Origin of the sequence: Klebsiella sp. JN_Kp127 (assembly GCF_040062505.1) — a bacterium.
Taxonomy (GTDB): Bacteria; Pseudomonadota; Gammaproteobacteria; order Enterobacterales; family Enterobacteriaceae; genus Klebsiella; species Klebsiella quasipneumoniae.
The window spans coordinates 170,306-226,222 of the sequence record NZ_JBEAHS010000032.1 but is presented as its reverse complement, the minus strand read 5'-3'; the positions used below and the strand labels follow the sequence as shown (position 1 = coordinate 226,222).

General features: G+C 59.5%; 54 protein-coding genes and 4 pseudogenes (1 of these 58 running past the window's edge). 39 read left to right on the top strand and 19 right to left on the bottom strand.

The genetic code is table 11. The features are described 5' to 3' along the window. The first annotated feature begins 65 nt into the window (after positions 1-65). From ABLV04_RS10755 to ABLV04_RS10715, 9 genes are all read left to right on the top strand, one after another. Positions 66-449 (top strand): VOC family protein, encoded by a 384-nt coding sequence (locus tag ABLV04_RS10755; RefSeq protein WP_032453134.1) that lies wholly within the window; start codon positions 66-68, stop codon positions 447-449. A 31-nt stretch (positions 450-480) separates the two neighbouring features. Then, positions 481-1,164, top strand: coding sequence for a CatA-like O-acetyltransferase, family 1 (locus tag ABLV04_RS10750; protein WP_048297658.1), 684 nt, complete (start codon positions 481-483; stop codon positions 1,162-1,164). Between the two features lie 344 nt (positions 1,165-1,508). Next, the gene (locus ABLV04_RS10745; protein ID WP_065881484.1) at positions 1,509-3,212 is read left to right on the top strand and encodes an ABC transporter substrate-binding protein; all 1,704 of its coding nucleotides are present in this window, start codon (positions 1,509-1,511) and stop codon (positions 3,210-3,212) included. A 44-nt stretch (positions 3,213-3,256) separates the two neighbouring features. Continuing rightward, positions 3,257-4,216: an ABC transporter permease gene (locus ABLV04_RS10740; protein ID WP_180265624.1), complete on the top strand. Its 960-nt coding sequence runs from the start codon at positions 3,257-3,259 to the stop codon at positions 4,214-4,216. After that, a complete protein-coding gene (opp4C, locus tag ABLV04_RS10735; RefSeq protein WP_087824062.1) occupies positions 4,213-5,163 on the top strand; it encodes an oligopeptide ABC transporter permease in 951 nt (316 codons plus the stop codon). The genes ABLV04_RS10740 and opp4C overlap by 4 nt, the downstream gene beginning before the upstream one ends. Then, entirely contained in the window at positions 5,160-6,140 is a 981-nt protein-coding gene (locus ABLV04_RS10730) for an ABC transporter ATP-binding protein (protein WP_180265623.1), read from the top strand. Before opp4C ends, ABLV04_RS10730 begins: the two co-directional genes overlap by 4 nt. Beyond that, entirely contained in the window at positions 6,137-7,108 is a 972-nt protein-coding gene (locus ABLV04_RS10725; protein ID WP_180265622.1) for an oligopeptide/dipeptide ABC transporter ATP-binding protein, read from the top strand. Before ABLV04_RS10730 ends, ABLV04_RS10725 begins: the two co-directional genes overlap by 4 nt. Positions 7,109-7,475: 367 nt before the next feature. Beyond that, entirely contained in the window at positions 7,476-8,009 is a 534-nt protein-coding gene (locus ABLV04_RS10720; protein WP_023289974.1) for an anti-virulence regulator CigR family protein, read from the top strand. A 117-nt stretch (positions 8,010-8,126) separates the two neighbouring features. Further along, positions 8,127-8,615: a DinB family protein gene (locus ABLV04_RS10715; RefSeq protein WP_180265621.1), complete on the top strand. Its 489-nt coding sequence runs from the start codon at positions 8,127-8,129 to the stop codon at positions 8,613-8,615. Between the two features lie 8 nt (positions 8,616-8,623). On the opposite strand, the gene ABLV04_RS10710 is transcribed toward ABLV04_RS10715, so the two are convergent. The 3 genes and pseudogenes from ABLV04_RS10710 to ABLV04_RS10700 form a co-directional block, all read right to left on the bottom strand. Beyond that, complete coding sequence (locus ABLV04_RS10710) at positions 8,624-8,761, bottom strand: hypothetical protein (RefSeq protein ID WP_229583961.1); 138 nt, start codon at positions 8,759-8,761, stop codon at positions 8,624-8,626. A gap of 822 nt (positions 8,762-9,583) precedes the next feature. Next, positions 9,584-9,697, bottom strand: a pseudogene (locus tag ABLV04_RS10705) (LuxR family transcriptional regulator); the annotation flags it as partial. Between the two features lie 159 nt (positions 9,698-9,856). After that, complete coding sequence (locus ABLV04_RS10700) at positions 9,857-11,389, bottom strand: MFS transporter (RefSeq protein WP_110238323.1); 1,533 nt, start codon at positions 11,387-11,389, stop codon at positions 9,857-9,859. 120 nt (positions 11,390-11,509) lie between these two features. Between ABLV04_RS10700 and ABLV04_RS10695 the strand changes: the two are divergent. Continuing rightward, positions 11,510-12,446, top strand: a pseudogene (locus tag ABLV04_RS10695) (LysR family transcriptional regulator). A gap of 394 nt (positions 12,447-12,840) precedes the next feature. On the opposite strand, the gene ABLV04_RS10690 reads toward ABLV04_RS10695, so the two are convergent. Continuing rightward, positions 12,841-13,500 carry a TetR/AcrR family transcriptional regulator gene (locus tag ABLV04_RS10690; protein ID WP_348815705.1) on the bottom strand — a complete coding sequence of 220 codons (660 nt, stop codon included), beginning with the start codon at positions 13,498-13,500 and terminating at the stop codon, positions 12,841-12,843. Positions 13,501-13,622: 122 nt separating this feature from the next. Here ABLV04_RS10690 and ABLV04_RS10685 point away from each other — a divergent pair, with 122 nt between their 5' ends. The 5 genes and pseudogenes from ABLV04_RS10685 to ABLV04_RS10665 form a co-directional block, all read left to right on the top strand. Next, complete coding sequence (locus ABLV04_RS10685) at positions 13,623-14,516, top strand: NAD(P)/FAD-dependent oxidoreductase (protein WP_168380137.1); 894 nt, start codon at positions 13,623-13,625, stop codon at positions 14,514-14,516. 55 nt (positions 14,517-14,571) lie between these two features. Next, the gene (locus tag ABLV04_RS10680; RefSeq protein ID WP_086075933.1) at positions 14,572-14,952 is read left to right on the top strand and encodes an antibiotic biosynthesis monooxygenase family protein; all 381 of its coding nucleotides are present in this window, start codon (positions 14,572-14,574) and stop codon (positions 14,950-14,952) included. A 560-nt stretch (positions 14,953-15,512) separates the two neighbouring features. Further along, positions 15,513-15,632 (top strand): annotated as a pseudogene (locus ABLV04_RS10675) (SDR family oxidoreductase); the annotation flags it as partial. Positions 15,633-15,761: 129 nt separating this feature from the next. Then, complete coding sequence (locus ABLV04_RS10670; RefSeq protein ID WP_117136074.1) at positions 15,762-16,457, top strand: alpha/beta hydrolase; 696 nt, start codon at positions 15,762-15,764, stop codon at positions 16,455-16,457. A gap of 560 nt (positions 16,458-17,017) precedes the next feature. After that, positions 17,018-17,158: pseudogene (locus ABLV04_RS10665) on the top strand (transposase); the annotation flags it as partial. Positions 17,159-17,268: 110 nt separating this feature from the next. On the opposite strand, the gene ABLV04_RS10660 reads toward ABLV04_RS10665, so the two are convergent. From ABLV04_RS10660 to ABLV04_RS10645, 4 genes are all read right to left on the bottom strand, one after another. Next, positions 17,269-18,264, bottom strand: a complete 996-nt coding sequence (locus tag ABLV04_RS10660) for an AraC family transcriptional regulator (RefSeq protein WP_117136072.1) — start codon at positions 18,262-18,264, stop codon at positions 17,269-17,271. A gap of 358 nt (positions 18,265-18,622) precedes the next feature. Next, complete coding sequence (locus ABLV04_RS10655) at positions 18,623-19,444, bottom strand: SDR family oxidoreductase (RefSeq protein ID WP_147733243.1); 822 nt, start codon at positions 19,442-19,444, stop codon at positions 18,623-18,625. Between the two features lie 832 nt (positions 19,445-20,276). After that, positions 20,277-21,803, bottom strand: a complete 1,527-nt coding sequence (locus ABLV04_RS10650) for an APC family permease (RefSeq protein WP_147733244.1) — start codon at positions 21,801-21,803, stop codon at positions 20,277-20,279. 14 nt (positions 21,804-21,817) lie between these two features. Then, a complete protein-coding gene (locus ABLV04_RS10645; protein ID WP_117128953.1) occupies positions 21,818-22,588 on the bottom strand; it encodes an SDR family oxidoreductase in 771 nt (256 codons plus the stop codon). 428 nt (positions 22,589-23,016) lie between these two features. Between ABLV04_RS10645 and ABLV04_RS10640 the strand changes: the two genes are divergently transcribed. The 3 genes from ABLV04_RS10640 (at position 23,017) to ABLV04_RS10630 (ending at position 26,274) form a co-directional block, all read left to right on the top strand. Next, positions 23,017-24,072: a phosphotransferase gene (locus tag ABLV04_RS10640; RefSeq protein WP_348815701.1), complete on the top strand. Its 1,056-nt coding sequence runs from the start codon at positions 23,017-23,019 to the stop codon at positions 24,070-24,072. Continuing rightward, complete coding sequence (locus tag ABLV04_RS10635) at positions 24,062-25,399, top strand: aspartate aminotransferase family protein (RefSeq protein ID WP_032453151.1); 1,338 nt, start codon at positions 24,062-24,064, stop codon at positions 25,397-25,399. Before ABLV04_RS10640 ends, ABLV04_RS10635 begins: the two co-directional genes overlap by 11 nt. Positions 25,400-25,491: 92 nt before the next feature. After that, on the top strand, positions 25,492-26,274 hold the full coding sequence (locus ABLV04_RS10630; RefSeq protein WP_147733245.1) for a DeoR/GlpR family DNA-binding transcription regulator: 783 nt from the start codon (positions 25,492-25,494) through the stop codon (positions 26,272-26,274). A 15-nt stretch (positions 26,275-26,289) separates the two neighbouring features. On the opposite strand, the gene ABLV04_RS10625 is transcribed toward ABLV04_RS10630, so the two are convergent. The 4 genes from ABLV04_RS10625 to ABLV04_RS10610 form a co-directional block, all read right to left on the bottom strand. Then, complete coding sequence (locus tag ABLV04_RS10625) at positions 26,290-27,279, bottom strand: 2OG-Fe(II) oxygenase family protein (protein ID WP_147733246.1); 990 nt, start codon at positions 27,277-27,279, stop codon at positions 26,290-26,292. 20 nt (positions 27,280-27,299) lie between these two features. Next, positions 27,300-28,718 (bottom strand): amidohydrolase family protein, encoded by a 1,419-nt coding sequence (locus tag ABLV04_RS10620; protein WP_023289989.1) that lies wholly within the window; start codon positions 28,716-28,718, stop codon positions 27,300-27,302. Positions 28,719-28,729: 11 nt separating this feature from the next. Then, the gene (locus ABLV04_RS10615) at positions 28,730-29,719 is read right to left on the bottom strand and encodes an ABC transporter substrate-binding protein (protein WP_048335915.1); all 990 of its coding nucleotides are present in this window, start codon (positions 29,717-29,719) and stop codon (positions 28,730-28,732) included. A 295-nt stretch (positions 29,720-30,014) separates the two neighbouring features. Then, positions 30,015-30,914, bottom strand: a complete 900-nt coding sequence (locus ABLV04_RS10610) for a LysR family transcriptional regulator (RefSeq protein ID WP_004202952.1) — start codon at positions 30,912-30,914, stop codon at positions 30,015-30,017. 205 nt (positions 30,915-31,119) lie between these two features. On the opposite strand from ABLV04_RS10610, the gene ABLV04_RS10605 reads away from it, so the two are divergent. From ABLV04_RS10605 to ABLV04_RS10555, 11 genes are all read left to right on the top strand, one after another. Beyond that, complete coding sequence (locus tag ABLV04_RS10605) at positions 31,120-32,088, top strand: PDR/VanB family oxidoreductase (protein WP_147733247.1); 969 nt, start codon at positions 31,120-31,122, stop codon at positions 32,086-32,088. Positions 32,089-32,099: 11 nt separating this feature from the next. After that, entirely contained in the window at positions 32,100-33,383 is a 1,284-nt protein-coding gene (locus ABLV04_RS10600) for an amidohydrolase family protein (RefSeq protein ID WP_348815697.1), read from the top strand. Continuing rightward, positions 33,373-33,852 (top strand): RidA family protein, encoded by a 480-nt coding sequence (locus ABLV04_RS10595; protein WP_016161230.1) that lies wholly within the window; start codon positions 33,373-33,375, stop codon positions 33,850-33,852. The genes ABLV04_RS10600 and ABLV04_RS10595 overlap by 11 nt, the downstream gene beginning before the upstream one ends. Beyond that, positions 33,849-34,730 (top strand): creatininase family protein, encoded by an 882-nt coding sequence (locus ABLV04_RS10590; protein WP_032453162.1) that lies wholly within the window; start codon positions 33,849-33,851, stop codon positions 34,728-34,730. The genes ABLV04_RS10595 and ABLV04_RS10590 overlap by 4 nt, the downstream gene beginning before the upstream one ends. Next, the gene (locus tag ABLV04_RS10585) at positions 34,730-35,713 is read left to right on the top strand and encodes an ABC transporter substrate-binding protein (protein WP_180265617.1); all 984 of its coding nucleotides are present in this window, start codon (positions 34,730-34,732) and stop codon (positions 35,711-35,713) included. Before ABLV04_RS10590 ends, ABLV04_RS10585 begins: the two co-directional genes overlap by 1 nt. After that, positions 35,710-36,540, top strand: a complete 831-nt coding sequence (locus ABLV04_RS10580) for an ABC transporter ATP-binding protein (protein WP_023289995.1) — start codon at positions 35,710-35,712, stop codon at positions 36,538-36,540. Before ABLV04_RS10585 ends, ABLV04_RS10580 begins: the two co-directional genes overlap by 4 nt. 1 nt (position 36,541) lies before the next feature. Beyond that, on the top strand, positions 36,542-37,357 hold the full coding sequence (locus ABLV04_RS10575; RefSeq protein WP_023289996.1) for an ABC transporter permease: 816 nt from the start codon (positions 36,542-36,544) through the stop codon (positions 37,355-37,357). Between the two features lie 26 nt (positions 37,358-37,383). Continuing rightward, the gene (locus ABLV04_RS10570; RefSeq protein ID WP_180265616.1) at positions 37,384-38,805 is read left to right on the top strand and encodes an FAD-binding oxidoreductase; all 1,422 of its coding nucleotides are present in this window, start codon (positions 37,384-37,386) and stop codon (positions 38,803-38,805) included. Between the two features lie 386 nt (positions 38,806-39,191). Continuing rightward, positions 39,192-39,668 (top strand): hypothetical protein, encoded by a 477-nt coding sequence (locus ABLV04_RS10565; protein ID WP_048298683.1) that lies wholly within the window; start codon positions 39,192-39,194, stop codon positions 39,666-39,668. Positions 39,669-39,751: 83 nt separating this feature from the next. Beyond that, the gene (locus tag ABLV04_RS10560) at positions 39,752-40,090 is read left to right on the top strand and encodes a hypothetical protein (protein WP_227666015.1); all 339 of its coding nucleotides are present in this window, start codon (positions 39,752-39,754) and stop codon (positions 40,088-40,090) included. 41 nt (positions 40,091-40,131) lie between these two features. Beyond that, positions 40,132-40,431, top strand: coding sequence for a hypothetical protein (locus ABLV04_RS10555; protein WP_180265615.1), 300 nt, complete (start codon positions 40,132-40,134; stop codon positions 40,429-40,431). Between the two features lie 90 nt (positions 40,432-40,521). On the opposite strand, the gene chrA is transcribed toward ABLV04_RS10555, so the two are convergent. The 4 genes from chrA to ABLV04_RS10535 form a co-directional block, all read right to left on the bottom strand. Continuing rightward, positions 40,522-41,889: a chromate efflux transporter gene (gene chrA / locus ABLV04_RS10550; RefSeq protein WP_180265614.1), complete on the bottom strand. Its 1,368-nt coding sequence runs from the start codon at positions 41,887-41,889 to the stop codon at positions 40,522-40,524. Next, entirely contained in the window at positions 41,858-42,817 is a 960-nt protein-coding gene (locus ABLV04_RS10545; protein WP_180265613.1) for a chromate resistance protein ChrB domain-containing protein, read from the bottom strand. The genes chrA and ABLV04_RS10545 overlap by 32 nt, the downstream gene beginning before the upstream one ends. A 129-nt stretch (positions 42,818-42,946) precedes the next feature. Then, positions 42,947-44,140 carry an MFS transporter gene (locus ABLV04_RS10540; protein WP_257394939.1) on the bottom strand — a complete coding sequence of 398 codons (1,194 nt, stop codon included), beginning with the start codon at positions 44,138-44,140 and terminating at the stop codon, positions 42,947-42,949. A 198-nt stretch (positions 44,141-44,338) separates the two neighbouring features. After that, on the bottom strand, positions 44,339-44,575 hold the full coding sequence (locus ABLV04_RS10535) for a tautomerase family protein (RefSeq protein WP_004202976.1): 237 nt from the start codon (positions 44,573-44,575) through the stop codon (positions 44,339-44,341). Between the two features lie 60 nt (positions 44,576-44,635). On the opposite strand from ABLV04_RS10535, the gene ABLV04_RS10530 reads away from it, so the two are divergent. Both ABLV04_RS10530 and ABLV04_RS10525 read left to right on the top strand, forming a co-directional pair. After that, positions 44,636-45,097, top strand: a complete 462-nt coding sequence (locus tag ABLV04_RS10530; protein WP_023290003.1) for a helix-turn-helix domain-containing protein — start codon at positions 44,636-44,638, stop codon at positions 45,095-45,097. A 253-nt stretch (positions 45,098-45,350) separates the two neighbouring features. Then, positions 45,351-46,568, top strand: a complete 1,218-nt coding sequence (locus ABLV04_RS10525) for an MFS transporter (RefSeq protein WP_348815692.1) — start codon at positions 45,351-45,353, stop codon at positions 46,566-46,568. Between the two features lie 60 nt (positions 46,569-46,628). Here ABLV04_RS10525 and ABLV04_RS10520 read toward each other — a convergent pair whose 3' ends face one another. After that, positions 46,629-47,537 carry a DUF535 family protein gene (locus ABLV04_RS10520; RefSeq protein WP_348815690.1) on the bottom strand — a complete coding sequence of 303 codons (909 nt, stop codon included), beginning with the start codon at positions 47,535-47,537 and terminating at the stop codon, positions 46,629-46,631. Between the two features lie 289 nt (positions 47,538-47,826). Here ABLV04_RS10520 and ABLV04_RS10515 point away from each other — a divergent pair, with 289 nt between their 5' ends. Beyond that, positions 47,827-47,967, top strand: coding sequence for a hypothetical protein (locus tag ABLV04_RS10515; RefSeq protein ID WP_002908189.1), 141 nt, complete (start codon positions 47,827-47,829; stop codon positions 47,965-47,967). Positions 47,968-48,012: 45 nt separating this feature from the next. On the opposite strand, the gene ABLV04_RS10510 is transcribed toward ABLV04_RS10515, so the two are convergent. After that, the gene (locus ABLV04_RS10510; protein ID WP_348815688.1) at positions 48,013-48,903 is read right to left on the bottom strand and encodes a LysR family transcriptional regulator; all 891 of its coding nucleotides are present in this window, start codon (positions 48,901-48,903) and stop codon (positions 48,013-48,015) included. Between the two features lie 140 nt (positions 48,904-49,043). Between ABLV04_RS10510 and ABLV04_RS10505 the strand changes: the two genes are divergently transcribed. Genes ABLV04_RS10505 through ABLV04_RS10480 form a run of 6 tightly spaced genes read left to right on the top strand, consistent with a single transcriptional unit; the run spans position 49,044 to position 54,768 of the window. Beyond that, on the top strand, positions 49,044-49,751 hold the full coding sequence (locus tag ABLV04_RS10505; RefSeq protein WP_048297675.1) for a CoA transferase subunit A: 708 nt from the start codon (positions 49,044-49,046) through the stop codon (positions 49,749-49,751). A 1-nt stretch (position 49,752) separates the two neighbouring features. Beyond that, a complete protein-coding gene (locus tag ABLV04_RS10500) occupies positions 49,753-50,409 on the top strand; it encodes a CoA transferase subunit B (RefSeq protein WP_048297676.1) in 657 nt (218 codons plus the stop codon). Positions 50,410-50,418: 9 nt separating this feature from the next. After that, positions 50,419-51,600 carry an acetyl-CoA C-acetyltransferase gene (locus ABLV04_RS10495; protein WP_180249942.1) on the top strand — a complete coding sequence of 394 codons (1,182 nt, stop codon included), beginning with the start codon at positions 50,419-50,421 and terminating at the stop codon, positions 51,598-51,600. 11 nt (positions 51,601-51,611) lie between these two features. Further along, positions 51,612-52,535, top strand: coding sequence for a 3-hydroxyacyl-CoA dehydrogenase family protein (locus ABLV04_RS10490; RefSeq protein WP_348815685.1), 924 nt, complete (start codon positions 51,612-51,614; stop codon positions 52,533-52,535). Positions 52,536-52,579: 44 nt separating this feature from the next. Further along, a complete protein-coding gene (locus ABLV04_RS10485) occupies positions 52,580-53,974 on the top strand; it encodes a GntP family permease (RefSeq protein WP_348815683.1) in 1,395 nt (464 codons plus the stop codon). Positions 53,975-53,997: 23 nt separating this feature from the next. Beyond that, positions 53,998-54,768 carry a 3-hydroxybutyrate dehydrogenase gene (locus ABLV04_RS10480; protein WP_023290011.1) on the top strand — a complete coding sequence of 257 codons (771 nt, stop codon included), beginning with the start codon at positions 53,998-54,000 and terminating at the stop codon, positions 54,766-54,768. 19 nt (positions 54,769-54,787) lie between these two features. Here the strand turns inward: ABLV04_RS10480 and ABLV04_RS10475 are convergent, their stop codons facing one another. Further along, positions 54,788-55,660 (bottom strand): LysR family transcriptional regulator, encoded by an 873-nt coding sequence (locus ABLV04_RS10475; RefSeq protein ID WP_004145376.1) that lies wholly within the window; start codon positions 55,658-55,660, stop codon positions 54,788-54,790. Between the two features lie 106 nt (positions 55,661-55,766). Here ABLV04_RS10475 and budA point away from each other — a divergent pair, with 106 nt between their 5' ends. Next, positions 55,767-55,917, top strand: partial view of an acetolactate decarboxylase gene (gene budA / locus ABLV04_RS10470; protein WP_002908205.1) — the start only. It continues 629 nt past the right edge of the window; the window shows 151 of its 780 coding nt (coding positions 1-151); it begins with the start codon at positions 55,767-55,769; its stop codon lies beyond the right edge, outside the window.

Genomic DNA, 55,917 nt, shown 5'->3' with positions numbered 1-55,917 from the left:
GAGCAACAGCAAGCATGATCGTCTGCCCTGCCGTGATTGTCAATGTTCCTGCCCGGAGGTTTACCATGAAAATTGCCCATTTCGCCCTGTGGACCCAACGGCTTGAGGCTCAGGCCCGCTTCTGGGTCGAGTTCTTTGCCGCCAGCATCAATGAAAAATACCTCAGCCAGACCAATCCCGGCTTTGCCTCCTATTTTGTCACCATCGACGACGAGGTGGTGATCGAGCTGATGACCAAGCCTGGCCTGCAGCAGGCCAGCGCTGATAATAACCATACCGGCTGGGCGCACCTGGCCCTCTCGGTGGGCGGCGCAGAACAGGTCGATGCCCTTGCCCAGCGCGCCGGCGCGGCGGGAATACTGGTTTCACCGCCGCGCACCACCGGCGACGGCTATTATGAGGCGGTGATCGCCGATCCCGATGGCAACCTGATTGAAATCGTCGCATAGTCAGCAGACCGCCAGCCATAAGGAGGCATCCATGGCACATTACCGGATCATCGACACCGCGGCCTGGCCCCGCCGGGACCATTTCACCTTTTACCGACAATTTGCCAACCCCAGCTTTAATCTCTGCGTTCCGATAGAGGCGCAGCGCCTGTACGAATGTGCGAAGGACCGTCGGGTCTCGTTTTTTCAGCTCGCGCTCTATGCCCTGCTGCGCGCGGCCAACGGGGTACCGCAGCTCCGACAGCGCATGCGCAATGGCGAGGTGATTGAATATGACAGTCTGGCGGTCATGACGCCGGTGATGACCGTCGAGGAGGGCTTCCGCCAGGTATGGTGCGACAACGCCCCCGAGTACACCACCTTCAGCGCCGCGGCAACGCCAAAGATCGTCGCGGCAAGAGAGACATCGCCTGCGCCGCTCATCGTCGATGGCGAACATTTTATCTGCGCCAGCTGTCTGCCGTGGCTCCACTTCACCTCGATGACCCATGCGGAATACGCGGTGGGCGCCGCGGTTCCGGCGCTCACCTGGGGGAAACTGCAGAACGGCGTGATCCCGGTGGCCGGGCGATTTAACCATGCCTTCGTCGACGGTCTCCACGCCAGCCGCTTTTATGCCCTTATCGAAGAGGGGTTTTGCGACCCCGAGCGGCTCTGGCAGCCGCTAGCCGCAACCGCCCCCTCACTGCTTCCCCCTGCGGCGAAGGAGCGTTAACGTCTGCCCGGAACCGACCGTCACGGTGCCTTACGCCGTACACGGCGGTCGGTACGGGTTCACTCTCATCGTTCTCGCCCAGCCGGCGAATACCGCGCAGGTGTGACGCCTGTTCAGAACCTCGCGATGGAAAGGCTGGGTCGCGGACAGCATTCTGGCCCACCCTCATCGGGCAGCGGAAACCACTGCTTCATAGCCAAAGAATGGGATTATATTGCCGAACCTTTGCTAAGGATAATTGGTTATAAATCATAGCGTTTCAGTGTTAGACAGGGCGAAGTGCGCCTCTTATCTTTCGTCATGAATTGTAAATCACCACGCAATCACTTGATGAGGTAGCACTTTTGTCCAGATTACAACAAGGATTAAAAACCAGAAAAACCCGCTTTGCCCTGGCGCTAAAAGTGGCCCTGCTCGGCGGCGTGGTAGCATTTTCTTCTGCCGTCTTTGCTGAGGGTCTCCTGAAAGAAGGCATCACCCCGGCCGCCGACGCCAGTCAGATCCCGGCCAGCGCTAAGTTGCGCAAAGACACGGTAGTGGCCGGGATCTCCGAGCCGCAGGGAATCTTCAACCCCTACTTTTTCGTCAACGGCTGGGATGAAAACGTCACTAACGTCATTTTTTCACGCCTGATCGACTGGGACAGCCAGGGCAAGCTGGTCCCGGGGCTGGCGGAGAGCTGGACGGTCAGCCCGGACAATAAAGTCTATACCATCAAATTGCGCCCTGGCCTGACCTTCAGCGACGGTTCACCGCTGACGGCGGAAGATGTCGCCTTTACCCTGACGGTCCTGCTCGACCCCAAATATGATGGCGATACCGACATCACTCTGGCCAATATCGCCGGCGGCGCAGAATACAAAGCCGGCAAGGCTGACCGCGTCAGCGGTCTGAAAGTCATCGACCCGCTCACGCTGCAGGTGACCACCACCCAGCCAGGCGCCACCACGCTGGCCAAAATTGGCGGGCCGGTGTTGTCGAAAGCCTGGTACGGCAAAGGATATCAGCGGGGAAATCTCGACTATCTGCGCTCACTGCACGGCAAGCCGCTGGGCAACGGCCCTTACGTGTACGATACCTATATTCCCGGTCAGGAAATTCGCTTCCATGCCAATAGCCACTTTTACCGTGGGACGCCGCCAACGCCGCGCTTTATCTATCGCGTAACCAATCCGTCGACCAACTTCCAGCTGTTCCAGACCGGGGAGACCGACTACGACGCCTTTACCTCACGTCCTGACGATATCGAACAGCTGAAGATGCTCGGCTTCGCCAACATTAACCTTTACGGCTCCAGCGACTACAGCCAGGTGGAATTCAACGTTCATCGCCCGGCGCTGCAGGATAAGCGGGTGCGCCAGGCGCTGATTTACGGCCTGGACCGGCAAAAGCTGATCGACGTGGTCTATCAGGGGTACGGCAAAGTCGCCATCGAGCCGATCGCCCCGATCTCCTGGGCCTTTAACGCAGAAGGCGTCAATCCTTACCCTTACGATCCGGCGCAGGCGAAAAAGCTGCTGGATGAGGCCGGCTGGAAAGCTGGCGCCGACGGTATCCGCGTCAAAGAGGGCCAGCGTCTGGAGCTGACCCTGCTGGTGAGCAAGAAGGTGCTCAACGATGCGTTGATCCCCATCGCCAAAGAGAACTGGCGGCAGATCGGCGTGCTGCTTAAGCCGCAGGTGGTGGATTTCAACGCCCTGATGGCGCAGCGCAAAGCCGGAAATTACGATCTGGCCTCGTTCAGCACCAGCACCCTCAACGACCCGCACGACGGGGTATGGGATTTCTACAGCAGCGAAGCGAAAGCGTCCGGCTACCACAACGCGGAGGTCGATAAGCTGATTAACGCCGGCAACGCGGTGCTCGACATCGAACAGCGCAAGCCGATCTATCACCAGCTGTACAAAGTGCTGGCCGACGATCCACCGGTGATCCTGCTCGGCTATCGCAACATTCTTTCCGCCAGCAGCGCCCGCGTCACCGGCTTTAAACCGGATATCTACAACGGCCTGACCGGCAGCCTGCCGGATGTGAAAATCGTCAAGTAAATCCCCTGGCCGCCGGGTTAACCGGCGGCTGATGCGAGATCGTCATGAAAAATTTCATCCTGAGGCGCCTGCTGCAAACGCTGCCGATGCTGCTGCTGGCCTCGTTCATTATTTTTATGCTGTTTGCCAAAACCCCCGGCGACTTTATCGATGGCAATATCACCCTGACCGCCGCCCGCGCCGCGGAGCTGAAGGCGATCTATGGCCTCGACCAGCCGCAGTTCACCCGCTATCTCCACTGGCTGGGACAGCTGCTGCGCGGCGATTTAGGCTTTTCGCTGCAGTATCAGATCCCGGTCAGCCAGCTGCTCAACCAGTACATCTGGAACTCTTTTCTGCTGGCCAGCGTCGCGCTGGTCTTTTACTGGGGCATTGGCCTGGCGGTCGGCGTGGTGTCAGCCCTGCGACCCGGCTCCTGGTTTGATCATCTGGTGAGCGTCGCGGTGTTTGCCGCCATGTCGTTCCCCACCTTTTTCCTCTGCCTGCTGCTGATTAAATGGTTTGCCGTCGATCTCCACTGGCTGCCGGTAGGCGGGATGACCAATACCGGCAGCGACGAGAGCGGCTGGCAGTATGTGCTGCAGGTGGCGGCCCACCTGGCGCTGCCGGTGCTGGCGCTGGTGATGCTGCAGGCGGGCAGCCTGACGCGCTATGTGCGCGCCAGTATGCTCGACGTGGTGAAAATGGATTTTATCCGTACCGCCCGCGCCAAGGGGTTGCAGGAGCGCACGGTGATCCTCAAACATGCGCTACGCAACGCCCTGCTGCCGATCATCACCCTGCTGGGCTTCGAGCTGCCGGGGCTGTTCTCCGGGGCGATCATTACCGAAAAGGTATTCAACTGGCCGGGGGCGGGCCACATCCATATCGACTCGCTGGCCGCCCGCGACTATCCGGTGCTGATGGGGTTCACCCTGTTTCTGGCGGTGCTGACGATCGTCGGTAATTTGCTCGCCGACGTGCTGTACGCCTGGGCCGATCCGCGTATTCGGGTGAGGTCATGATGATTCTGTCTTACTTTGCTACCCGTCGTCGCCAGCGGCAGGCGGCTATCCCGGCGCTGGCGCACATTACCCCCTCTCCCTGGCGCCAGGGGTGGCGACAGCTGCGCCGTAACCGGCTGGCCATGTTCTGCCTGTTCCTGCTGGCGGTCATGGCGGTGTGGTGCGCGCTGGGGCCCGTCTGGTCGCCGTGGAAAGAGGATGCCACCGACGCCCTGAGCATCAACCAACCGCCCGGTGCCGAACACTGGCTGGGGACCGATTTCCTCGGCCGCGATGTTTACACCCGCCTGCTGCTGGCCGGGCGCATCTCGCTGATTATCGGTCTGCTGACCATGGTGATGTCGGTATTCCTGGGCTATCTGCTCGGCGCCCTCTCGGGGTATGTCGGCGGGTTAACCGACAGAGTGATCATGCGCATGGCCGACCTGGTGATGACCATCCCCGGATTGCCGCTGTTGATCGTCGCCGGGGCGATGCTTTCCGAGCTCGATTTTTCTCCGGACTCGCGCATCTATATGGTGGTGGTGATGCTCAGCCTGCTGGAGTGGCCCCGACTGGCGCGGCTGGTGCGCGGACAATGTCTCTCCCTGCGCGAACGCGATTTTATGCTGGCCACCCAGGTGCTGGGCCTGTCGGCGCGTCGCCGGCTGTTTGGCCACCTGCTGCCGAATACCATTCCGATTCTGGTGGTGATGGCGACCATGGCTGTCGCCAACGCCATCCTCAGCGAATCCGCGCTGAGCTATCTCGGCCTCGGCGTGGTGCCGCCGACGCCGTCGTGGGGCAATATGATGGACGCCGCCAATAGCCTGATCGATTTCCAGCGCCGTCCCTGGCTGTGGATGCCGCCAGGGATCGCCATCTTTATCACCGTGATCGCCATTAACGTGCTGGGCGATGGCCTGCGCGACGCCATGGATCCCAATATGAAACCGAGGCTGAAATGAGCATACCGTTAGTCTCCTTTAATCAACTCTCCGTCTCTTTCGCTGGCGAACGCCATCGCGTGCGCGCGGTGCAGGACGTCTCTTTCACGATTCAGGCCGGGCAAACCGTTGGCGTGGTGGGCGAGTCCGGCTGCGGCAAAAGCGTCACCGCGATGGCGCTGATGGGCCTCCTGCCGCCGCAGGCCGCGCGCATCGACGGCGGCGAGATCCGTTTCGCGGACCGCGATCTGCTGCGGCTAAAAGCCAGACAGATGGCCGACCTGCGCGGCCACCAGCTGGCAATGATCTTTCAGGAACCGATGTCGGCCCTGAACCCGGTGTTGACCATCGGAGAGCAGCTGTGCGAACCAGCGATCCGCCACCTCGGCGCCTCGCCGAAAGCCGCCTGGCAGCAGGCTACCCGGCTGCTCAGCGAGGTCGGCCTGGCGCGCGGCGACAGCCTGATGGTCAGCTATCCCCACCAGCTTTCCGGCGGCATGCTGCAGCGGGTGATGATCGCCATGGCGCTGAGCTGTCAGCCCAAACTGCTGATTGCCGACGAACCCACCACCGCGCTCGACGTGACCGTGCAGGCGCAGATCCTGCGCCTGCTGCGGGACCGGGCGCGGGCCAGCCAGATGGCGATGATGCTGATTACCCACGACCTGGGGGTGATCGCGCAGATGGCCGAACAGGTAGTGGTGATGTATGCCGGACGGATTGTGGAACAAGGCGCCACCGCGGAGGTATTACGCCATCCGCAGCACCCTTACACGCGTGGGCTCATCGCCTCCCGCCCGGTGCCGGGCGAGCGGCGTCGGCGGCTGTACTCGATTCCCGGGCAGGTGCCGGACCTGGCCGCCCTGCCGACGGGCTGCGCCTTTGCCGGGCGCTGCGAGCGGGCGACGCCGCGCTGCCGGGAGGCGATTCCGCCGCTGCTCGGCGAGCGCCAGCGGGCCGCCTGCTTTTACAGCGAATTTGCGGAGGCGACAGCATGAGCGAAAGCTATGTTATTGAAGTAGATGGATTGAAAAAATATTTTCCGCTGCGCGACGGCCTGTTTGGCCAACAGACCGGCGAGCTTCGCGCGGTGGACGGCGTCAGCTTTAACATCCGTCCGGGCACCATTTTTGGCCTGGTGGGTGAGTCCGGCAGCGGGAAAACCACCGTCGGCCGAACCCTGCTTGGCCTGTACGAGAAGAGCGCCGGCAGCGTGAAATTTCACGGTCAGGAGCTGGCCGACCTGGCCGCGCCTGCCCTGCGCGCCATTCGGCCGAGGATGCAGCTGGTATTTCAGGATCCCTACAGCTCGCTGAACCCGCGGCTGCGTATTGGCGAGGCGATAGGCGAAGCTATGCTGCAGCACAAGCTCTGCGCCCGCGATGAGCTGTATGACCGGGTGATCGACGTGATGACGATCTGCGGCCTGGCGCCGGAACACTACGCCCGCTTCCCGCATCAGTTTTCCGGCGGCCAGCGACAGCGGATCGGTATTGCCCGGGCGCTGATCCTCGACCCGGATTTTATTGTCGCCGATGAGCCCATCTCGGCCCTCGATGTGTCCATTCAGGCGCAGATCATCAATTTGTTTTCCGACCTGCGCGACGACCGCGGCGTCACGTTTCTGTTTATCTCCCACGACCTCGGGGTGGTGGAGCATCTATGTGACGATGTGGCGGTGATGTATCTCGGGCAACTGGTGGAAAGCGCCAGCCGCGATGCGCTGTTCAGCCGCCCCCTCCACCCCTACACCCGCGCGCTTCTGGCCGCGGTGCCGACCCTCGACCCGCACAGCGAACCGCAGACGCTGGTGCAAGGCGAGATCCCGGATCCGGTCAATCCTCCCGCCGGCTGCCGTTTTTCATCTCGTTGCCCGCAGGTCGGCGAGCGGTGCCGCAGAGAAGCGCCGGCGCTGCGCGAGGTGGCCCCTGGCCATCGGGTCGCCTGCCATTGGATCGCGTCCTGAGCGCGGTCGGCCGGGTTATTTATTTCTAAACAAGCGGCCGATTGTGCGCAGCGGCGCCAGGATTTACTATCCGCTCCGTCTTGTGAGACGCGTTATGAATGAAGCGTAATATTTTTATTCATTTTTGCCCGATGGCTTCGGGCATTTTTTTGCGACACGCCCGGGAGCGATCCTGCCGGCGACACATTTAGCGGGGCGCGGTCGCCCGTCTGTCAAAACGCAGCAATGGAACTGCTCGTCCGCGCCCCGCTATCCCTTTGTGACCTTCCTGTGAAAACCCGGCAAAAAATAAGACTATATGAGATTGCCTGGGGCATAGCTTTATCTTATTTTTTATGCGTGTACTCCACATTAAGGAATCAAGATCATGCTTAAGCGTCGCACTATTAAAACAGCACTGGCGGCGGTTATTTCTCTCGCCGTCATGGCGGCTCCGGCCTATGCCAACCCGGGTAACGGCAATGGCAATGGCGGCGGCGGTGGTAATCACGGGAACAGTGGTAACCATGGCAATAGCGGCAATCATGGTAACAGCGGTAACAGCGGCGACCATGGCAATAAAGGACAAAATAAAGGTCAGTCCAATGACGATCATGGCAACCGCAAAAACTACGGCAAGCCCGACCACGTCGACAGCGATATTAGCTTCTCACGGGCGCGCTCCCTTGCGGTGAACTACGGTCTGGTCGGCTATCAGGCGCTGCCTCCGGGTATCGCCAAAAATGTCGCCCGCGGCAAACCGTTACCTCCGGGTATCGCGAAAAAGACCCTGCCCGCTTCTATGATTAACGACCTGCCCTATTATCCGGGCTATGAATGGCGCGCGGTCGGCGATGACCTGGTGCTGGTCGCCCTGAGCACCGCCATCGTTACCGCCGTGATTAACGGTGTGTTTGACTAAATCACCTGCTGATTAAAAAGCCTCGCCCCGGCGAGGCTTTTTTGTGCCTGGCGCGGGAGAGTGACAACTCGCAGGCATCATCGCTAAGATAATGGCTCAACCAACCCGGGACCGACAATGGACAAAGACACCGTAGTGACGCTGTTGAAATACAAGCGCTGGATTGACCTTGCCACCTTGCAGGCGATCCACGCGATAGACGGTACAGTACATGGCGAAAAGCGTCACCTGACCCTCAGGCTAATGAACCATATCCATGTCGTTGACATGATTTTCCGGGCGAATCTGCGCGGCAAGACGCACGGTTACACCGCGCTGAATACCCCCGGGACGCCAACCGTTGATGAGCTGGAAACGGCCATGACCGCCTGTACGGACGAATACATTCAGTACGTCAGCGCCATGACGCCCGCCGATTTCCACGAACGTATCGCCTTCAAATTTGTCGACGGCGGCGACGGCAATATGACCGCGATGGAGATGCTCAACCACATGCTCTTTCACGGCGCCTATCACCGCGGCGCGGTAGGCTGGATGATTGGCGAATGCGGCGGCGTGCCGCCGAAAGAGGTGCTGACCGTTTTCCTGCGCGACCATCATTCCTGAGCAAGCTGTCAGCCGTGGATCGCGCGGATGATCAGCAACAGTTCTGCCTGATTACGGGTGTGGGTTTTCCGGTACAGGGCGCTGAGGTGGGTTCTGATGGTGGCGATAGATACGCCCAGATGTAAGGCGCACTCATCCGGCGTCATGCCCCGCACCAGCAGCTCCGCCACTGCGTTCTCGGCAGGCTTGACGTTAAACAGCTCCATCACGGCGCTGCCGGTGAGAAACGGCTCGGGAATAATCACGCAGGCCACCCCGGCAAGGCGGGCCGCCGGGATCACCAGGATCGGTTTCGGCTGGCGGCCGGCGGTATAGCACAGCCCTGCCCTTGGCGGCTCTGCCGTTCGGGTGGCCTGCTCGATAGCCCGTTTCAGTTTTTTGCTGTCGGTATTAAGGCACAGCGTATCGCCCCCGCTGTACCAGGAGAGGCGGGCGTTGGCGCGCAGGTAGCGTTCGGCATGCGCGCTGGCGTAGAGAATGTTACCGCTATGATCCACCAGCCATACCGGGTAGATCCCATTGTCCATCACCGCGCTCTGGTATTTTATGGTGTCCCGCAGCTGTTCAAACCGGGCGTGTAGCTGGCAGGCGGTTTTTAGCGCCGGGATCAAGCGCCTGAACAGCTCAAACTGCGCCGGCTGCGGATAAGCTGCCGTATTGGCCGTCATCAGTGACAGATAGGTGGCATAGCCATTGAGGGTGCACAGCTTGATGCTGGTAAGATTATTCAGATCGTTGGGGTGATGAAACTCATTGTAATAGACGCTGCCGGCAATAAACTTATCGCCTAAATACTCGCGGTCCCGGTACATCTGCCCGACCGGTAACGCGGTCAGTATTTTTTCGGCGGGATCGATGGCCAGAAACACGTCGCGATAGGCGGTGAAAACCTTCTCCTCCAGCAGGAGTGAATCGGTCAACAGGTGCGCGTTGCCTTTATCGTAGAACAGAAATGCCGCGTACTGATGGCCGGTGAGGAACGCCAGTTTCTGCAGCGCCGATTTCCACAAATCAGGATCCAGGGTGGCCATCAGCACCGTTTCAAGGATCTCGATGTAAATCAGTTCCGGATCGCTCGCCATACCGCCACCTGTGAGTCACTGTTTCCGCTGCCGGAGCGGCGCATGTGGCCGCCCTAATCAGCATAGTTCCGCCAGCGAAACAATGACAGTCCCGGTGCGCTGAGCAGACCGGAAAAGACGATTGCCGGGAGCGTGACGCCAATGCACCGTCATGGGGGTTCAGGATCCGCTGTGGCGGGTCTGGATAGCGCCCCCCTTGCGGCATAGCGTTCGCCAGACCATCAGGGCGCACAGCAGGGTGACGACCGCCAGCCCGCTAAACAGTACCGTATAAGCAGTGTCATAGCTCTCGCGCAGCGCCCGAAGGGAAAAGTCAGGCAAAAGCGCAGCCGCCTGCGGCATATTACCAGCCCCCAGCCAGCCTGCGGCGCGGTGAATCACCTCGGGCGCATACCCGTGAACGCGACTCTGCAGAGTCAGGTTATTGCTTGCCGTTAATACCGCGGTGACGACCGCCAGGGCGATCCCCTCGCCGGCAACGCGAACGGTGTTGAACAGGCCTGCCGCCATACCGGCTTTGGCGACCGGCACTGCGGATATCGCCAGGCCATCCATCAATCCCCAGGGAAGCGCCGCCCCCGCCCCGCACAGGATCAGCGCCAGCACCAGCTGCGGGAGGCGGTGGCTGTGAAAAGCATCGCCCAGCAACAGCAACCCGACGGAGGCAATCATCAGCCCCCCCGTGGCCACCTGCCCCGGTGAAAACCAGCGGGTGAGCAGGGCCGCAACGGATGGGAAAATCAGCATCGGCGCGGTCAACGCCATCAGATACAGCGCGCTCTGCGACTCACTCATCCCCTCTCCGCCCATAAAATGCAGTGGAACGATAATCAGCAGGACAACGTAGCAACAGCAGGTGGCGACAGGCAGCAACAGTACGCCGACAAAACGCGGATGGCGCAGCAGGGAGAGTTCCAGCACCGGGTTGTTCACTCTTCGGCAGCGCACGGCAAACGCAACGAACAGCCCCCCCGATACGATGAACAAGGCCAGCGTGGTCAGCGATAAAAAACCGCGGGCCGGAATGACCATCAGCGAGGCAGTGAACAGCATCAGGGCCAGCGTAAACAGGGTTAAGCCGAGATTGTCGGGTGTCCGCGGCTCGCTTTTTTCTGCCGCGGGCAGATACGCCAGACCGATAAGCAGAACCATCGCCGAGAGCAGCGCAAACAGGGCGTATACGCCGCGCCAGCCCACCGCGTCGGTCATGAAGCCGATCAGCAGCGGACCGAACGCCAGGCCGGCGCCGAACACCGTGCCCAGGATGCTGAATGCCCGCGTCCGCTGAGCGCCGTCATACAGCTGGGCCAGCGCCGCACTGCCGCTGGCTAAAATCATCGCCGCGGCCAGACCTTGCAGAGCCCTCAGCGCGCCTGACAGGAAGAGATCGTCCGTCAGGCAAAACAGCAGACTGCTCAGGCAAAACAGCGCGGCGCCGGCGAGAAAGATGCGTTTTCTGTCAATGGCATCCGCCGTCACGCCAGCGGCCAGCAAAAAGCTGCCGAAGGTCAGCATAAAGCCATTGGTCAGCCACGACAGCGCAGCGGGAGAGCCGCCCAGCGACTGCTGTATCGCCGGGGTGGTCATGACGCCGCCGGTAAAACTTAACGGCAGCAGCATGGCCGCCATAAAGACAGAAAGCGCGGCCAGGGCGCTGGCGGATCGGCAATGTGTTCTGGCGGTGAGTAACATCAGGCGGCCCTCATCAGTCGGCAAGGAAGGAATGAATAAACTGCCGCCATCCTATTGCGGATGTTAATGCCGATAAATAGACTGAAAATATCTTCTTAAGAGACATAAGGTTTATAATCAATGGACAGCCTCACCTCGCTAACGTCCTTTGTCCGCACCGCCGAAACGCTAAGCTTTGTTCAGGCCGCCAGGCTGCTGGGCATTTCAGCCTCGGCGGTGGGTAAGAATGTCGCCAGGCTTGAGCATAAGCTGGGGGTCCGGCTGTTTAACCGCAGCACCAGAAACGTCAGCCTGACGGCGGAGGGGGCCGCGTTTCTGACCCGCTGCCAGAGTATCCTGGAGCAGATCCAGGAGGCCGAGTCTGAGCTGACGAGCAGTCTCTCACAGCCCTCCGGCAAACTGAGAATTTCACTGCCTGTCATCGGCTACCGCCTGCTGCTCCCTGCCCTCACCGCCTTTAGCCGTCTTTATCCACAGGTTGAACTGGATCTCGATTTTAGTGACCGGCTGGTCAATCTGATCGATGAGGGATTTGATATCGCTATCCGCAGCGGTGAACTAGCGGACTCCCGCTTGATCGCCAGAAAGCTGGGGGGTTTTCGTTTTGTGCTCTGCGCCAGCCCGGCATATCTGGCGGAATACGGCGTTCCCGGCTCGCCAGCGGAATTGGCGGTGCACAAGTGCATTTTTTTTCGCTTCCCTTCGACGGGGCTGATCCAGCCCTGGGAACTGCGCGATATGCGGCTGACGGGGGATTTCAGGGCCGCTTCCGTGATGAGGGTCAATAACATTGAGGCGGCCATTCGCTTAAGCGCGGCGGGGATGGGTATCGCCTATGTCCCTGATTTTGTTGTGCGTGAGGCCATCAATGAGGGACACCTGCAGGAGGTGTTGCCCGGCTGTTGCGTCAAGGATGGGCATTTCTCTGTCCTGTGGCCTGCCAGCCGCTACCTGTCGCCGCGAATACGCTGTTTTATCGATTTTATGGCTGCGGCAGAGATACCCTTGTCGCCCGCATCGACAACCCCCTTCCCTTATGTCTAACAATTTGTGGTGATTAGCTACCCCCACTGAAGCAGAGTGTGCCGCCCCCTTCCCTTAAGGTCAGTAAAGTCGGCACCGCTGAACCTTGATTCGCAGCACATGGCCCTCAGCTTCACCTTTCACGCCAGCACATCCGGTTGAACGGTTACCGGGAGCTCGACTCCGTATATCCAAGGCGAACAGGTGTGGAGTAAATCCGAGTTCTTCGTTTCATGACAACGTCCCCCCTTGATTAAGGAAAGCGCTGCATCGACCGATTGAACTCACAGAACGAATCGGACGTACTGGGTAAGTTTAAAGTCTGCTGCGAGCGAAGAGCGGACGTTCAGGTGGCTTGAAGACGCGAAAATGCATCGCGCCTGAGCTTTAAGCTGCGACCAGGACGTGAGCGGTAATATAGGGCAAGGTCATAGCCGTGATATCGCATCCTGGGTGCCACCGTGCGCGGCGATAAACATGCCGACGGCCGACCGACAATATGATTCGATTTCGTTGTCATCCCCTGCTCTGGCCTCATCGAAGCGCGCGATACTCAGAAGGTCGGAGCCTTTGAACAGCGCGGCAAACAAGCGAGCGGACCGAAGAGGATCGGGAACCTCCAGAAGCCCCTTCTCCTGAAACTGACGTAGAAGGACTTCGATTTGGGCGATGACATGAGCGGGGCCGGCTTCGTAATGGAGCTTGCTTAACGACTTTTGATTCGTCTTGTCGGCCATGACCATAGCTTCGATGCTACTTACATCGGGTCTCAAAAGAGTGCGCAGCAGTAATGTTCCCACCGCCATCAATTGATCTTCAACTGAACCATCGACGCCTTCAAGAAGAACCTGAGGTGCAAACAACTGATGGCAACCGGCCACAATAGCCGCACTGAACAGCGCCTCCTTATTCTCGAAATGCCGATAGATGCTGAGTTTGGATATCTTCGCCCTCTGGGCGACCTTGTCCAGGGTAGTCGCCTGAAATCCCAATTCTACGAATAGTTCGGAGGCGGCCTCAATGATTGTCTGGCCAAGGGCCTCGTTGACAGGGCGGCCCCGCCGGGTCGGGTTGTTTTGATTGGTCACTATAAATACAGTCCTTGACAGTATCGTAATTATTTAATTACGATACCATGTGGTTTCATAAATGTGCAAGGTGCGCCAGAACTGGCTCATCTCCTTACATCCTCAACACGGAACTCATCACCATGAATGACGTCATCATCATCGGAGGCAGCTTTGCCGGTCTTGCCGCAGCCCTGCAGCTTGGCCGTGCCCGCCGTAAAGTCACCGTCCTCGACACTGACCGACAGCGCAATCGCTTTGCCGGTCATTCACATGGTGTGCTTGGCCATGATCACAAGCCGCCTCTGGATATCCTGGCCGAGGCACGGCAGCAACTGGCGCGCTATCCAACGATCAGACTGGTCACTGCGCGAGCCGAGAGTGTATCCGGCACCATCGACGATTTCTGCGTCGTCACTGACGATAATGAAAGCCTGAGGGCGCGCCGCCTGATCCTGAGCTATGGCGTCGCTGACCAGATGCCTGATATTCCTGGTTTTGCCGAAGGCTGGGGTACGTCTGTCATCCCATGTCCCTATTGCGACGGCTTTGAAGTCGCCGACCAGCATTGGGGGCTCGTCTGGTCTGGCCCGCAGTCGAACAACCAGGTCAGGCTCTTCCATGACTGGACCGACAGGTTGACTGTCTTCGGCAATGGTCACGACATTACCCCAGACATACGGACCGATCTGGCTGCCCGCCAGGTACACCTCGTTGAGGGCAGGATCACCGAAATCGCACGTCATGGGAGTCACAATGCTACCATCAGGATAGAGACCGGTCTCGATGTTGCAGTCGATATCCTCTTCGCGCATCCGCGGACCAGGCCGTCCGCAAACCTTCATGACACCCTTGGACTTGCCACGGTCAATACACCAACTGGCATTGCCCTCAGGACCGACGAGCGCCGCGAAACCAGCACGCCTGGTATTTACGCCGCCGGCGATCTGGCCAACCCCGGAATGCCCTCAGTCACCACGGCCACATGGCAAGGCGTGATGGCGGGTATCTTCGCTCAGCAGTCGATGCTCGCTTGAGAGCAAGTGGCATCGATCACCTCAGTTCAATTTTACAACAGACAGGAGCGCCGCCATGACCAGCATAAAACCCTTCAAACCTATGGATGAGAAATTCCCCTTTGACAGTCAGCTCGCTATCGCGGCGGCGCCTCTCGTGCTCATCAACCTCTTCACGGTAGTCAATCCCACCGATGAAGCCGGCTTTATGGACGCTTTCAGGGCAGCTGCCGGGGTCATAACAAAGCAACCGGGCTTCATTTCCATGCAACTACATCGGGCGATCGGCGATAGTCCGACTTACCTGAACTATGTGATGTGGGAATCAACTGAAGCGGTCCGCGCCGCCTTCACCGATCCCGCGTTCCTCGCGAAACTTCCGGCATACCCATCATCCGTCGTGGCCAGCCCACACCTGTTCCAGAAGGTCGCCGTTCCCGGATTCTGTTCGGCCTGACTCAGGAAAGATGGCAAAGCGAGACTGAGAATATCCCTGTCCAGATGTGGAGCGGTACTGTTTACCCCGTCAGCCGGGAATAGCGATAAAGTCTTTTGAATGCCGCGTAAGCGGCATGGAGGCGCCAGCTGATGCTGCATGCATCTGTGGAGACAAATGGCGCCGAAAGCCCGGCGTAGCCGGTTACGGGTTCATAAATTCTGCCTGTCTTCCCCCTGCCCTGGTTAGCCTTAACCCGCTATCAGCAATGAAGAACTTTTAACCCCGGTGAGCGGGCTTTACGGCGTTTACGACGTAAAGGGCGTGATTTCCGGGGCCTTGGCGGCGGCAGCTTGCTGCTGACGCTTAGGGGGATGTTCTTCAGTTATTTCAGCGACACCAGGGGACTTAACACGGTAGCTTGTATCTAACAGTTTGTGGTGATTAGCTGCTACCACTGAAGCAGAGTGTGCCGCCCCCTTCCCCTAAAGTCAGAAAAGTCTGCACCGCTGAATCTTGATTTGCAGCACTTGGCCCTCCTCTTCACCTTTCACGCCAGCACATCAGGTTGAACGGTTACAGGGAGACTGGGTTCTCCTGCTGAAGTGGCTTCAGCAATAGCCTTTCTTTTATCATCAGACGCGAGTTTTACTGGCGTAATACTGCCTGTTGATGGTGGAGGAAGCCAGGGAGGACGTTAGAAACGTTAAGGAACTCTGTGGAAATAGACAGCGCCTATCCAGGCGCTGGGATTTGATATTGTCGCAGTTAATAAGATATTTTTAACCTGTCAAACCCAATAAATACACTGATGCATTTAAGCGAGATATATGAGTTTAAAGCCGCGTAAAATCGTTTTAATTCCCGGGTTTATGTTAAATGAAATGCTGTGGCATGAATTTGAAACATACCTGCCGTCAAACTGTAGTGTTCATCATGCATCTGTAACTGAAGGACGAACCATTCATGATGTAGTGCAGCATCTGATTACTTTTCTACCTGAGAAGTTTTCTTTGATAGGTTTTTCGATGGGAGGGTATATTGCCCGACAACTGGCAGCAGAATTCCCTGAACGTGTAGAGTCCTTAGTGCTTATTGCCAGTTCCTTACGGGAAGATACGCCGCTGGAGGCTGAAGCAAAGCGTAAAAGCGTGCAGTCATTGTCCCCCACAACGTTTAAGGGGCTGAGCAGCCATGCTATTGCCCGGTCACTCCACCCTCTCAACACATCAAATCAGGATATGATTTCAGCTATCCAGAAAATGGGATGCTCTCTGGGATTTGAAGCCTTCATCACGCAATCATCCTTATCCAGGCAAGGTATACCTTCAGCAACGATATGTTGTCCAACACTGGTTATCGCCAGTGAAAATGATGCAATCCGTTCTATGAAGGAGGCAGAAGAGTTGGTCGAAGCCATACCTTATGCGTCGTTAAGAATCATTCGGGATTGCGGCCATATGATTCCGCTTGAACAGCCCAGGGCGTTGGCAAGAACTATTGTTGAATGGCTCCTGGCTACGTAAATTATTGGGTTTTTATCCAACAATTATCCTGACATCCTTCATCAGAATAAGGTCTTCTCCTGGCACATAGCTGCCACAAGAAGTGCCCGTGAGGGGGAACTTTGAGCGGGCGTTGACTCTTATAAGTATAAATTTGAGTAACTTTATGAATAACCATAGCGAAATTATTAGAAAAAATTAACCAAGTGGTTTGTAAGGGACATGACTTGTTGTTATTCCCCCTCCCAAAAAAATTCTTGCGTGCGTATGAATTATGAAACTGTTTTCGACAGAACGTACCGATGTGCATTTACTGGTTAGTGAATACGCAAAAAATCTACAGCTTTACTTAGTGAATAATAGAGCTCATCTGGCGCCATTCGAAACTTTACGCGATGATGACTATTTTTCATTGGATAATATACAAAAACGAATAATCAACTCGCTGAATGATTATCGGGAAAATAGAAGTCTGCTTCTTGTAGTTACTCTAAAAGATGAGGAGCATATTATCGGTAGTATAAACTTTACAAACTTTGTTTTTGGCGTTTTTCAAGCATGCTACCTTGGATTTTCATTAGATCATGCTAGCCGAGAAACGCTCAGGCACATCGGTCCGGAGCCGACCGAGGATGTCGAAAATCGGCCCCCCTCAGTTGAGAGCGAAGCTTTACATGTCCGCCCTGTGCGGAAAAATCTATAATAAGCGAATGCGTAATATGCGAGCACTGTTTCAAAAGGATGGGGGCATTGTGTCTACCTTGTTGCTTATTTACCTGATGTTGCACTTGAATTAGGAAATCTGTTAGGCGGTGATATTACGAATGTGGCGTTAATCGTGTTGTGCAGATCGTACGCTGTCCGGCGTCGTCCCTGTCCAGTTTCGGAATGCACGGTAGAATGAATTTGGCTCATCGAAGCCAAGCAAGAATGCAATTTCCCCAGCAGGCAACTTAGTTTTCTCCAGGTAGTGACGTGCGAGCGCTTCTCGGGTCTCGTTCAGGATCTGCAAATAGCTGGTACCTTCAGCCCCGATTCGACGTTGAAGCGTTCGCTTTGACAAGGCAAGTTTCGCGGCGACCGCTTCCATCGAGATCTGCCCTCCAGGCAGACCTTCGAGTAGGACTGCCTGAACTCGCCTGGAGATCGTAATCAGGGGATCAAGATGTGCCAGGCTCTGGCGCAACTCTGGCTCGAATGCTTCCCACAACGGCTCATTTGACGTGACAAACGGTCGCGTTGCTTCGTCGATCGAAAATGTTAGTTGATGCTTCTCGCCTTTTTTCAGGCGCGTTCCGAGATAGTCCTCGTATGGCTTCAAGAGCACGGGTAGCACTGTGGTTGTAACTGCCGTTGGTTGCACCTGTTCACGTGTGCCTAACCGCGCAAGCGACACGCAGAAGAGTAGTTCTGTAAGAACCAGGGATACCGGAGGTGTGAGAGGGCCATCAGGCCACTTGAATTCGACCGTTACGGTACCATGCCCTTCTTTGACTTCAAGTCGTATAGGCGCAATAAGCGTCTTATAACGCGCGATGCGTTTAGCGGCCAGGAGCAGATTTGGACTACACAAACCTGCGAAAAGGGGAGGCGAAAAGGCGTCACTTCGAATTGTCTCGCACACCCGGATGGGAAGCAGGGCATCACCTAGCGCCATCTCAAGGCTGTCCCAAAGACGATAGTACTCTAGCGGAGAAAGCCGCACCGACGATCGCTGAAGCAGATCCTCGTCCAGACCTGCGCGACGCAGCACATCAGTGGGTGGGATACCGAGATCCTTGAACAAGACGCGCCATGTCGTGTCGAGTGCATAGCTATGGGTGTGCATGATCTCTGCCTCAGTAAACCTTTAGTTGTGAATGTAGCGATCCATCATTTTACAGGTCCGTTTCGCAGTAATGGCGCACCGCTATCACCCTCCTGGTCCCAGGTGCTCATGAGTGATCCTTCCGGCATCATCCGGGAATGAAGCGCCTAAAACTGCACCATTTCGTCAAATACCCAAAATCTTATTGATGGTTTTGTTCAGCGGAGTGCGAGTCTGTCCTGAACTCCGTGTAACCTCGGTTGCTATAATTTCCGCGTTGATCGAGTTGACGCGGGCTTGCCAGAATTGTTGAAATACCAGGAGCATTTGGAATATCGCCAGCGAATGTCTGATTATATCCCGTCTCCCATGTATCTTCTTAGTCGGTCAACCCAAACTTAGCTTTGATGCCAGCAAAAAAGGCGTCGTCGTCCGTCGCTCGCCGTCCACGAAGGAGTTGCACGGCATCTGGCCCAGCCTCGTACCGCAGCTGGTCGGTTCCGTCAATCGTCGCGCTATAGATGACCTCGGCGATATCTTCGGGCGCGGAGCCTTCAGCAATCATCGGACCCATTGCCTTGAAGAGCTTCTGGACGAGGGGCTGATATTCGACAAGGCCAGGGTCATTACTGAAATCAAAGGAACGGCCAGCAAAGTCGGTCTTGATACCACCGGGTTCGATAATCTTGACTCGAACCCCGAATGCTCCGACCTCATAGTGCAGCGCCTCGGAAAGCCCCTCCACTGCGAACTTTGTACCGTGATAGAGCGTCCCAAGTGGAAAAGCCAACTGGCCTCCTACTGAGGAAACGTTGACGATCACACCGCTACGGTTTGCGCGGAAATGAGGTAATACTGCCTGCGTCGTAGCCAGAAGGCCGAGGACATTCACTTCGAACTGACTGCGGATTTTGTAATGCGGAGTTGACTCAAGCGGACCATATGCGCCATAGCCCGCGTTATTCACAAGCGCATCGATGCGCCCGAATTTAGCCAGCCCAGCTTCAACGGCTGCATGGATAGATTCGGTATCCTGGACGTCAAGGTGCGCGACAAAAGTCCTGTCGAGCCTGGTTAGCTCCGTTTCTTTGTCTGGCGCGCGCATAGTCGCGATTACGTTCCAGCCTCTTGCCTGAAACAGTTTTGCGGTGGCACGACCAAGGCCGCTTGAAGTACCAGTGATGAGGATGGTTTGGGTCATGTTGATTCTCCTTTTTGATTCCACGACTATAGAAGGGCTCAGAAGCTACCGCACTAGCAGTGCATGCCATCTTAATATCCGAAAGCGCCAATCGTAGTTTGCCAGTTGTCGGACTGAGTTTTGCGTACAGAGAGCCCGGCTACGGTTACGCTCGCACTCTTGATCCCGATCTTCAGTTCATCATTTTCAAAGAATCAAAGTTACCCTGACGGCAGACAGAGGCCGCACTTATATTTAATCTGAACTAAAAAGCAGAAGATGTTATGACGTGTGATGCTTGCGGCGGTTTCTGTATACGCGCCAGCGCATAGGAGGAAGCGGCCCCGGAGATCAACACAGCGATGTGAGGATGAAAAATAATGCCGGCTTTAGCCGTAATAACCCCTGATTGATATACCATGCTATCAATAATGTCCGCTCCTGGCACAGAGCAGACATTAACACCTACAGCATCGGGAAGCTTCTGAATGCCACATCAGCGGCATGGAGGCGCCAGACAAGGTTACATATGTCTGTAGAGTCAAATGGCGCCGAAAGCCCGGCGTAGCTGGTTACGGGTTCATAAACTCTGCCTGTCTTCCCCCTGCCCTGGTTAGCCTTAACCCGCTATCAGCAATGAAGAACTTTTAACCCCGGTGAGCGGGCTTTACGGCGTTTACGACGTAAAGGGCGTGATTTCCGGGGCCTTGGCGGCGGCAGCTTGCTGCTGACGCTTAGGGGGATGTTCTTCAGTTATTTCAGCGACACCAGGGGACTTAACACGGTAGCTGAAAAGCCCAGCGCCGGATATCCTGCCGCGCGGCCAGCGAGAGCCGGCGGCAGGTGCGCATCATCAATCATCCGTCAGTACAATGCGTCCTATGACCCGGTACTTTTGCGTATCAAAGAGGTAAAACCAGACCGCGATGGCGGCGCCAAAGCAGAAGCAGGCCAACACGATCCACGGAATGGCATGATAAAAGGAGGAGCTGGCGGCAGCGCCGGCGGCAAACGCCATATTTTTGAATAACAGATAGACGATATAGATCATCCCCATCCCCCCAAGCAACGGCGCAACGCCCGTTTTAAACCAGTGTCCTTTGCCAATATTTTCTTTATTGCCGTGGAAGTAAACTATCACCGCAAAGGCGCAAAGCGCCTGGACAATCATAATGCCCATCGTACCCAACAGCGCCAGCAGGGTGTAAATATCCGCGTAAGGATCTTTCCCGGCGATAAAGAACAGCAACACAATCAGCGTGGCGATAACGGTCTGCACCGTAGAAGCAATATGGGGCGAGCCATGGCGTGAGTGTGAACGACCCAACGTACGCCCGGCAAACGGAAACAGATTTTCCCGCCCGAGCGCATAGAGATAGCGCGCCGCGCAGTTATGAAACGCCATCCCGCAGGCAAAAGAGCCAGTGATCACCAGCAGCTTAAACACCCCGACCGCCCACTCCCCCAGATACTGGCGTGCCGGACCGTAGAAAATCTCTCCTGCGCGGTTAGGATCCTGCGCAAGGGCAATAGCCCGCTCCGGTCCCGTTCCGGCAATCGCCATCCACGAAATGAACACGTAGAACACGCCGATACCAATCACGCCCAGCAGAGTGGCCAGGGGAATGATCTTTTTCGGGTTCTTCGACTCTTCACCGTACATTGCCGATGACTCAAAGCCCACCCATGACCAGAAGGCGAAGAATAAACCAATTCCGGCACTGGCGCCGACCACCCCTTTCGCCGGGGTAAAGGCGTTCAGCGGGTTGATCGACTCGGGGACAAAACCCTGTGGCCCTCCGCCATGGATCAGCACCGCCACCGCGACGGCGGTGAGGATCAAAATTTCCAGTACCAGGCACAGGCCGAGCACCCTGGAAGTGAGCGAAATATCGAAATAGCTCAGCACTCCGGTGGTCATTAGCATGGCGAAGGCGAAGATGAGCCAGGGGATATGTACGCTGAAGACCGTATTGATTAAATCCTCGCAGAAAAAGGCGAAGATCCCCACCAGCGCGGCCTCAAAGACAATGTAGGTCATGGTCACCGTCACTCCTGACGCCATGCCAACGATCCGCCCCAGGCCGTGTGAAATGAAGCCATAAAATGCGCCGGTAGCGGTAATGTACCTGGCCATCTGCGCATAGCCGATGGCAAACAGGGCAAGGATAAGGGTGGCGACCATAAACCCCGCGGGCGCATACTGGCCATTACCACTGCCCACCGCGATCGGCACATTGCCCAGCATCGCAGTGATCGGCGCCGCCGTGGCGATAGTCATAAACAGCACCCCGCCAAGGCCTACCGCATTTGGCCGCAGCCGCTGTACAACATGTTTCTCCGCCGCTGGCGCGGGATTGGCAAGAATTTCATTGCTCATGATGAACGCTCCGTTCAGTTCAGGCACGAGGCGGATTCAGGCAGGATCTGCCCACCGTCAACAATTAGCGACTGGCCGGTGATGTAGCCAGCCTGACGGGAGGCGAAGAACAGCGCTGCCGCGGCAATATCTTCCACCGTTCCAAGGCGTTTGAGCGGCACGGCGCTCGCCATCCCGGCGATATAGTCCTCGCCCATATCCCTCAACCCTTCCGTGATGATATTCCCCGGCAGGACGGCATTGACGGTAATGTTGTCGCCGGCCAGTTCTAACGCCGCGCTACGCATAAAACCCAGCTGGGCCGCTTTGCTGGCGGCATAGTGAGCCCAGCCCGGATAACCCGTTACCGGGCCGGTAATCGAAGAGGTGAGGATGATGCGACCATACTCTGCCCGTTTCAGCCATGGCAGCGCCGCCTGGACAGTTAAAAAAGTCCCTTTACTGTTGATCGCCTGCACCTCATCCCACTGCTGTTCGCTCATCTCTGCCAGCGGCGCCGAAGGAAAAATCCCCGCGTTGCAGCAGACAATATCCAGCCCCCCACACTGCTGTGCGGCTTCTGCCACACAGGCTTTTACCTCTTCGGCATGACTGACGTTGCAGGTCAGGCCGCGTAGCGTTAGTCCCTGCTCCGCCGCCTGGCCGATCGCGCTATCGATACGCGATGGTGTCCGGGCGGTAATGGTCACCTTCGCTCCGGCGCGGGCAAAGCCGAGTGCAATGCCAAGACCGATCCCACTACTCCCGCCGGTCACCAGCACATGTTTGTTCATAAAATCTGACATCATTTTTCCCCGTCTGTGAAAGTTTTGCGATCCCATCCATATGGCCTGGCCGTGCAGCGATCTCCGTCGCTGGCAGGAAAAGAATAATCACGTAAATGTTGAATGTTCAACATTTTAATGTGAGATTTCAGCATAAAAATAATGCGCTATGATTGGGCACAGAACTGGTGCAAACAACTAATTAATTTATCCATATATATCAATAAATTAAAAAGGATAAGCTCGCGTTTTTTACGCCTGAATGAGAAAAACACACATTATACGTTCTGTTATGGTGCAACCGACTGAACCCAGCCAACAAAATCACACTAAATACATGTTATTAAAGTAATTAACAAACAAAAACCATGATTGGAGCGCAAATGGAAACAAAAAAAACCTCACACATCTTGCAAATCCCGCAACCACAACATAAAAATGTGTTAAGCGTGTCATTTCAAATTGAGGACAGCATGTTTAACGACGAGTATTTAACAACACTTACCCTGAAGCTGCGGCCGCTCCTGCCCCGCTGGGGGCTCAGCGAAGGCGCAGAGATTGGCCTGCTGACGGTTTCAGAAAATGCCACGTTTCTGGTCAGCGATAAGGCGACGCAGAGAAAGATCGTGCTGCGAGTGCATCGCCCAAACTACAGCTCAGCGGTGGAGATCCATTCTGAGCTGATGTGGCTAAACGCCCTGCATGCCCGGGGAGGTATCAACATCGCCGTACCGCTTGTACTGGATGATGGGAGCTGTATCGCCAGCCTCATCGACGGCGAAACGATCACCCACGTCGTGGGATTCACCTTTGTTGCGGGCAGCGAACCGGATACCGGTAGCCATCTCACCGGCTGGTACCATGCCCTGGGAAGGGTTGCGGGAGAACTGCACAGGCACAGCGAAGGCTGGGTAAAACCCGAGGGGTTTCATCGCAAGGTGTGGAACACCGAGACGATTATCGGACGTCATGCCTGGTGGGGGGACTGGCGGAAAATGACGCAACTGAGCGCCGACGATATTACGCTGCTGGAGGCGGTGGAGGCCACAGTGGTCGCCAGACTGGAAGCGTACGGGCAGGACGCCGACCGCTATGGGCTGGTGCACTGCGACATGCGGCTGGCCAACCTGCTGGTGAATGAGAATTCGCTGACGGTGATTGATTTTGACGACTGCGGCATCTGCTGGTTTGGCTGGGATTTTGCCACCGCCGTCAGTTTCATTGAAGACGACCCGGCCCTTGCGGACTACCGCGCTGCGTGGCTTGCGGGTTACCGTAGCGTCCGCCCCTTCAGCCAGCAGGACGAAGTGATGCTTCCGGTGCTGGTGATGCTGCGCCGTTTACAGCTGACGGCCTGGCTGGCCAGCCATAGCGAGACAGCCACCGCCCGTCGCTACAGCCCGCAGTGGGGCGCCATCACCGTACGCCTGGCCCAGGCGTTTCTCCTCCAGGCGTCACCGCTTAGCGCTACCGTTAACTGCAAGGAACCTGCTGATGAACAATAAAACCCCCATTCTTCAACTGAACCGTTTTGACGCGCTGACCGGCGTGGCCGACGAAAACCTGAGCAGACAGATTGCCCGTCGCCACGCCACCCAGGGGACCAGTTCGGTGCTGTTTTATCCACAACCGATCGTCATGGCGTCGGCCTCCGGAGCCTGGATGGAAGACTCCGCCGGCAACCGTTATCTGGATATGTATAACAACGTGCCGGGCGTGGGGCATTGTCATCCGCATATCACCCAGGCGATGGTGCGCCAGGCCGGGTTACTGAACACCAACACCCGCTATCTGTTCCCGGTACTGGAGCAGTACGCGGACAGCCTGCTGGCGACTTTCCCCGCCGGGCTGTCGAATGTGATATTCACCTGCACCGGCAGCGAGAGCAACGACATCGCCCTGCGGATGGCCCGCTTTATCAGTGGTCGACAGGGGATCATCGTCACCGAAAGTGCCTATCACGGCAATACAACGGCGGTGATGGAGGTCTCTCCCTCCGGGCACAAAGAGGCCCTCCTGCCCCCGTGGGTGCATACCATTCCCGCCCCTGACCTGCGCAGGCTGACCGCGGGCCAGACGCTGTCTGACCTCTTCGCCGCCGACGTTGAGCGCGCCATGGACGCGCTGGAGGCGCGGGGCTTCGGCTGCGCGGCGCTACTGGTGGATACCATTTTTTCCAGCGATGGCGTTTTCGCCGATCCGCCAGGATTTCTGGCCCAGGCGGTCGCCCGCGTACAGGCGCGGGGCGGACTGTTTATCGCCGATGAGGTCCAGCCGGGCTTTGGTCGGACAGGCTCTCATTTCTGGGGCTTCCAGCGTCACAGTGTGCAACCGGATATCGTCACGCTCGGCAAGCCAATGGGGAACGGTTTTCCCATGGCCGCGGTCATCACGCGCCCGGCTATTCTGCAGGCGTTCAGCGAAAAGACCGAGTACTTCAACACCTTTGGCGGTAACCCGGTGGCTGCCGCCGTGGGCCTCGCGGTACTGGAGGTGATTGAGCAGGAGGCCCTGATGACCAACGCCCAGCGCAACGGGGACTATCTGCGTGCCGGACTGCGCCAGCTGGCCCAGGATTTCCCGGCCATCGCCGACATTCGCGGCGCCGGACTGTTCAACGCCATCGAGTTTGCCCGGCCAGACAGCGGAGAGCCGGATCCGCAGCTGACGAGTCGCGTTATCTATCACTTGAAGCTTGAGGGCGTGCTGATTGGCGCGGCCGGTCGCTTTGGCAACAGCCTGAAGATCCGTCCACCGCTGTGCTTCAGTCGCGATGATGCAGATTTCTTCCTCGAACGGCTGGCGAAAGTAATGGGCCACCTGAACGCATAGTCTAACCGGGAGGGCAAACATCCAGTTTGTTTGCCCTCGGCGTGCAGGTATATTAACGGCATCAGCGACTTCAGGGAGAGTAACCAGCGTTCATGTCGAAGAGAAAAGAAGACCGTCAGCAACAGATCCTGCGCGAACTGGCTGAGACCCCGACCCTGCGGATTGGGGATATGGCGCGCACCCACGGTGTCTCTACCGAAACCATCCGTCGCGATCTTGACGAACTTACCCGCCGGGGCGTTCTGAACCGAACTTACGGCGGTGCGGTGCGGGCCATGAACAGTGAACCGACGGTCACGGAGCGCCATCAGCTGTTTACCGAAGAGCGCGAGCGCATCGCCCGGGATGCCGTCCATTGTATGCGCGACGGCAAAATATTTATGATCGGCTCCGGCGCCACCACGGTACATGTTGCCCGCCGGATGGCCAGCGAGCTGCGGGATATTACGGTCATCACCCACGCCTTCGGCGTCGCAACGGTGCTGTCAATGAATCCAACCATCCGGGTGATCGTCGCTCCCGGAGAGTACTGCGCGACCGAAGGGGCAATGACCGGTGCGCAGACGCTACAGTTCCTCAGCCAGTTCACGGCGGACTATACGCTCCTGGGGGCCAGCGGTATCGCCGCCGATGGACCAAGCGAGGCGTTAATCGACAGCGGAACGGTTTACCGGGCGATGATCCAGCGCGCCGCGAAGAGCATTGTCGTCGCCGACCATTCGAAGTTCGGCCTCACCTACCCCTACCACTACGCGGGCTGGTCGGGCATTAGCCGTTTAATTACTGACCAGCCCCTGCCCGACCATCTCGCTACCTTACTCGGCCGGGAAAAGGTGGTCGTGGCGCGTGGTCATGCCGCTCCTGAACAGCAGTGACCCGCGCCGGTACGTTTACCCTTTGGCGAAATTGGCCTGGATCCGCTGCTGCAGATAATCCTCGGCGCTGATGGGCGGATACTTCCTCTGCGGCCCAAGGATCTCGATATCTTTATTGGCCTGGCAGAAAAACGCCAGGCTGTAGCGCGGCCCCTGATATTCGTGGGGCTGCGGGTTTCTCACCCGGTGGAAGTTAGACGGCAGCTGGTCGTCGCTCCAGCGCATCAGCATATCGCCGATATTGCAGGTGATGACCTCTTCCCTAGGCTCAATGCTGGTCCACTGCTGGCTTTCGCGGTCCTTGCCAGGGCAGACCTGCAGGCCGCCCTGACCGGGGCGCTGGAACAGCAGCGTCAGGCAGTCAAAATCGGTATGCGCGCCGGCCCGCCACATCCCCTGCTGCGACTGCTCGGTTGCATAGTAGTGCAGCATGCGCAAGGTGCTCTGATAGGTGTCACGCTGCGGATCGTGCGCGGTGGTAAAAAACGATTCCGGAAAACCGAGCTTTAAAGCAAAGCAGGAGAGGATCTTCATCCCCAGCTGCCAGCACTGCGATTCAAATCCGAGCATCGTCTGTCGGAAGCCTGGCAGCTCCCGATCGCTGGGCCAGCGCCCGTCCATCAGCGGACGGGTTATCTGATATGACTCTTTTTGATCCGGCGTGCGGGTCGATGGCCGGACCTGCGCCTTGCTCTCCCAGCCGGCGTTGCCGGCCAGCGGATACTGGCGCTTCACCTCGTCGGGCAGCTCGAAAAACGCCTCGGTCGTGCTGAACGCCTGGCGGATCGCCGCCAGCGGAATACCGTGGTGGCTGACCTGGAAGAAACCGATCTCCACCGCCGCCTCCCACAGTTGTTCGGCAATGTCATTTTTTCTTTCGGCAAAGTTAGACAGGTCGATACAGCGCACTTCGCGGGCGAAGGTCTCTTCGCCCTGGGCGCCCATCAGCGCCTCTTTTTCCAGTTCCTGTAAGGCATAGCGTTGATTTTGGGTGGTTGCGTTCATCGTCATTATCCTGTGATCAGTTAAACAGCGGCGCGCTGTTGGAGGGTACGGACTGCCGCCAGCGCGTCGTGGCGCATCGCGTCAAGGTCGAGACCGGGAATGGCGTCATCTTCCACGATGGGCCGGCCATTCAGCAGCAGCGCCTTCAGCGCGGCGCGGCCGCCGCAGGCCACCGGGCCAATCGCCATATCATGCAGGCCGAAGTAGCGCGGATCGTCCAGCCGGTAAATGGCGAGGTCCGCCTGCATCCCGACCTGCAGGGTGCCGCTCTGCGCTAAGCCAAGGATCTGCGCCCCGCCGGCGCTGCCCCAGCGCACCACATCCTCCACCGTGGCCGCATCGGCTCCGCCCTCGAAGGTGCCTCCGGCGTAGCGCGGCTGCGCCAGCATCCCTTTGCGCGCGCGCTGCAGCAGCCATGCGGCATGGGCTTCGCTTTGCATATCCGCCGCTTCATTGGAGGCAGCGCCGTCCACCCCCAGCGAGACCGGGACCCCGGCCTGCTCCAGCGCCAGCAGATCGGCGATGCCGCTGCCCAGCCGGCCATTGCTTTGCGGACAATGAGCAATGCCGGTACCGGTGCGGCCCAGCAGGGCAATCTCCTCCGGCAGAAGCTTCACCAGATGGGCAAACCACACGTCATTTCCCAGCCAGTCGTGCTCCGCGCAGAACTGCACCGGCGTCATGGCGAATTTCTGCCGCGCGGCGTCAAGATAATCGACGGTTTCCGATAAATGGCTGTGCAGCCGGATCCCCAGCTGGCGGGCCAGCTTCGCCATCTCCCGCAGCTGGGCGCCCGGCGCGGAGTGCAGGACGGTAGTGGGCGCCATCACCACCCGGCGCAGCGAGTCGGGCCGCGGGTCGTGATAGCGGCTGACCAGCCGTTCAATATCCGCCATATAGCCGTCGAAGGTTTCCGGACGCAGCGCCACCGGCAGATCCTGCTCCACCGCCCGGCCCTGGGTCGCCCCACCCCGGCACAGAACGATGCGCATCCCCAGCGCTTCCCCTTCGCTGAAGAGAATCTCCGACGTATCGAAAGGCATATCCGGCCAGTACAGGTAGTTGTGATCCGCCACGCTGGCGCAGCCCGAGCGCAGGAGCTCCACCAGACCAATGCGCACCGCCAGACGAAAGGTATGTTCATCGAAAGCCGCGCGAAAGCGGTACGGCGTGGCGCTCAGCCAGGCCGTCAGGCTCTGGTTCAGCCCCTGCGGCTCGCCCTTCAGCAGCGACTGAAAAAGATGATGGTGCGTATTCACCCATGCCGGATAGATCACGCAGTCGCGGGCGTCGATCAGTCGCTCTTCCGGCAGCGGCGTCAGGCTGCCGATGGCCGCAATCTTGCCGTCGCGGATGCGAATATCCGGCCCGGCCAGCCGCGCCGCCTCTCCGGACAGACCGCTGAGGATGGCATGGGCATTTTTAATGATGAATGACATGGCGTCGCTCCTCAGGGTTTTACCTGCATGGTCTGGACAAAGTCGGTGGTATAGGCCTGTTTCCAGTCGGTGGCCGCCGCCAGCAGACCGGCGCTGACCATAAAATCACGCGTCTTTTGCCAGCGGGCGTCGGTCATCGTCCCCCAGCCCTGGCTGGCGGCATCCCCGCCGTCGATCAGATGATGCTCACGGATCTGGGTCACGCCCCAGGCGAGCAGATCGTCGGTCATTTTCGGGTTGTCCTGCTTAATCAACGCATTTCCCGGCGCCGGATCCTTGAGATAGCTCACCCAACCCTCCATTGAGGCGCGGACAAACTTCGCCATCGCCGCTTTACGCTCAGCGATGGTATCCGGGCGGGCGATGAGAATGCCGCCATAGGGAGGGTAACCATGCTCAGAAAAGAGGAAGAAGTTCGCCTTCACCCCGGCCTTCTGCACCTGGAACACCTCGGAGCTGACATAGGCCTGCTGGGCGACAGCGTCGTCGACGACAAAGGGTTGAATATTGAAGGTATAGGGGCGAACCTGAGCGTCGCTCAGCTGGTATTGCGCCTTCAGCCACGGCCACCATGTCGCCTGACCGGAGCTGGAGACCAGAATGGTTTTGTCTTTCAGCCCCTGCAGGGAGCTGACATCGGCGTGGGTCAGCAGTCCCTGGGGATCGTACTGAAAGGGCGCGGCAATGGCTTTCGCCTGGAAGCCGCGCTGAATGCCTTCCAGCAGCTGCAGATCGTAACCGATGATCACATCGGCCCGCTTCGACAACAGCAACTGCATGCCGTTGACCTGCGGTCCGCCGGAGCGGATCTCGACGTCGAGACCATATTTTTTGTACAGCCCAGTGGCCTGAGCCTGATAATAACCCCCCTGCTCCGCCTGAGCGTACCAGGAGGTCAGCAGAACGATTTTTTCCTCGGCCTGAACGGCCAGCGAGACACCGCCGAGGGCCATCAGGCCCAGCCAGCGTAAGCCCCGGGGAAGGCGTGCGCCTGTTTTCATTATCCCTCTCCTCTTTACGCCGGGAGGGGGAGCGAGCGAATGTGGCTCAGCCTCCCATCCCGGTCAACATTGAACCGCGACATGGTGACTGAGCAATGTCCCGTATGGATAACCCGTACTGACCGCTTCTACTCACACTCAGATATACAAAAACAATGCCAGATTTGATGGCCCGCGAGCGGCCGCGAAAAATCGCCTGCGCCGCCGCCCTTGGGCATGCAACCTTTGATTCATGCACACAATAAATGCACCACTTTGGTGCGTTGATGAATGATTTTAGTGCCTGTCCGGTCTCTCACAGCTGGCTGAAGAGCATCTCCAGCTGGTTCAGCATCATCGAGGCGGCAAGGGAAAGCTGGCGGGCGGGCGAGACGCACAGCGCCAGGGTGAAAGGCTTAAGCTGCGGATCGGTTAGCGGCACAAACGCCAGCTGGCCGGACTCGATCTCATCGAGAATATCCAGCCGGCACAGGATGCCGATGCCCATCTGCTCTTTGATCAGGGTGCGGATCATGTGGATGTTATTCGATACCGCCACCTCCTTCACCTCGTTGCCGCTGATGTTCACCAGCGCCTCCACCGGTTCGCTGATCATCAACGGGGCGGATGGCAGGATAAACGGGTAGTCGATGCACTGGCTAAAGCGCACAGCGCTGCGGCTGGCCAGCGGATGGCCGGTCGGCACTACGATCCCCATATTCATTTCGGCAAACGCCCGCACCTGCAGTTCGCGGGAGGTCTGCGGATTGAGCATGATGCCGAAATCCGCCTCGCCGGAGATCAGCGCCTGCTGGATGTGGATATTGTTGATGGTGGTCAATGTAAAAGAGATGTTGGGATAATGTTTGTGCACCTCTTTAAGCATCGTCGAAAAGAAATGCCGGTTAATGGCATCGATAGTGGCGATGCGCACATGCCCCCGCCGCAGTCCGCGCAGGTCATCCAGCTGCTCGCAGACCCGGGTAAAGTCCTTTTTCCAGTTATTGGCCGCGTGCAGCAGCAGCTCCCCGGCGGCGGTCAGCCGCAGCCCGGTGGGATGGCGCTCGAAGAGCGGCATCGCCAGCTCCTGTTCCACGCGCAAAATCTGACGGTCAATAGAAGACGCAGACACATGCAGCGCCTCTGACGCTTTACGAAACGACCCCTGACGGGCCACTTCGGTGAAATAGAGCAGAAATCGGGAGAAGGCAAACATCGTTTGGGTGCTCTCTTTTTTGCAACGGGTTGTGCGAATCAAAGCTCTGGACGCAACAGTTTTATCACAATACCGTAGCATTCATAGCGGAGAAACGATCGTTTCATCCATTTTTGCACGCCGGACAGTCACCGCGAAGGAGCGGGTATCCCTTCGCTGCCCCTGGCCGCCCTGCAGACAGCGGATTGAGGGAGAGAAAACGGTAATGCACAGCCACGATCTTATTTCGGTCTCGGTGGGGGAAATACGCCCCAACGGCGAGGGAAATCTATCTTTAATATTGCAGGCGGCGGCCGGGGAAATATTACCGGCCTACTCCGCCGGGGCGCATATCGATATTATTATTCCCGGCGTTGGCCCACGGCAATATTCCCTGTGCGGCATGCCTGACCGCGGTAATCATTATGAAGTTTGCGTCCGGCTGACGGATGCGTCCACCGGCGGCTCACGCTATTTGCACCAGCAGCTCAACGCCGGCGATCGGCTCTCCATTTCGTCGCCGCGCAACCATTTTCCCCTGCCGGAGGCCGGGCGCTACCTGCTGTTTGCCGGCGGAATCGGCATCACGCCTTTGCTGGCGATGGCCGAAGCGATTGCCGCCAGAAAAGGGGCGCTGGAGCTGCATTATTATGTCGCCAGCTCGCGCCAGACGGCCTTCACATCGCGCCTGGCCCAGCTGGCCGCGAGCGGCACGGTGGCGATCCACTGCAGCGAGGAAGGCGCGTCGTTTCGCCAGCGGATCCCCGAATGCTTAACCACGCCCCACCCTGATACCGCAGTGGTGGCCTGCGGCCCGGAGGGCTTTATTCAGCGACTGCGGTCAGTCATGGAGGAATATCGCTGGTCGCCGTCGCAATTCGTATTCGAGCGCTTTACTCCCGCGGCGGAAAATAATATCGCGGCGAACAACGCATTTTATATTGAGCTGGCCTCCAGCGGGCAGCGTCTGCAGGTCGCCGCGGATCAAACCATTGCTCAGGTATTACAGCACGCCGGGGTGGAGGTGATGCTCTCCTGCGAACAGGGAATGTGCGGATCGTGTATTACCGGGGTTCTCGACGGGCTCCCCGAGCACCGGGACAGCGTGCTGACGACGGAAGAGAAAGCCGGCAACGACCAAATCACGCTCTGCTGTTCGCGGGCGAAATCGCCGGGTCTGGTTTTGGATCTGTGAGGAGACTGACGATGACGTTCCCCTCCTCTTGCGCGCCGCTCGCCGGCATCAGCCGCGCCCGACTTCCGGCCTGGGCGCTGCCCGACGGCTGGCCGACGCAGGCCAACGATGAACCGCGGCTGGCGGACCTGGCCTTTCGCGATGGACGGATCGCCGCCGTGACGCCCTCCGTCGAGCCGGCTCCCGGCCTGTGGGACCTGGCGGGGACCCTGACGCTCCCCGGCCTGGTGGAACCCCATGCCCATCTGGACAAAACCTTTACCCTTGAACGCTGCCGTCCGGCGCAGGCCGGGCTGCTGGCGGCGATCCACGCCATGCACGAGGATCGCCGACACTGGACCAGGGCGGATATTCAACGTCGGGCGTCCGCCGCGCTGGCCCGGGCGGCAGCAAATGGCGTGACCCATTTACGCAGCCATATCGACTGGTTTACCGCCGACGCGCCGGACGCCTGGCAGGAGATCGCCCGTCTCGATACCGGCGGCATCACCCTGGAACGGGTGGCGCTGGTCCCGCTGCCCCTGTTTCGCGATCCGGCGGACGCCGAGGCCATTGCCAGGACAGTCGCCAACAGCGGGGAGCGCTGCCTGCTGGGGGGCTTCATTCACTCCTCCAACTGGGACGTCGCCGCCATGGCAAACCTGCTGCGCAGCGCGGCCCGCTGGGAACTGGATCTGGATTTGCATATCGATGAGGAGCTCAGCGAGGTGTCTCAGGGGCTGACCTGGCTGGCAGATCATCTCTCCCGCCACCCATTCCCCGGGCATATCTGCTGCAGCCACGGCTGCGCGCTGGCCGCCGGCAGCGACGCGCAGGCGGCGCTGATCCTGCACCAGCTGGCGGCGCACGGCGTCACCCTTATCGCCCTGCCGATGACCAACCTGCTGCTGCAGGATGCGACGTTCGGCCGCACGCCGCGCCAGCGGGGGATCACCCTGCTGCACGAGGCGCAGGCCGCCGGCGTGGCCACCCTGCTTGGGTGCGACAACGTGCAGGACGCTTTTTGTCCGGCGGGAAGCTACGACCCGCTGGATACCCTGGCCTGCGGCCTGTTCAGCGCCCAGCTCAGCGACCCGTTCGACCGGCAGTCTCGGCTGATCTGCGATCGCGCGGCGCTGACCGGTTCGCCGGCAGACGCGGCCCCTTTTGCCGTCGGGGCGGCGGCCAGCGTGGTGATTTTCCCGGGTAGCGACCGTTTTACCTGGCCTTTAAACAGCGCCGCCCGTCTGGTGGTTAACCACGGCAGGTTAACCCACCGGCGAGTGTGGCAGGAGGAGATGGCACATGAGTCTTGAAGCAGGCGCGGGGGCGCCGCTGGCGCGGTATGCCGCCTGGCGCAGAGCCGGCGATTTTATTTTTCTCTCCGGCATTATTCCGGTCAATCCCCTGACCGGCACCATCGTCAACGGCTTTCAGGATGTGCCTGAGCCGGTGCGGGAGCTGCTGGGGGCGACCGGGGAATTTTCAACCGATGCGAAACAGGGGCCGATCCTCGCCCAGAGCTGGTACGTACTGGAAAGCATCCGCCGCACCGTGGCGTCCGCGGGGGGGCAGATGAGCGACGTTATCAAGCTGGTGCAGTACTTTCGCAACCTTGACCATTTTCCCTATTACAGCCGGGTCAGGAAGCTGTTTTATCCCGACCAGCCGCCCGTATCCACCGTGGTGCAGGTCAGCGAAATGCTGCCCGACGCCACGGTATTGATTGAAGTCGAAGCAACCGTCTGGTTACCCCAGCCAATTCACTCCGAGGCACCGCGATGATTAACGGTTACATTCCTGCAGCGCGCTTTCTCCCTTTTCTGAGCTGGACGGACGTGGCCGCCCTGCCGGATAAAAGCAATACGGTTATCGTCCTCCCCACCGGGGCGATCGAACAGCACGGCCCCCATCTGCCCTGCTCGGTGGACAGCGTGATCTCCTCCGGGGTGGCGGGCCATGCCCTCGCCCGGCTGCCGGCGGCGATCCCGGCCTACGCCATCCCGCCGATCGTCTACGGTAAGTCAGAGGAGCATCTGCATTTTCCCGGCACCCTGACCCTCAGCGGCGATACCCTCCTGCATACCCTGCTGGAGATCGCCGAATCCCTCTATCGGGCCGGTTTTCGCAAGCTGCTGATGATCAACGGCCACGGCGGCCAGCCGCAGATCCTGCAGATCGCCTGCCGGGAAATGCGCCTGCGCCACGGGGATTTCATCGCCATCCCGCACGACGTGTTCAACGTGCCCAACTGCGAAAAACAGTTCCTCAGCCCGCATGAACAGCGGATGGCAATGCACGCCGGGCATAGCGAAACGGCGCTGATGCTGGCGCTGGCGCCGGAGTGCGTTCATATGGAGCGGGCGGTCGCCAACTTCCCGCCGGAATTCCCCTGCCCGACCCTGTCGAAAGGCCGTCCGGCGGCGGCGTGGGCGTCCTATGACTTTGGCCCCAGCGGGGTGATTGGCGACCCAACCCCGGCGACGCGGGAGCAAGGCGAAGGGCTTCTCGACTCCCTCGCCGCCAGCTGGGCGCAGGCAATCATCGAGATCCACCGCATGGCCTGGGTCGAACGTCGCGAACCGACCTGGGGCAAACAGCACTGGCACGGCTTTGTGCAGTCCCTACCACCCTCTTTCGCTGCTGAATCCAAGGAGCCCTGATGAATACCAGATCAACGCCAGTTTTTACCCTGCTGACCGTGGCCGCCCTCGCGGCCTCAGCCTCCTGCGTCGCGGCGGAGAAGTTCACGTTTCTCACCAACTGGTATGCCCAGGCGGAGCATGGCGGTTTTTACCAGGCCCAGGCCACCGGGCTGTATAAGCACGCCGGTCTTGATGTCGAGATTAAAATGGGCGGCCCGCAGATCAACGTCATGCAGCTGATGGCGGCCGGCCAGGCGGACTGCACCCTTGGCGACAACGGCCAGGCGCTGGAGACCTGGCAGGCCGGGGTGCATGCGGTAACCGTCGCCACCGTGTTCCAGCACTCGCCGACGGTGTTTATCACTCATAACAAAGTGAGCAACCCGGCGGAGCTTAAAGACAAAACCTTCCTGCTCGCCACCGAGGCCTATACCTCATTCTGGCCGTGGGTGAAGAGCGAGCTGGGTCTGGCTGGCAGCAAAGTGCGCCCCTATACCTTTAACGTCCAGCCGTTCCTCGCCGATAAAAATCTGGTGCAGCAGGGCTACGTGACCTCCGAGCCGTTCTCCGTCGCCAAAGGCGGGCAGCCGTTCTATGTCTATCCGCTCAGCGACTGGGGCTACCCGCCCTACGGCAACTCGATTATCTGTATGGCGGACACCATCCGCAAACGTCCGGCGGCGGTGGCGGCCTTCGTCAAAGCCTCCATGGAAGGGTGGAAAAGCTACCTGCAGGATCCTGGCCCCGGCAACAGCCTGATCGGCAAAGCGAACCCGCAAATGAGCGCCGAGCAGATCGCCTTTGGCATTGCCCAGATGAAGCAGTACCAGCTGGTGACCGGCGGCGACGCCATGACCGGCGGCATCGGCATCATCACCGAGCCGCGGCTGAAGAAAACCTGGGACATGCTGGTGAAAAACAAACTGATTGATGCCAGCAAGGTGCCGTTTGAGCAGACATATACCCTGGAGATGGTCAAAGACGCCGGAGTGATGCCATGAATACCGCCCCGAAACTGACCGTGATGAGCGACACCCGCTTTATACCCGCCTCCGCCACGCCGGCCATCGAGGTACTGTCGGCGGAGAAGATCTATAGCAACGGCACCCGGGCGCTGCTGCCCGTCAATCTGACCATCAACCAGGGGGAGTTCATTACCCTGCTCGGCCCGTCCGGCTGCGGTAAGAGTACGCTGCTGAAGATGGTCGCCGGCCTGGTGGAGCCCAGCGACGGCAAGCTGATGCTGTGGCGGCGCGACAGCCGGGAAAAAGCCCAGCATCCGCTCTCGTTCGTCTTCCAGGAGGCCACTCTGATGCCCTGGAGCAGCGTGCGCAATAACGTCAGGCTGCCGCTGGATCTGGCCGGCGTGCCGCGCGCGGAGGGCAACACCCGGGTGAGTGAAGTCCTTGAGCTGGTGGGGCTCGGCAAGTTCGCCGACGTCCTGCCGCGCGAACTCTCCGGCGGCATGCAAATGCGCGTCTCCATCGCCCGCGGCCTGGTCACCAGGCCAAAGCTGCTGCTGATGGATGAGCCCTTCGGCGCGCTGGATGAAATTACGCGGAACAAGCTCGACAGCGATCTGCTGCGCCTGTGGCAGGAGCAGAATCTGACGGTGGTCTTCGTCACCCACTCGATCCACGAAGCGGTGTTTCTCTCGCAGCGGGTGATCATGATGGCGGCCCGTCCCGGACGGGTGGTGGAAGATATCGCCATCCGGGAGCCGTTCCCGCGCAGCGAGGCGTTCCGCGTCAGCCCGGCATTTTCCCTGTATGCCCGTCAGCTGCAGGACAGTCTGTTGCAGGCCAGCCAGTCCGGTATGGAGCCATAATATGAAGACCACAACCTCAACGCCGTGGATCCAGCATCCGCGTTTTCTCAAAATTCTCTATCCGACCCTCGTCGCGGTGGCGGTGGTGCTCCTCTGGCAGGGCGCGGTAAGCTATTTCCGCATCCCGGCTTTTCTGGTGCCGTCGCCGCTGGTGATGCTGGACAGCCTGTGGACGCATCTCACGCCGCTGCTGCTGGCGCTGCTGTTCACCCTCAAGATCACCCTGATCTCGTTTCTGCTGTCGATTGTCATCGGCGCCGCCGTGGCGTTTATCCTGGTGCAGAACCGCTTTGTGGAGACCGCCCTGTTTCCCTACATCGTGTTTTTGCAGGTGACGCCGATCGTCGCCATCGCCCCGCTGATCATCATCTGGGTAAAGGACGCCACCCTCTCGCTGGTGGTGTGCGCCACCCTGATGGCGGTCTTCCCTATCATCTCCAATACCACCCAGGGACTGCGCAGCGTCTCCCCCGGCCTGCTGAGCTATTTCCGCCTCAATCACGCCAGCCGCTGGCAAACGCTGGTGCGGCTGCGTATCCCCTCGGCGCTGCCCTATTTCTTCGGCGCGCTGCGTATTTCCAGCGGGCTGTCGCTGATTGGCGCGGTGGTGGCGGAGTTTGTCGCCGGCACTGGCGGGACCAATACCGGGCTGGCCTATCAGATCCTGCAGGCCGGCTACCAGCTGGATATCCCGCTGATGTTTGCCGCGCTGCTGCTGATCTCTCTCGCCGGGATCGCGCTGTTCGGCGTGATGTCCTGGGTCTCGCGCCGGGCGCTCAGCGCCTGGCATGAAAGCGAAGCCGTGCAATCTCATTAATGTTTTGCTGACGAACAGGAAAAAGAATGATGACTGATGAACAGCGTCAACAAGCGGTCGCGGCGATCCAGCAGGCACTCCCGGCGCTGGAGTGGACCCTGCAGCCGGCGAAACTCAAACGGCTTTCCCGCGATTTTCACTGGTTCAGTCCGGTACTCGCCGAGCAGCTGGCGGGAAAACAGGCGGACGCGGTGGTTCGCCCGCGCGATGAAGAGGAGCTGCGCCAGCTGGTCGCCGCCTGCGCGCAGCATCAGCTGCCGCTGACCTTGCGCGGCAGCGCCACCGGCAACTATGGACAGCTGGTCCCTCTCGAAGGAGGGATGCTGGTGGATATGACCGGGCTCAACCAGATCGTCGCCCTCGGCAACGGCACGGTGAGGGCTCAGGCCGGCATTCGCCTGGCGGACATCGAAACCGCCGCCCGCCCGACGGGCTGGGAGCTGCGCTGTATGCCGTCGACCTACCGCCTGGCGAGCCTGGGCGGCCTTTACGGCGGCGGGTTCGGCGGCATCGGCTCCATCAACTATGGGCCGCTGGCGGCGCCCGGCAATGTGCTCAGCGTCAAAGTGATGACCGTCGAGCCGGTCCCTCGCGTACTGACCGTCCCGGCACCCGAAGCGCTGCTGCTGCATCATGCCTACGGCACCAACGGCATCATTCTTGAGGTTGAGCTGGCGCTGGCTCCCGCGCACCAGTGGATAGAACGCCTGGACGTGTTTGACGATTTCGCCGATGCCCTGAACTATGCCAACGCCTGCGTCCGCTCGCCGGGGCTGGTGAAGCGCCAGGTCGCGCTGCTGGCCACCCCGATCGCTAACTATTTTAGCCACCTCAACGATCGTTACCGCGCCGGGCAGCATGCGGTTATCAGCCTGATCGCCGAAGAGAGCGAAGGCGTGTGCGCCAGCCTGTTACAGCGCCATCGCGGGGCCAACGCCATCCGCCAGGCCAGCGATGAGGCCCGGGCGCGCAATGGCTCGTTAATGGAATACTGCTGGAACCACACCACTCTGCATGCGCTCAAGGTGGACAATACGCTGACCTATCTGCAGACCGCGTTTGATCCGCAGCGCTATCCGCAGCAAATTTTACAGATGGAACAGCATTTCGCCGGGGAGGTGATGTCTCATATTGAATTTCTGCGCGATATCGAAGGCAACCTCACCGCCAGCGGTCTGCAGCTGGTGCGCTATACCACGCCCGAACGTCTCAACGCGATCATGCAGATATTTCGCGATAACGACGTCAAAATTAACAACCCCCACGTGCTGCAGGTTGAGGACGGCAAACAAGGGGTGATTCGCCCTGACGTGGTGGCGGTGAAACAATCTCTCGACCCGGCGGGATTGCTTAACCCCGGCAAGCTGCGCGGCTGGGCGCTGCGCGACCAGCTGGAACTGGACAGCAACCCGCTGGCGCGGGCCACCCGCGAAACTCCCGCGACCTGATCGCCCCGCTCCGCGTGCAGGCTAACGCGGAGCGGGCCCGTTTCTCTTCCCCCTGCCCGCACGGCGAGTTTTTTTACGCCACTCATTCATATGAATGAGTGGCGTCTCTGTTTCCTCCGTTATACTCATCAAAAAAGCGACGATAAATTTATTATCGCGGGTTAAATTCACGGTTCAATATTGCTCTCGAGTTAAATTGTCATTTCTGGCAGGTACTGGCAAATAGTTTATTATTCGCGATCATTAAACTATCACTTGCCCCTTGCCTACCTGAACAATAAAAAATGACCGTGAAACTTACCCGCCAGGAATTATTCCTGTGCAGTAAACACTTGTTAAAAACGTTGTCATTTATTTTTATTCAACACAGAAATAGTGAGGGTGATATGAGCGATGCCATTTCTTCGCAACTTGAAAACATCATTACGATGCTGATCGCCATTAGTATCGCCTCGGAAAGAGTGGTAGAGATTATTAAAGGGTATTTTCCCTGGCTTAATCTGGAAAAGCAGTATCCCGTCATAGAAGGAAAACGCAAATCTGCCCTGCAGCTATTAGCGGTGGTGGCCGGAATTGTGACGGCGTTTTTGACGCAACCTTTCGTCGCCGGCAGTTTTTCGGCCTTTAAACACCCGGATCTGATGACATTATGTATTGGCTTGATGGCGAGCGGCGGGTCTGCGTTCTGGAACGCTATCCTTAATTATCTTTTGCAAGTGAAGAACCTGAAGAAGCAACAAGTCAACAGCGTGAAAGCGGATGCAGTAGTCGATCCTCTCCCCCCATCTCCGGTTTATCAGGACATGGTTCCTGGCGCAGAACCGGTCAGCTCAAACCCCTGTTTCAATCCGGAGGGTAACTAACATGGTATGGCGTGTCGCAAAGAGTTTGCTGATACTCAGAGATCAGATAAATCAATATGCTCCGCACCGCAATAAGGCCAGCGATGGCACCATTGGTGATGAACATCATGCCCACACCAACTCGGCAGGTGTTGGATGGAAATATTGGTGTGGTTACGGCTATCGATATTACGCACGATCCCGCACAGGGGTGTGATGCTCAGGCGATTGTCAATGCACTGGTCGACAGCAAAGACAAACGAATTAAATACATTATCTGGAACAAACATATTATTAGCGCTTCTGTCCAGCCATGGGTATGGCGCGATTACCATGGCGCCAGCCCGCACGATAAGCATTTCCACTTATCCGTAATGCCGGTGAAAGCGCTGTACGATTACACCTTACCGTGGCTTTTCTTTAAGCCACAAACCTGGAAGTAAAAATGAGTTAATCCTCTTTCTCCTGTTACTACGAGGCTAACATGACACAACAAACTGATATTGAGAAAATAAAAGCGGCACTCAACGCCATCGAAGAACTCGAACAGATTGCCCGTTCAACGCAGCCAGCCGATATAAAGAATTTTTGCGTGGAATATAACAAAACATGGAAAAAGAAAGTGGATGCCGCGCTGGCGCTGCTTGACGGAACTACGGGCTCACTGCTTGTTAAGTTCGTTCCGTACTTACCCATGCTGCTAATGATTATTAAGATGCTTAAAGAAGGAGTTGAACAATATTGTCAATTGCATCTCGCGGTGGAGCCTCCCGTAGATAAATAAGTGCTCCCCATCCGGCCAGGGCCTGCACAGGCACTGGCCTCCTTCCCCACTCCCCCATCTATCCAGGTCTATCTCAGCCCGACGCCGACCTTATCCTGCGCCGGACAGTCCCGCCATATGGACGATAAGGCCCACCGCGGCGGCGGCGGCCAGCACCCAGGTCAGCTTCCACTTATAGCGAAACAGCAGCCCGGCGGCGGCGAGAGCAATGGCCGCAGACCATGGGTCGAAACCGGACGGTCCCCAGACGCTATGCCAGATAAAAAACAGCGCCAGATTCAGGATAACGCCCACCACCGCGGCGGTAATGGCGGTCAACGGCGCGGTAAATCCCACTTTATTATGCGTGGTTTCAATAAACGGCCCGCCGGCGAGAATAAAGATAAACGAGGGCAAAAAGGTAAACCATGTCACCAGACACGCCGCCGCGATGCCCCCCAGCAGTACATCATCAACGCCCAATACCGCTTTGGTGTAGCCGCCGACAAACCCGACAAAGGTCACCACCATGATCAACGGCCCGGGGGTGGATTCCCCAAGGGCGAGGCCGTCCATCATCTGCCCTGCGGTCAGCCAGCCATAGTGGGTCACCGCCCCCTGGTAAACGTAAGGCAGGACGGCATATGCACCGCCAAAGGTCATCAGGGCGGCTTTGGTAAAGAACCAGCTCATCTGGGTCAGCGGATGCGCCCAGCCCAGCATTAGCGTCAGGGCGGCCATCGGCACCAGCCACAGCAGCATCCCGGCGATCAGTACCTGGGCGGTACGCCGCCAGCTGAAAATGGCATGGGCCGGGATCGGCGTCGCGTCATCAATGATGGCGGCCCCGCCGGGGTGACTCTGCGCACGGTGGGCGTCCGCTTTGCCGAATGTCGCCGGCGCCATCCGTCCGCCGATAAACCCGACGATCGCCGCGGTCAGGACGATCAGCGGAAAAGGAACGTTCAGCGCAAAAATAGCGACAAAGGCAGCGGCGGCGATGGCCCAGTAGGCGCCATTTTTCAGCGCCCGCGAGCCGATGCGGTGCGCCGCCTGCAGCACGATCGCCGCCACGGCGGGTTTGATGCCATAAAAAATCCCCGCCACCACCGCGACATCCCCCCAGACGAGGTAGATCCACGCCAGCGCGATGAGTAACGCCAGCGAGGGCAAAATAAACAGCACCCCGGCGATGACGCCTCCCCAGGTTTTATGCATCAGCCAGCCGATATAGGTCGCCAGCTGCTGCGCCTCCGGGCCGGGCAGGACCATACAAAAGTTGAGCGCGTGCAGGAATCGTCCTTCCGAGATCCAGCGGCGGTTATCCACCAGCTCCTGGTGCATCATGGCGATCTGCCCGGCAGGCCCGCCGAAGCTGATAAAGCCGAGCTTCAGCCAGAAGCGAAATGCCTGCCAGAAGGAGACGGAGGCGACGAAGGAAGGACTGTCACTCTGCGGAAGAACGACCGTTTTGCTCATGATTGCCAGACCTCATTTCACAGGACTTCAGTAAGCCGTCGAACAGCGAGCAGGCTGTCGCCAGCAGTTGGTCATCGTCCGTAATGGTTTCCCGCAGCCCTGCAAGCACACTCTCCACTCCCGCCGCCTCCGGGGTCGGTACCCCACCGACGTCCAGGAAGTGGATAAGCTGCCCCAGGCTGTCGGGGATCACCGCTTCCAGCGCAAAGCGCCGGACCAGTACTTCAAAGGTAACCAGCGTGCCGACGTGGCTGAACGGCGCCCTGTCAAAATCAAAGCCGACCGCCGTCGCCGGACAGGCCTCGGGCGCGGAAAGCCACAGGAACCGCGCCTCGTCGTCGATAAAGCGCCGGATAAGCCAGGCGCTGGCCAGACGATCGACCCACGGGCGTCGGCGGGTGGCCCACAGCCGGCCGCGGAAGGCGCCTCTGTCCAGGAGGCTCAGTTCGCCCGCAACCGACTGCGGCTCGTCCGGCGATAGCCGCTGATTAATTGCCTGCTCGATAGTGGCCAGTCGCTCAGCGGCTTGCTCCCGGGCGGCCCCCGGAAAGAAATCAATCGCCTCGATCCGCCGGTAGTCACGCTGAATTTTACGCAGCTGCTTCAGCTGAACCGCCAGTCCGTCGGCGGATACCGCCCCCTGCAGCGCCTGCAGATCCTGCAACAGCGCGTCGTACTGTTCGCGGCGATCGAACAGCGGCCTGAGCGCCTCTTCTTCCGCTGCCTCAATCGTAAAAACATACCCGGTCCCCCCTTCCGCGCGGATCGCCTGGCAGGCACTGAGGAAGGTGTCATAGCCCTGGCGCACATCGGGCAGCAGATAGACCCCGTCGCGCAGGACCGCCGCCCCGCTCTGCTTCAGGGTTCGCCAGACACGCATGCGCAGCGTGGCTTGAGACGTCGTCAGGTTAAGGATCAAGAGATGCATTGTCATGCTGTAGAGATTACTACAGCATGTAGCGTATGTGACGTTTTTACGCGCGCGGGGTAAGATGAATTTCAGCAATGCATAGCCGAAAAGCGCAAAAAGACGGCCCGCGCAGCGGCAGACCTGGCGCTAAGCGTGGGGTGGCGATAAGGGGCGCAGCGGCAGGGTGAACAGCGCCAGCCCCACCGGCACCAGGGAGCCCCACAGCACCGCGTTCCAGCCGAAGGCGTTGAGCAGAACGCCGGACGAAAACGAACCCACGATCATCACGCCGAAGACCAGAAAATCGTTGAGCGACTGCACCTGGGTCTTCTCTTCCGGGCGGTGGAAATCGATGATTTTCGCCGAGGCGCCGGTGAAGCCAAAGTTCCAGCCGATGCCGAGCAAAATCAGCGACAGCCAGTAATGATATACCCCGACGCCGCTGAGACCGACCGCCACCGACGCGCCGGTGATCAGCAATCCCGCCGCCGCCATGCGCACGGCGCCGAAGCGCTGGATCAACCGGCCGGTGACAAATCCCGGGCCGTACATCGCCATCACATGCCACTGGATCCCGAGGTTGGCGGCCTGCTGGGAAAGACCGTGCATATGCATGGAGAGCGGCGCGGCGGTCATCAGAAAATTCATCACCATATAGGCCACCGCCCCGCTGAACACCGTGGTGGCGAAGCCCGGCTGGCGGATAATCTCGCGCAGCGGCCGCCCTCCGCGCACGCTGGCCGCCGCGGGCTCTGCCGACGTCACGCCTGCCAGCAGAATGGCGGCGAGCGCCGCCACCAGCGCCTGAGCGAGAAAGGTGAAGGCGAAGGTATGGGTCGGCCAGAGGTGCATGGTGCCGGTGACCAACATCGGGCCAATGATCCCGGCGGCCACGCCGCCGCCCATCACCAGCGACAGCGCGCGGGCGCGACGTTCCGGAGCGACGCCGTCGGTGGCGGCAAAGCGAAAACTGAGCGCCACCGCGGCATAGGCGCCGCCGAGCATCGCGGCGAAGCAAAACAGCAGAAAAGAGCCCAGCACCACCGCCAGAGCGGCCGCCAGACCGGTGACCACCCCGGCGCCGGTACCGGCCATAAACGCGGCTTTGCGGCCCCGCTTTCGCGCCAGCGCGCCGAAAGGCAAAATAGAGGCCGCCATCCCCAGCACAAACAGGGTGATCGGCAGCGTGGCCAGCGACGGGCTGGGGGCGAGGGTATTGCCGACGATAGCGCCGGTGGCGTAGAACACCACCGAGTTGGCGCCGGCCAGCGCCTGAGCGGCGGCCAGGCGGATGATATTTTTATTCTGCGCCGCCAGCGGCAGCATCTGTTCTGTAGACATCCGTTGTTTTCACCGGTGTGAGAGTGGCGCCAGGCTGGCCGTCTGGCATCGCGCCCTGTTTGTTGGGTTCCCTGACCGTTACCTTAGCCGCAAAATACGCTTTTGCACCATAGCGAATAGCAATATTACCCGGCGATCTGACTCCTCTTCTGCGCCAGATCGCCGGGCCGGGCTTCACAGCCCGGTTTATTCAGGGGATCAGTCGCGCCGCGCCGCGGCGAATTTAGCCGCAATCATCGCGGCCGTCGGCTGAACGCCCCCCAGGCTCCACTGTTCCGGGTCATGTTCATCAATGCGGATCCATACCGACTGGCGGAACTGCGGATCGCCCTGCCCCTCAATCTCCACCAGCAGATCGGTCATCCGCCGCAGCAGCTCACTTTTCTGTTCCGCGGTCATGATCCCTTTAATGGTTTGCACGTTAACAAATGGCACGCTATGCTCCTTCGCAGCTAAGTCTAAAATTCAAACTCAGAGTAGAAGGTCAATCTCGCGATGTCAAAAAATAAATCACTGCCCTACCTCGATCCGGAGCTGTGCGGCCTGGCGGAAGGAGCCAAAATACTCGGCGACCGCTGGGTGCTGCTGATCCTCCGCGAGGCGTTTTACGGTGTGACGCGCTTTGAAACGATGCAGACGCATACCCATATCACCCGCCAGACGCTCACCACCCGGTTGAAAACGATGACCGAAATGGGATTGCTCCGCAAAGTCCCCTACCGGGAAGCGGGGGCTCGCGAGCGCTATGAATATGTTCTCACCGATAAAAGCCGTAGCCTGGCGCTGGTGCTGTTCGCCCTGATGGAATGGGGCCACCAGCAGGTGCTGCACAGCGCGCCGCATATTGCGCTGGTGGACAGCGTCAGCGGCGAGGCCGTCCATCCGGGGTTCGTCACCGCCAGCGGCAGCGTGGCGAATCCCGCCGCGCTGCAGATCGTTAAAGCAGACGAACGCTGATAGCCCCGCGGCGCAGGCTGCGGCGCGGTTGCCCCGTTACAGAACTTTCGTAGACCTCTAGCGGAAGCCGCGACGAGCAGGTATGTTGCATTGCCACGTTACCCGAAGACAGCGGGACATTTTGCTTTCATCGAACGGTGCGATAAAGGATGACGCTCTCTGCCGGGTCCGATCCCGACCATTATCCGTGGCGCACGCCATGACCGCCCTGGTCCGCCGCTGATCCGCGGATCGCTCATGCTAAAGGTAGAAAATGTCGCTTCGTTCACTGCGGGCTTTATGTTTGACCAGCTTCTTTATCGCCGACGTTCGCGACGGCCTCGGGCCGTTTCTGGGGATCTTTCTCACCCAGCGTCACTGGCAGGCGGAGGATATCGGCCTGTTGATGACCATCGGCGGCGTTGCTGGCCTGCTGGCGACCCTGCCCGCCGGCTTCATCACCGACACCTCGCGGCATAAGCGCGTGCTGCTGGCCGTGGTCTGCCTGGTGATAACCCTGACCACCCTGCTGCTCTGGTTCAGTCAGAAGACCAGCGTGGTGGCGCTTTCGCAAGTCGCCAGCGGGATCTGCGCGGCCTTTGTCGGACCGTTAATCGCCGGGATCACCCTTGGGCTGACCCGACAGCGCGGCTTTAGCGCCCAGATGGGCAAAAACGAAGCCTTCAACCACGCGGGGAATTTCTTCACCGCGCTGATTGCCGGGGCCATCGCCTGGTACTGGGGGATCGGCGGTATTTTCATTCTGATGGCCGGTACCACCCTGTTCACCCTCATCGCCCTGCTGGCGATCCGCGGCAGCGATATCGACGATGACGCCGCCCGCGGCCTCGAGTCGGCCGTCCCGCCCGCGCTGCCTGGGTTTGCCATCCTGTTCCGCCATACGCCGCTGCTGATCGCCGGCGTGACCCTGATGCTGTTCCATCTCGCCAACGCCGCGCTGTTGCCGATGCTGAGCATGCGGATCGCCGCCGCGCCGGGACACCTCAATCCGGGGCTGTTTGCCGCCGCCACGGTAATTATTTCGCAGGCGGTGATGATCCCGGTGGCCATTCGGGTCGCCGGCAGCATCGAGAAATATGGTTACTGGCGATGCATTCTGCTGGCGCTGCTGATCATGCCCATCCGCGCGGCGCTGGCGGCCTCCAGCGACGCCCCGGCGATGATGGTCCCGGTGCAAATTCTTGATGGTCTGGCGGCAGGGATTTTGGGGGTGGCGGTGCCCAGCTTTATCGTCTCGCTGCTGCGCGGCAGCGGGCACGTCAACGCCGGACAGAGCGTGGTGATGCTGATGCAGGGGGCCGGGGCGGCAATGAGTCCGGCGTTAACCGGCGCTATCGCCGGACGCTACTCCTTTGCCACCGCCTTCGGGGTGCTGAGCGTTATCGCGCTGGTCGCGCTGATGGTGTGGTGGCGTAGCGCCCCGCTGCTCGCCGCCTCCGCGTCGCCGCCGGTCGGCGAAAGCGGCCAGTAAAGAGAGGATATCGTCAGGCGGACAACAGCCCCCTGCTGTCCGCCTGACGTATAAGAGGCGTTAATTCACCCGCGAACGCAAGGTGATTTGCCGCAGGGCGTTGGCCATATCGAGCTGAATCAGCTCTTTAATGCCTTCGCGCTTAATAAACTGGCTGCGGTGTTTACTCTTCACCTCTTCAATACTTTTTTTGATCTCTTGCGCCGGCAGTTTATACCAGCCGCGAGCCTGTTTCTCACCGCCCATTTCCAGCCACAGCGATGAGTAACTGGCTTTCAGCAGATCGCTTTTCACGTGGTAATCGGAATCGATCGCGTAGACCGTGGTGATGTTGAAATAGCCTAAGAAACCATACAGCACGCTCATGATGATATTTTTCGGCCGCGCGCCATGCAGCTCTTTGGTCAGCGCCTTCACCTCTTCGTTGGTGATATCTTTTCCGCCCTGAATACCGCCGATATAGGCGCGGCCATCGTCGGTACAGGAAAAACAGACGCTATAGACGCGACGGTCGCCGAGAAACAGCTGCAGCATCAGTTCACCCTCCTCCTGAAACGGCGACGCCAGCAGCTTAACGTCAAGCTTATCGCCATTTTTCAAAGGGATAGCAAACATCGCCCGGCCAAAATCCGCCACGGTATAGAGCTGCGGCAGCACATCCGGCTGAAATGTTTTCTCGATAAAATTCAGCGAACCGTGGGCAATATCCAGCTTGCGCCGTTTTGACATCCGTTTATTAAGATAGGCCTTAAAGGGTTTATCCTCGAAAGGCACCAGCCCCTGGGTTACGGCGGTCAACCGCGCGCACTGATATTTGGCGCAAAGTCCTTGATATTCTCTGTACTTACCTCCTGCGAGCGAGAGCTCTCTGCATTTTCGTAAAATTTTTTTATAGTTTATTTTGACCTGACCGATCACTTTATTATGTTTACGCCATTCTTTGATGGCGCCTGCAACAGTATGTCCCATTGATTAAGATCCATAGATTCATCCATAATCGCGGCCATATTAACATAAAAGATATTCGTCAACGCTTAATTACACCTTCGTTGTCCTTTCATTTAATATTGCGGCAGGAAATTGTTCTGCCGACGATAATTAAAATTAACGCCATCCTGTCAACGATTAATTATGGTAGGTGATGCCCGCCGCCCAGCGACTTAACGCTCTGTGCGTTCGGCGCGAAGCGCGGGTACATCCGCGGGCGGTTTTACCCTATACTTGACGCTGATCCAAAATCAGCAACGATAGGTAACTTATGGAAATTGATCTCGACAACCTGGTCTTCAGCGGCCTGGATGAAGCGGAAGAGCGCAACGCGGAGCGTCTGGAAGAAGCGGACAAAAAAGCCCAGGCGATCGTTGCCGATGACGATTGCGGCGACGCCTGCAAAATCTGATTATCAAACCGGCCCGCGGGCCGGTTTTTTTTGCCTCCCGCCCCCTCAGCTGGGTAAATACCCTTTCAGCGTATCCAGCAGCGCCTGCGCCGCCTTCGACAGCGGCAGATGTCCGGCATAAATCGCCCCAACGCACTTTTCAATCGGCGGATCGCTAAGCGGAATGCACACCGCCCCCAGCGAGGCCATCTGCGTTTTGCATAGCGCTGGCACCGCGCTGCCCCCCAGCCCGCTGGCCACCATTCTCCCCACCGTCACCAGCTGATGGCTCTCCAGGGCCACGTCCAGCTGACGCCCGCTGCGCGCCAGCGCCTCCTCCAGCATCAGGCGCACCGCCGAAGGGCGCTGGAGGGTAATAAAGTCGAGGGTTAACAGCTCCTGCCAGGTGAGCTTTTTTTTCTTCGCCAGCGGCGATTGCCGGGGAACGATCGCCACGAAGCGGTCCACCGCCAGCGGGGTAAACAGCAGGTTGTGGCTGGGCGATGGCTCGAAAGCGATACCCATTTCCACCCGCCCCTCGCGCACCATCTCGATCACCTGCTCATTTATCACGTCATGCACCGTGACGTTCACCCCGGCATAGCGGTCGCGGAAGGCTTTCAGCGCCTCCGGCAGAACGTTGGCGGCGAACGACGGCATCGCGGCGACCGAGATTTTGCCCCGCTGCAGGGTAAAGCTCTGACGCATCGCCTCCTCGACGTTATCCCAGTCGGCCAGCAGCTGACGGGCCATCGGCAGAAAGAGTTCCCCCTCCTGGGTGAGGGTCACTTTGCGGGTGCTGCGCTGCAGCAAGGCGCCCCCCAGCGCCTCCTCCAACCCTTTGATGGTCAGGCTGAGAGCTGGCTGCGACAGATTCAGCCTTTCGCTGGCGTGGGCGAAATTGAGAGTGTGAGCTACCGCTAAAAACGCGCGTAACTGTTTGACACTCATTCTCATTTTTCATCCTGTTAACTAATTGAAAGAAATTAGTTAACAGGAAATTAATAAAATTTCCAAATGAGTGGGTCACAAATTCAAAATTATCAAATCAGTCGCCAGCGCCAATGATAAGGCTATCGCAAGGCAGGAGAGACAAGATGGCAGGACTGGATAAACGCGTCGCCAGCTACGAAGCGGCGCTGGAAGGGTTAACGGACGGCATGACGCTGCTCGCCGGCGGCTTCGGCCTGTGCGGTATACCCGAAAATTTGATCGCCGAAGTGAAGCGCCGCCAGGTGGAGGGGTTGACGGTGGTTTCCAACAACTGCGGCGTCGACGGCTTCGGTCTCGGCATGCTGCTGGAATCGCGCCAGGTCAGCAAAGTGGTGGCCTCTTACGTCGGGGAAAACGCGCTGTTTGAACAGCTGGTGCTGAGCGGCGAGCTGGCGGTAGAGCTCACCCCGCAGGGAACGCTGGCGGAAAAAATCCGCGCCGGCGGCGCCGGGATCCCCGGCTTTTACACCGCTACCGGCTATGGCACCCCGGTCGCCGAAGGCAAAGAGGTGCGCCAGTTCGACGGTAAAAATTACATTCTCGAACAGGCCATTCGCGGCGATTTCGCCCTCGTGAAGGGCTGGAAAGCTGACTGGTACGGCAACGTGGTTTACCGCCACACCGCGCAGAATTTCAACCCGCTGATGGCCACCGCCGGGCGCATTACGGTGGTGGAGGTGGAAGAGATCGTGCCGCCGGGCGAACTGCCGCCCTCCGCCATTCACACCCCGGGGATCTATGTCGACCGGCTGATCGTCGGGCAATTCGAAAAACGTATTGAACAGCGCACCCTGCGCGGCGGAGGGCACTGAGATGCTAACCCGTGAACAAATGGCGATGCGCGTCGCCCAGGAGCTGCGCGACGGCGACTACGTCAACCTCGGGATCGGTATCCCGACGCTGGTGGCCAACTATATCCCCGCCGGTATTGAAGTGATGCTCCAGTCGGAGAACGGCCTGCTGGGGATGGGCGAATTTCCCGATGAGGAAACCATCGACGCCGACATGATTAACGCCGGCAAACAGACCGTCACCGCGCAAACCGGGGCGGCGATCTTCGATTCCGCCCAGTCGTTCGCCATGATCCGCGGCGGCCACGTCGATCTTACGGTTCTTGGCGCCTTTGAGGTCGACGTCGCGGGGAATATCGCCTCGTGGATGATCCCAGGGAAAATGGTTAAGGGGATGGGCGGCGCCATGGACCTGGTGGCCGGCGCGCAGAACATCATCGCGGTCATGACCCACGCCTCAAAGAACGGCGAATCCAAACTGCTGCCGCAGTGCACCCTGCCGCTCACCGGCGTGGGCTGCATTCGCCGGGTGCTCACCGACCTGGCCCTGCTGGACATTGTCGACGGGGCGTTTGTCCTGCGCGAAGTGGCTCCGGGGGTCAGCCCCGACGAGGTGATGCGTAAAACAGCGGGACGGCTGATCGTCGCCGACGACGTGCGCGAAATGCGCTTCAGCTAAGGAGAGACCATGACCGATATTGCCATTGTTGCTGCAGTACGCACCCCGGTCGGCAGCTTTCGCGGCGCCTTCGCCCCGCTTTCCGCCGTCGACCTCGGCGCGACGGTGGTGCGCAGCCTGCTTGAACGCTGCCAGCTGCCCGCCGCGGCGGTCGATGAACTGATTTTCGGCCAGGTGCTCACCGCCGGCTGCGGGCAGAACCCGGCGCGCCAGACCGCGCTGCGGGCCGGCCTGCCGGTGGACACCCCGGCGGTCACCGTCAATCTGGTGTGCGGCTCCGGGTTGAAAGCGGTTCAGCAGGCGGTGCAGGCGATCCGCTGCGGCGACGCCGGGATCGTTATCGCCGGCGGCCAGGAGAGCATGAGCAATGCTCCCTATCTGATGCACGGCGCCCGCGACGGCCTGCGTTTCGGCCACGCCAGCCTGCAGGACAGCATGATCCAGGACGGCCTGTGGGACGCCTTTAACGACTACCACATGGGCATTACCGCCGAGAACCTCGCCGATGCCTTCGATATCAGCCGCGAGCGCCAGGACGCCTTCGCCGCCAGCTCCCAGCGCAAAGCGGCGGCCGCTATCGCCGCCGGACGCTTTCGCGAGGAGATCGTCCCGGTCAGCGTTCCGCAGGGCAAAAAGCCGCCGCGTGTCGTGACCGACGATGAACAACCGCGCCCGGAGACCAGCGAGCAGCAGCTGGCCCAGCTGCGCCCGGCGTTTCGCCCGGCTGACGGCAGCGTCACCGCCGGGAATGCCTCATCCCTGAACGACGGCGCCGCGGCGGTCCTGCTGATGAGCGTCGATAAAGCGCGCGAGCTTGGGCTGCCGGTGCTGGCGCGCATCGTCAGCGCGGCGGTCGCCGGGGTCGACCCGTCGGTGATGGGCATCGGCCCGGTGAGCGCCTGCCGCAAAGCGCTGCAGCGCGCCGGCTGGACGCTGGACGAGGTGGATCTTATCGAAGCCAACGAGGCCTTTGCCGTCCAGGCGCTGGCCGTCGGTCAGCTGCTCGAATGGGACAGCGAGAAGGTCAACGTCAACGGCGGCGCCATCGCCCTGGGCCATCCCATCGGCGCCTCCGGCTGCCGGATCCTCGTCAGCCTGGTGCATGAGATGCAGCGCCGGGGCGCCGGTAAAGGGCTGGCCACCCTGTGCGTCGGCGGCGGCCAGGGCATCGCCATGACCCTTCAACGTTAACAGGAGCCACTATGTTTACACCACGTCTGGCGGTACTCGGCGCGGGACTGATGGGCGTCGGCATCGCCTGTCATTTCGCCCGTCACGGTCACGCCGTCCGCCTGTATGACACCGATCCGCAACGTCTTGCCGAGGTGCCCACGGTGGCCGGGGCGATCCTGCGCGAGCTGGAGGCGAGCGGTCAGCAGGATCCCGCCGACCGCGACGCCGTGCTGAGCCGTTTAATCCCCACCCCGGCGCTGCAGGCGCTGGCCGATGCCACGCTGCTGATTGAAGCGATCCCCGAACGGCTGGCGCTGAAGCACGCCCTGTATGCCGAACTGGAAACGCTGATCGCCGACGAGGCGATTATCGCCAGCAACACCAGCGGCCTGCCGCCGGATCGGCTGGCGCAGGGCATGCGCCTTCCGGAACGCCTGCTGATCGCCCATTTCTGGCATCCGCCGCACCTGATCCCGCTGGTGGAAGTGGTGCCCGGGAGCGCCACGCTGCCCCATCTGGCGCGCCAGGTAAGCGACTTTTGCGCCGGCTGCGCGCTGGAAGCGGTGGTGCTCAACCGCGCCGCGCCGGGCTTTGTCGGCAACCGACTGCAGTTCGCCCTGCTGCGCGAAGCGCTGCACATCGTCCACAGCGGCATCGCTTCCCCGGAGGTGGTGGACCAGGTGATGCGCGCCTCGCTGGGCCGTCGCTATGCGATGGTCGGCCCGCTGGAGGCGGCGGACATGACCGGCCTGGCGACGGTCCAGGATATCTGCCAGCACCTGCTGCCAGAGCTGGCCAGAGGTACGGAGATGATGTCGCTGGTGGCGGAGAAAGTGGCGCAAGGCGACACCGGCGCCCGCAGCGGGCAAGGCTTTTACCGCTGGGACGAGGCGCGGCGCCAGCGCATCCAGTCGCGCCGGGAACACCAGCTGCGCTTCGCCCTGAAACCCTAGTATCGCGTTCTGTACCCCTACAATAACAATGAGAGTGAGACGTCGTGATGAGTGTGATAATAGCCCTGGCCGCGCTGGCGTTACTGATGCTGGCAGCCTACCGTGGATACAGCGTGATCCTCTTTGCGCCGATCGCCGCCCTCGGCGCGGTGCTGCTCACCGACCCGGGAGCGGTCGGCCCGGCCTTTACCGGCCTGTTTATGGAAAAAATGGTCGGCTTTGTGAAGCTCTATTTCCCGGTGTTTCTGCTGGGCGCCGTGTTCGGCAAGCTGATTGAGCTGTCGGGATTCTCACGGTCGATTGTCGCCGCCGCCATCCGCATCCTCGGCCGCCGCCACGCGATCCCGGTGATCGTGTTGGTGTGCGCCCTGCTGACCTACGGCGGGGTGTCGCTGTTTGTGGTGGCCTTTGCCGTTTACCCTTTCGCCGCCGAGCTGTTTCGCCAGAGCGGGATCCCCAAACGGCTGATCCCCGCCACCGTCGCCCTCGGCGCGTTCTCGTTTACCATGGACGCCCTGCCCGGCACGCCGCAGATCCAGAATATTATTCCCACCAGCTTCTTCGGCACCAACGCCTGGGCGGCCCCGTGGCTGGGGCTTATCGGCTCGCTGTTCATTATCCTCTTCGGTTTGCTGTGGCTGGAGCGCCAGCGCCGCAAAGCGCAGGCCAGCGGCGAAGGCTATGGGACCGATCTGCAAAATGAGCCGGAGACCCCGGATGACATCGACCTGCCGCATCCGCTGATCTCAATCGCCCCGCTGCTGCTGGTGGGGGTGCTGAATCTGCTGTTTACCCATTGGATCCCGCAATGGTACGGCGCCAGCCATGAGCTCACCCTGCCGGGTCTGGCGAAGCCTGTCGTCACCGAGGTGGGGAAAATCACCGCCATCTGGGCGGTGCAGGCAGCGCTGCTCTCCGGCATTGTGTTGGTGCTGGTCTGCGGCTATCGCAATATTCGCGGCCGGCTGGCGGAGGGGAGCCGGACGGCGGTGGGCGGGGCGATTCTCGCGGCAATGAACACCGCCTCTGAGTATGGCTTCGGCGCGGTTATCGCCGCCCTGCCGGGTTTCCTGGTGCTGTCGAAAGCCCTCGCGGCCATTCCCAATCCGCTGTTAAACGAGGCGATCAGCGTCACGGTGCTGGCCGGGATCACCGGCTCGGCCTCCGGGGGAATGAGCATCGCCCTGGCGGCGATGTCCGAGACCTTTGTCGCCGCCGCCCACGCCGCCAATATTCCGCTGGAGGTCCTGCACCGCGTCGCCGCCATGGCCAGCGGCGGCATGGACACCCTGCCGCATAACGGGGCGGTGATCACCCTGCTGGCGATCACCGGCCTGAGCCATCGCCAGGCCTACGGCGGCATTTTCGCCATCACGGTGATCAAAAGCCTCGCGGTGCTGTTTGTCATTGCCACGTTCTATGTGACCGGCATTGTCTGAGACCAGATTGAAGGAGTAATAAAATGAATTTAGACGGTAAAACGGCGCTGGTCACCGGCTCCACCAGCGGCATCGGCTTAGGGATCGCCAAAGTGCTGGCGCAGGCAGGCGCCCAGCTGGTGCTCAATGGCTTCGGCGACAGCAGCCACGCCCGGGCTGAAGTCGCCGCGCTGGGCAAGATCCCCGGCTATCACGACGCCGACCTGCGCGACGTCGGGCAGATCGAGGCGATGATGCGCTATGCCGAAAGCACCTTCGGCGGCGTCGATATCGTGATCAATAACGCCGGTATCCAGCACGTCGCCCCGGTGGAGCAGTTCCCGGTGGACAAATGGAACGACATCATCGCGATCAATCTCTCCAGCGTCTTCCACACCACCCGCCTGGCGCTGCCAGGCATGCGCCAGCGCGACTGGGGGCGCATCATCAACATTGCCTCAGTGCATGGCCTGGTGGCGTCGAAAGAGAAATCGGCCTATGTCGCCGCCAAGCACGCGGTGGTCGGTCTGACCAAAACCGTGGCCCTGGAAACCGCGCGCAGCGGCATCACCTGCAACGCCATCTGCCCCGGCTGGGTGCTGACCCCGCTGGTGCAGCAGCAGATCGATAAGCGCATCGCCGAAGGGGTCGACCCGCAGCAGGCCAGCGCGCAGCTGCTGGCGGAAAAACAGCCCTCCGGGGAGTTTGTCACCCCGCAGCAGCTGGGCGAAATGGCGCTGTTTCTGTGCAGCGACGCCGCCGCCCAGGTGCGCGGCGCGGCGTGGAACATGGACGGCGGCTGGGTGGCGCAGTAAACCGCAGGCGACGCGACGATCAGAACATCGCCAGAAAGCGTTTCACCGTGCGCGAGCGCTCGAAGCGCCGCCAGGCGATGGCGATATCGGTCTTCAGCGGCGCCCCGCTGAGCGGGTGATAGCTGACGTTCGGCTGTTGAATGCAGGTCATCGACTGCGGGACCAGCGCGAAGCCGAACCCGGCATTGACCATGCTCAGCGATGACGAAATCTGCGACGACTGCCAGGCGCGCTCCATATCGATGCCGGCGCGCAGGCAGCTGTTGTACACCAGCTCATACAGCCCCGGGGCCACCTCCCGCGGGAAGAGGATCGGCGCCACGTCGCGCAGCTGCTCCAGGGCCAGGGTCGGCTGCGTCGCCAGCGGGTTATCGCGCGGCAGCGCGATAACCATCGGCTCCTCATCGATAATCCGCAGATTAAAGGCTTTACTGCTCTCGCACGGCAGACGGACAAAGGCGATGTCCAGCTCGGCCTCGCTCAGGGCGGTCATCAGATTGGCCATATTGTCTTCCATCTGGTGCAGGGTCACCCCGGGGTGATCGAGCTGAAAACGGTGCAGCAGCGTGAAGATTTGCGGGTGGAAAGCATCAGAACTGGTAATGCCTAGCGACAGGCTGCCGTTCATCCCGCGGGCAATGCCCTTGGCCTTCTCCAGCGCCGCATCGCTCATGGCGAGGATCTGGCGGGCATCCTCATAGAACGACTCACCGGCCTCGGTGAGCTCCACCCCGCGGGTCAAACGCCGAAACAGCGGGGTCCCCACCTCGCGCTCAAGCCGCTGAATTTGCTGACTTAACGGAGGCTGTGAAATACCCAGTTCCTTGGCGGCCTGGGTGAAGTGCCGCGTCCTGGCGACGGCGACAAAATAGCGAAGATAACGAAGTTCCATATCGAAAACGTCTCAAACCAGCATGGTTTCTATATTGGAACTGTGAGCTGAATCGGGTCAACATTTATTTAACCTTTCTTATATTTGTTGAACGAGGAAGTGGTATATGAATCATTCTGCTGAATGCACCTGCGAAGAGAGTCTGTGCGAAACCCTGCGGGCGTTTTCCGCGCAGCATCCCGAGAGCGTGCTCTATCAGACATCGCTCATGAGCGCCCTGCTGAGCGGGGTTTACGAAGGCAGCACCACCATCGCAG

What these genes read in the sequence shown, in the direction of transcription:
- ABLV04_RS10740 (WP_180265624.1), top strand. Translation starts at nt 3,257, where the DNA reads ATGAAAAATTTCATCCTGAGGCGCCTGCTGCAAACGCTGCCGATGCTG.
- ABLV04_RS10630 (WP_147733245.1), top strand. Translation starts at nt 25,492, where the DNA reads ATGTCGAAGAGAAAAGAAGACCGTCAGCAACAGATCCTGCGCGAACTG.
- ABLV04_RS10605 (WP_147733247.1), top strand. Translation starts at nt 31,120, where the DNA reads ATGCACAGCCACGATCTTATTTCGGTCTCGGTGGGGGAAATACGCCCC.
- ABLV04_RS10560 (WP_227666015.1), top strand. Translation starts at nt 39,752, where the DNA reads ATGGCACCATTGGTGATGAACATCATGCCCACACCAACTCGGCAGGTG.
- ABLV04_RS10570 (WP_180265616.1), top strand. Translation starts at nt 37,384, where the DNA reads ATGATGACTGATGAACAGCGTCAACAAGCGGTCGCGGCGATCCAGCAG.
- ABLV04_RS10660 (WP_117136072.1), bottom strand. Translation starts at nt 18,264, where the DNA reads ATGCACACCCATAGCTATGCACTCGACACGACATGGCGCGTCTTGTTC.
- ABLV04_RS10595 (WP_016161230.1), top strand. Translation starts at nt 33,373, where the DNA reads ATGAGTCTTGAAGCAGGCGCGGGGGCGCCGCTGGCGCGGTATGCCGCC.
- ABLV04_RS10710 (WP_229583961.1), bottom strand. Translation starts at nt 8,761, where the DNA reads ATGACGCCGGATGAGTGCGCCTTACATCTGGGCGTATCTATCGCCACC.
- ABLV04_RS10655 (WP_147733243.1), bottom strand. Translation starts at nt 19,444, where the DNA reads ATGACCCAAACCATCCTCATCACTGGTACTTCAAGCGGCCTTGGTCGT.
- ABLV04_RS10755 (WP_032453134.1), top strand. Translation starts at nt 66, where the DNA reads ATGAAAATTGCCCATTTCGCCCTGTGGACCCAACGGCTTGAGGCTCAG.
- ABLV04_RS10545 (WP_180265613.1), bottom strand. Translation starts at nt 42,817, where the DNA reads ATGCATCTCTTGATCCTTAACCTGACGACGTCTCAAGCCACGCTGCGC.
- ABLV04_RS10750 (WP_048297658.1), top strand. Translation starts at nt 481, where the DNA reads ATGGCACATTACCGGATCATCGACACCGCGGCCTGGCCCCGCCGGGAC.
- ABLV04_RS10505 (WP_048297675.1), top strand. Translation starts at nt 49,044, where the DNA reads ATGGCAGGACTGGATAAACGCGTCGCCAGCTACGAAGCGGCGCTGGAA.
- ABLV04_RS10730 (WP_180265623.1), top strand. Translation starts at nt 5,160, where the DNA reads ATGAGCATACCGTTAGTCTCCTTTAATCAACTCTCCGTCTCTTTCGCT.
- ABLV04_RS10590 (WP_032453162.1), top strand. Translation starts at nt 33,849, where the DNA reads ATGATTAACGGTTACATTCCTGCAGCGCGCTTTCTCCCTTTTCTGAGC.
- ABLV04_RS10680 (WP_086075933.1), top strand. Translation starts at nt 14,572, where the DNA reads ATGACCAGCATAAAACCCTTCAAACCTATGGATGAGAAATTCCCCTTT.
- ABLV04_RS10625 (WP_147733246.1), bottom strand. Translation starts at nt 27,279, where the DNA reads ATGAACGCAACCACCCAAAATCAACGCTATGCCTTACAGGAACTGGAA.
- ABLV04_RS10685 (WP_168380137.1), top strand. Translation starts at nt 13,623, where the DNA reads ATGAATGACGTCATCATCATCGGAGGCAGCTTTGCCGGTCTTGCCGCA.
- ABLV04_RS10555 (WP_180265615.1), top strand. Translation starts at nt 40,132, where the DNA reads ATGACACAACAAACTGATATTGAGAAAATAAAAGCGGCACTCAACGCC.
- ABLV04_RS10490 (WP_348815685.1), top strand. Translation starts at nt 51,612, where the DNA reads ATGTTTACACCACGTCTGGCGGTACTCGGCGCGGGACTGATGGGCGTC.
- ABLV04_RS10500 (WP_048297676.1), top strand. Translation starts at nt 49,753, where the DNA reads ATGCTAACCCGTGAACAAATGGCGATGCGCGTCGCCCAGGAGCTGCGC.
- ABLV04_RS10510 (WP_348815688.1), bottom strand. Translation starts at nt 48,903, where the DNA reads ATGAGAATGAGTGTCAAACAGTTACGCGCGTTTTTAGCGGTAGCTCAC.
- ABLV04_RS10610 (WP_004202952.1), bottom strand. Translation starts at nt 30,914, where the DNA reads ATGTTTGCCTTCTCCCGATTTCTGCTCTATTTCACCGAAGTGGCCCGT.
- ABLV04_RS10725 (WP_180265622.1), top strand. Translation starts at nt 6,137, where the DNA reads ATGAGCGAAAGCTATGTTATTGAAGTAGATGGATTGAAAAAATATTTT.
- ABLV04_RS10495 (WP_180249942.1), top strand. Translation starts at nt 50,419, where the DNA reads ATGACCGATATTGCCATTGTTGCTGCAGTACGCACCCCGGTCGGCAGC.
- ABLV04_RS10475 (WP_004145376.1), bottom strand. Translation starts at nt 55,660, where the DNA reads ATGGAACTTCGTTATCTTCGCTATTTTGTCGCCGTCGCCAGGACGCGG.
- ABLV04_RS10715 (WP_180265621.1), top strand. Translation starts at nt 8,127, where the DNA reads ATGGACAAAGACACCGTAGTGACGCTGTTGAAATACAAGCGCTGGATT.
- ABLV04_RS10530 (WP_023290003.1), top strand. Translation starts at nt 44,636, where the DNA reads ATGTCAAAAAATAAATCACTGCCCTACCTCGATCCGGAGCTGTGCGGC.
- ABLV04_RS10720 (WP_023289974.1), top strand. Translation starts at nt 7,476, where the DNA reads ATGCTTAAGCGTCGCACTATTAAAACAGCACTGGCGGCGGTTATTTCT.
- ABLV04_RS10515 (WP_002908189.1), top strand. Translation starts at nt 47,827, where the DNA reads ATGGAAATTGATCTCGACAACCTGGTCTTCAGCGGCCTGGATGAAGCG.
- ABLV04_RS10525 (WP_348815692.1), top strand. Translation starts at nt 45,351, where the DNA reads ATGTCGCTTCGTTCACTGCGGGCTTTATGTTTGACCAGCTTCTTTATC.
- ABLV04_RS10580 (WP_023289995.1), top strand. Translation starts at nt 35,710, where the DNA reads ATGAATACCGCCCCGAAACTGACCGTGATGAGCGACACCCGCTTTATA.
- ABLV04_RS10700 (WP_110238323.1), bottom strand. Translation starts at nt 11,389, where the DNA reads ATGTTACTCACCGCCAGAACACATTGCCGATCCGCCAGCGCCCTGGCC.
- ABLV04_RS10520 (WP_348815690.1), bottom strand. Translation starts at nt 47,537, where the DNA reads ATGGGACATACTGTTGCAGGCGCCATCAAAGAATGGCGTAAACATAAT.
- ABLV04_RS10575 (WP_023289996.1), top strand. Translation starts at nt 36,542, where the DNA reads ATGAAGACCACAACCTCAACGCCGTGGATCCAGCATCCGCGTTTTCTC.
- ABLV04_RS10620 (WP_023289989.1), bottom strand. Translation starts at nt 28,718, where the DNA reads ATGTCATTCATCATTAAAAATGCCCATGCCATCCTCAGCGGTCTGTCC.
- ABLV04_RS10600 (WP_348815697.1), top strand. Translation starts at nt 32,100, where the DNA reads ATGACGTTCCCCTCCTCTTGCGCGCCGCTCGCCGGCATCAGCCGCGCC.
- ABLV04_RS10565 (WP_048298683.1), top strand. Translation starts at nt 39,192, where the DNA reads ATGAGCGATGCCATTTCTTCGCAACTTGAAAACATCATTACGATGCTG.
- ABLV04_RS10650 (WP_147733244.1), bottom strand. Translation starts at nt 21,803, where the DNA reads ATGAGCAATGAAATTCTTGCCAATCCCGCGCCAGCGGCGGAGAAACAT.
- chrA (WP_180265614.1), bottom strand. Translation starts at nt 41,889, where the DNA reads ATGAGCAAAACGGTCGTTCTTCCGCAGAGTGACAGTCCTTCCTTCGTC.
- ABLV04_RS10540 (WP_257394939.1), bottom strand. Translation starts at nt 44,140, where the DNA reads ATGTCTACAGAACAGATGCTGCCGCTGGCGGCGCAGAATAAAAATATC.
- ABLV04_RS10645 (WP_117128953.1), bottom strand. Translation starts at nt 22,588, where the DNA reads ATGTCAGATTTTATGAACAAACATGTGCTGGTGACCGGCGGGAGTAGT.
- ABLV04_RS10670 (WP_117136074.1), top strand. Translation starts at nt 15,762, where the DNA reads ATGAGTTTAAAGCCGCGTAAAATCGTTTTAATTCCCGGGTTTATGTTA.
- ABLV04_RS10585 (WP_180265617.1), top strand. Translation starts at nt 34,730, where the DNA reads ATGAATACCAGATCAACGCCAGTTTTTACCCTGCTGACCGTGGCCGCC.
- ABLV04_RS10480 (WP_023290011.1), top strand. Translation starts at nt 53,998, where the DNA reads ATGAATTTAGACGGTAAAACGGCGCTGGTCACCGGCTCCACCAGCGGC.
- opp4C (WP_087824062.1), top strand. Translation starts at nt 4,213, where the DNA reads ATGATGATTCTGTCTTACTTTGCTACCCGTCGTCGCCAGCGGCAGGCG.
- ABLV04_RS10635 (WP_032453151.1), top strand. Translation starts at nt 24,062, where the DNA reads ATGAACAATAAAACCCCCATTCTTCAACTGAACCGTTTTGACGCGCTG.
- ABLV04_RS10615 (WP_048335915.1), bottom strand. Translation starts at nt 29,719, where the DNA reads ATGAAAACAGGCGCACGCCTTCCCCGGGGCTTACGCTGGCTGGGCCTG.